Source organism: Aurantibacter aestuarii, assembly GCF_003008425.1.
Lineage (GTDB): Bacteria > Bacteroidota > Bacteroidia > Flavobacteriales > Flavobacteriaceae > Aurantibacter > Aurantibacter aestuarii.
In genome coordinates, this window is record NZ_PXOQ01000007.1 from 1 (window position 1) to 57,671 (window position 57,671).

48 protein-coding genes and 1 tRNA gene (1 of these 49 running past the window's edge) are annotated in these 57,671 nt (G+C 32.8%); 6 read left to right on the forward strand and 43 right to left on the reverse strand.

The window, feature by feature from the left end; translation table 11 throughout:
- Positions 1-4,081, reverse strand: a 4,081-nt coding sequence (locus C7H52_RS01245; protein WP_146129995.1) for a choice-of-anchor L domain-containing protein, incomplete at its 3' end; no start/stop codon positions are given.
- Positions 4,082-4,308: 227 nt separating this feature from the next.
- Here C7H52_RS01245 and C7H52_RS01250 point away from each other — a divergent pair.
- Positions 4,309-5,121, forward strand: coding sequence for a mechanosensitive ion channel family protein (locus C7H52_RS01250; RefSeq protein ID WP_106462068.1), 813 nt, complete (start codon positions 4,309-4,311; stop codon positions 5,119-5,121).
- A 1-nt stretch (position 5,122) separates the two neighbouring features.
- Here the strand turns inward: C7H52_RS01250 and tsaB are convergent, their stop codons facing one another.
- The 21 genes from tsaB to C7H52_RS01355 form a co-directional block, all read right to left on the reverse strand.
- Positions 5,123-5,800 carry a tRNA (adenosine(37)-N6)-threonylcarbamoyltransferase complex dimerization subunit type 1 TsaB gene (tsaB, locus tag C7H52_RS01255; protein ID WP_106462069.1) on the reverse strand — a complete coding sequence of 226 codons (678 nt, stop codon included), beginning with the start codon at positions 5,798-5,800 and terminating at the stop codon, positions 5,123-5,125.
- 3 nt (positions 5,801-5,803) lie between these two features.
- Positions 5,804-7,183 (reverse strand): TolC family protein, encoded by a 1,380-nt coding sequence (locus C7H52_RS01260; RefSeq protein WP_106462070.1) that lies wholly within the window; start codon positions 7,181-7,183, stop codon positions 5,804-5,806.
- Positions 7,122-8,240: an efflux RND transporter periplasmic adaptor subunit gene (locus C7H52_RS01265; protein WP_106462071.1), complete on the reverse strand. Its 1,119-nt coding sequence runs from the start codon at positions 8,238-8,240 to the stop codon at positions 7,122-7,124. The genes C7H52_RS01260 and C7H52_RS01265 overlap by 62 nt, the downstream gene beginning before the upstream one ends.
- 35 nt (positions 8,241-8,275) lie before the next feature.
- On the reverse strand, positions 8,276-9,517 hold the full coding sequence (locus C7H52_RS01270; RefSeq protein ID WP_106462072.1) for an ABC transporter permease: 1,242 nt from the start codon (positions 9,515-9,517) through the stop codon (positions 8,276-8,278).
- A 91-nt stretch (positions 9,518-9,608) separates the two neighbouring features.
- Positions 9,609-10,838, reverse strand: a complete 1,230-nt coding sequence (locus C7H52_RS01275) for an ABC transporter permease (protein ID WP_106462073.1) — start codon at positions 10,836-10,838, stop codon at positions 9,609-9,611.
- Positions 10,831-11,532: an ABC transporter ATP-binding protein gene (locus C7H52_RS01280; RefSeq protein ID WP_106462074.1), complete on the reverse strand. Its 702-nt coding sequence runs from the start codon at positions 11,530-11,532 to the stop codon at positions 10,831-10,833. The genes C7H52_RS01275 and C7H52_RS01280 overlap by 8 nt, the downstream gene beginning before the upstream one ends.
- 105 nt (positions 11,533-11,637) lie before the next feature.
- Complete coding sequence (locus tag C7H52_RS01285; protein WP_106462075.1) at positions 11,638-11,850, reverse strand: hypothetical protein; 213 nt, start codon at positions 11,848-11,850, stop codon at positions 11,638-11,640.
- 65 nt (positions 11,851-11,915) lie between these two features.
- Positions 11,916-12,455 carry a DUF420 domain-containing protein gene (locus C7H52_RS01290; RefSeq protein WP_106462076.1) on the reverse strand — a complete coding sequence of 180 codons (540 nt, stop codon included), beginning with the start codon at positions 12,453-12,455 and terminating at the stop codon, positions 11,916-11,918.
- A 47-nt stretch (positions 12,456-12,502) separates the two neighbouring features.
- Complete coding sequence (locus C7H52_RS01295) at positions 12,503-13,246, reverse strand: SCO family protein (RefSeq protein ID WP_106462077.1); 744 nt, start codon at positions 13,244-13,246, stop codon at positions 12,503-12,505.
- Positions 13,247-13,248: 2 nt separating this feature from the next.
- Complete coding sequence (locus C7H52_RS01300; RefSeq protein WP_245918518.1) at positions 13,249-13,947, reverse strand: hypothetical protein; 699 nt, start codon at positions 13,945-13,947, stop codon at positions 13,249-13,251.
- A gap of 82 nt (positions 13,948-14,029) precedes the next feature.
- The gene (locus C7H52_RS01305; protein ID WP_106462079.1) at positions 14,030-14,410 is read right to left on the reverse strand and encodes a cytochrome C oxidase subunit IV family protein; all 381 of its coding nucleotides are present in this window, start codon (positions 14,408-14,410) and stop codon (positions 14,030-14,032) included.
- Positions 14,411-14,454: 44 nt separating this feature from the next.
- Positions 14,455-15,453, reverse strand: coding sequence for a cytochrome c oxidase subunit 3 (locus tag C7H52_RS01310; protein ID WP_106462080.1), 999 nt, complete (start codon positions 15,451-15,453; stop codon positions 14,455-14,457).
- Positions 15,454-15,600: 147 nt separating this feature from the next.
- Complete coding sequence (locus tag C7H52_RS01315; RefSeq protein ID WP_106462081.1) at positions 15,601-16,182, reverse strand: cytochrome c oxidase subunit 3; 582 nt, start codon at positions 16,180-16,182, stop codon at positions 15,601-15,603.
- Between the two features lie 2 nt (positions 16,183-16,184).
- Positions 16,185-17,078 (reverse strand): heme o synthase, encoded by an 894-nt coding sequence (cyoE, locus tag C7H52_RS01320; RefSeq protein ID WP_106462082.1) that lies wholly within the window; start codon positions 17,076-17,078, stop codon positions 16,185-16,187.
- Between the two features lie 93 nt (positions 17,079-17,171).
- Entirely contained in the window at positions 17,172-17,666 is a 495-nt protein-coding gene (locus C7H52_RS01325) for a hypothetical protein (protein WP_106462083.1), read from the reverse strand.
- A gap of 13 nt (positions 17,667-17,679) precedes the next feature.
- Positions 17,680-18,624, reverse strand: a complete 945-nt coding sequence (locus C7H52_RS01330; protein WP_106462084.1) for a mechanosensitive ion channel family protein — start codon at positions 18,622-18,624, stop codon at positions 17,680-17,682.
- A 253-nt stretch (positions 18,625-18,877) separates the two neighbouring features.
- On the reverse strand, positions 18,878-19,384 hold the full coding sequence (locus tag C7H52_RS01335; RefSeq protein WP_106462085.1) for a hypothetical protein: 507 nt from the start codon (positions 19,382-19,384) through the stop codon (positions 18,878-18,880).
- A gap of 58 nt (positions 19,385-19,442) precedes the next feature.
- The gene (locus C7H52_RS01340; protein ID WP_106462086.1) at positions 19,443-19,883 is read right to left on the reverse strand and encodes a hypothetical protein; all 441 of its coding nucleotides are present in this window, start codon (positions 19,881-19,883) and stop codon (positions 19,443-19,445) included.
- A 7-nt stretch (positions 19,884-19,890) separates the two neighbouring features.
- The gene (locus tag C7H52_RS01345; protein WP_181256194.1) at positions 19,891-21,087 is read right to left on the reverse strand and encodes a hypothetical protein; all 1,197 of its coding nucleotides are present in this window, start codon (positions 21,085-21,087) and stop codon (positions 19,891-19,893) included.
- Positions 21,088-21,417: 330 nt separating this feature from the next.
- Complete coding sequence (locus C7H52_RS01350; protein ID WP_106462088.1) at positions 21,418-23,547, reverse strand: gliding motility protein RemB; 2,130 nt, start codon at positions 23,545-23,547, stop codon at positions 21,418-21,420.
- A 135-nt stretch (positions 23,548-23,682) separates the two neighbouring features.
- Positions 23,683-24,477, reverse strand: a complete 795-nt coding sequence (locus C7H52_RS01355; protein ID WP_181256195.1) for an energy transducer TonB — start codon at positions 24,475-24,477, stop codon at positions 23,683-23,685.
- 278 nt (positions 24,478-24,755) lie between these two features.
- Between C7H52_RS01355 and C7H52_RS01360 the strand changes: the two genes are divergently transcribed.
- Positions 24,756-25,856, forward strand: a complete 1,101-nt coding sequence (locus tag C7H52_RS01360; RefSeq protein ID WP_106462090.1) for a DUF4407 domain-containing protein — start codon at positions 24,756-24,758, stop codon at positions 25,854-25,856.
- A 112-nt stretch (positions 25,857-25,968) separates the two neighbouring features.
- Positions 25,969-26,586: a S24 family peptidase gene (locus C7H52_RS01365; RefSeq protein WP_106462091.1), complete on the forward strand. Its 618-nt coding sequence runs from the start codon at positions 25,969-25,971 to the stop codon at positions 26,584-26,586.
- Positions 26,587-26,593: 7 nt separating this feature from the next.
- On the opposite strand, the gene C7H52_RS01370 is transcribed toward C7H52_RS01365, so the two are convergent.
- The 6 genes from C7H52_RS01370 to C7H52_RS01395 all read right to left on the reverse strand — a co-directional run bounded on the left by C7H52_RS01370 (position 26,594) and on the right by C7H52_RS01395 (position 31,068).
- Positions 26,594-27,172, reverse strand: coding sequence for a PhnA domain-containing protein (locus tag C7H52_RS01370; RefSeq protein WP_106462092.1), 579 nt, complete (start codon positions 27,170-27,172; stop codon positions 26,594-26,596).
- Positions 27,173-27,530: 358 nt separating this feature from the next.
- Complete coding sequence (locus C7H52_RS01375) at positions 27,531-27,899, reverse strand: MmcQ/YjbR family DNA-binding protein (protein ID WP_106462093.1); 369 nt, start codon at positions 27,897-27,899, stop codon at positions 27,531-27,533.
- A 9-nt stretch (positions 27,900-27,908) separates the two neighbouring features.
- Complete coding sequence (locus C7H52_RS01380; protein WP_106462094.1) at positions 27,909-28,655, reverse strand: cyclase family protein; 747 nt, start codon at positions 28,653-28,655, stop codon at positions 27,909-27,911.
- A gap of 2 nt (positions 28,656-28,657) precedes the next feature.
- Positions 28,658-29,785: a radical SAM family heme chaperone HemW gene (hemW, locus tag C7H52_RS01385; RefSeq protein ID WP_106462095.1), complete on the reverse strand. Its 1,128-nt coding sequence runs from the start codon at positions 29,783-29,785 to the stop codon at positions 28,658-28,660.
- A 99-nt stretch (positions 29,786-29,884) separates the two neighbouring features.
- Positions 29,885-30,439 carry a crossover junction endodeoxyribonuclease RuvC gene (gene ruvC, locus C7H52_RS01390; RefSeq protein ID WP_106462096.1) on the reverse strand — a complete coding sequence of 185 codons (555 nt, stop codon included), beginning with the start codon at positions 30,437-30,439 and terminating at the stop codon, positions 29,885-29,887.
- Complete coding sequence (locus C7H52_RS01395; RefSeq protein WP_106462097.1) at positions 30,439-31,068, reverse strand: outer membrane protein; 630 nt, start codon at positions 31,066-31,068, stop codon at positions 30,439-30,441. The genes ruvC and C7H52_RS01395 overlap by 1 nt, the downstream gene beginning before the upstream one ends.
- 20 nt (positions 31,069-31,088) lie before the next feature.
- Here C7H52_RS01395 and C7H52_RS01400 point away from each other — a divergent pair, with 20 nt between their 5' ends.
- The 3 genes from C7H52_RS01400 to C7H52_RS01410 are packed head-to-tail and all read left to right on the forward strand — an operon-like array spanning position 31,089 to position 34,085.
- On the forward strand, positions 31,089-32,042 hold the full coding sequence (locus C7H52_RS01400) for a lysylphosphatidylglycerol synthase domain-containing protein (RefSeq protein WP_181256196.1): 954 nt from the start codon (positions 31,089-31,091) through the stop codon (positions 32,040-32,042).
- A 1-nt stretch (position 32,043) separates the two neighbouring features.
- Positions 32,044-33,162 carry a glycosyltransferase family 2 protein gene (locus C7H52_RS01405; RefSeq protein WP_106462099.1) on the forward strand — a complete coding sequence of 373 codons (1,119 nt, stop codon included), beginning with the start codon at positions 32,044-32,046 and terminating at the stop codon, positions 33,160-33,162.
- Positions 33,163-33,212: 50 nt separating this feature from the next.
- Entirely contained in the window at positions 33,213-34,085 is an 873-nt protein-coding gene (locus tag C7H52_RS01410; RefSeq protein ID WP_106462100.1) for a hypothetical protein, read from the forward strand.
- Positions 34,086-34,089: 4 nt separating this feature from the next.
- On the opposite strand, the gene C7H52_RS01415 is transcribed toward C7H52_RS01410, so the two are convergent.
- From C7H52_RS01415 to C7H52_RS01485, 15 genes are all read right to left on the reverse strand, one after another.
- Positions 34,090-34,569: a hypothetical protein gene (locus C7H52_RS01415; RefSeq protein ID WP_106462101.1), complete on the reverse strand. Its 480-nt coding sequence runs from the start codon at positions 34,567-34,569 to the stop codon at positions 34,090-34,092.
- A 36-nt stretch (positions 34,570-34,605) separates the two neighbouring features.
- Complete coding sequence (locus tag C7H52_RS01420; protein ID WP_106462102.1) at positions 34,606-35,736, reverse strand: tetratricopeptide repeat protein; 1,131 nt, start codon at positions 35,734-35,736, stop codon at positions 34,606-34,608.
- A complete protein-coding gene (locus C7H52_RS01425; RefSeq protein WP_106462103.1) occupies positions 35,737-37,026 on the reverse strand; it encodes a M56 family metallopeptidase in 1,290 nt (429 codons plus the stop codon).
- On the reverse strand, positions 37,023-37,388 hold the full coding sequence (locus C7H52_RS01430; protein WP_106462104.1) for a BlaI/MecI/CopY family transcriptional regulator: 366 nt from the start codon (positions 37,386-37,388) through the stop codon (positions 37,023-37,025). The genes C7H52_RS01425 and C7H52_RS01430 overlap by 4 nt, the downstream gene beginning before the upstream one ends.
- Positions 37,389-37,526: 138 nt before the next feature.
- On the reverse strand, positions 37,527-39,815 hold the full coding sequence (gene bglX, locus C7H52_RS01435; protein WP_106462105.1) for a beta-glucosidase BglX: 2,289 nt from the start codon (positions 39,813-39,815) through the stop codon (positions 37,527-37,529).
- A 21-nt stretch (positions 39,816-39,836) separates the two neighbouring features.
- Positions 39,837-41,600: a family 16 glycosylhydrolase gene (locus tag C7H52_RS01440; RefSeq protein ID WP_106463053.1), complete on the reverse strand. Its 1,764-nt coding sequence runs from the start codon at positions 41,598-41,600 to the stop codon at positions 39,837-39,839.
- Between the two features lie 14 nt (positions 41,601-41,614).
- The gene (locus tag C7H52_RS01445; protein ID WP_146129996.1) at positions 41,615-43,237 is read right to left on the reverse strand and encodes a PKD domain-containing protein; all 1,623 of its coding nucleotides are present in this window, start codon (positions 43,235-43,237) and stop codon (positions 41,615-41,617) included.
- Positions 43,238-43,254: 17 nt separating this feature from the next.
- On the reverse strand, positions 43,255-44,730 hold the full coding sequence (locus C7H52_RS01450) for a RagB/SusD family nutrient uptake outer membrane protein (RefSeq protein ID WP_106462107.1): 1,476 nt from the start codon (positions 44,728-44,730) through the stop codon (positions 43,255-43,257).
- A gap of 7 nt (positions 44,731-44,737) precedes the next feature.
- Positions 44,738-47,785 (reverse strand): SusC/RagA family TonB-linked outer membrane protein, encoded by a 3,048-nt coding sequence (locus tag C7H52_RS01455; RefSeq protein ID WP_106462108.1) that lies wholly within the window; start codon positions 47,783-47,785, stop codon positions 44,738-44,740.
- A gap of 238 nt (positions 47,786-48,023) precedes the next feature.
- Positions 48,024-50,807, reverse strand: coding sequence for a helix-turn-helix and ligand-binding sensor domain-containing protein (locus C7H52_RS01460; RefSeq protein ID WP_106462109.1), 2,784 nt, complete (start codon positions 50,805-50,807; stop codon positions 48,024-48,026).
- Positions 50,808-51,030: 223 nt separating this feature from the next.
- A tRNA-Asp gene (locus C7H52_RS01465) sits at positions 51,031-51,104 on the reverse strand.
- Positions 51,105-51,176: 72 nt separating this feature from the next.
- Positions 51,177-52,106, reverse strand: coding sequence for a DUF58 domain-containing protein (locus tag C7H52_RS01470; RefSeq protein WP_106462110.1), 930 nt, complete (start codon positions 52,104-52,106; stop codon positions 51,177-51,179).
- Between the two features lie 186 nt (positions 52,107-52,292).
- Positions 52,293-52,610: a thioredoxin gene (trxA, locus tag C7H52_RS01475; protein WP_106462111.1), complete on the reverse strand. Its 318-nt coding sequence runs from the start codon at positions 52,608-52,610 to the stop codon at positions 52,293-52,295.
- 280 nt (positions 52,611-52,890) lie between these two features.
- Entirely contained in the window at positions 52,891-57,276 is a 4,386-nt protein-coding gene (gene dnaE, locus C7H52_RS01480) for a DNA polymerase III subunit alpha (protein ID WP_106462112.1), read from the reverse strand.
- 147 nt (positions 57,277-57,423) lie between these two features.
- Positions 57,424-57,671, reverse strand: partial view of a DUF2383 domain-containing protein gene (locus C7H52_RS01485; RefSeq protein WP_106462113.1) — the 3' portion only. Its footprint extends 199 nt past the window's final position; only the last 248 of its 447 coding nucleotides appear in the window; its start codon lies beyond the right edge, outside the window — the gene reads right to left on this strand; it ends in the stop codon at positions 57,424-57,426.

A 57,671-nucleotide genomic window follows, 5' to 3' on the forward strand; every position in this document is an offset into this window, starting at 1 on the left:
CGGTTGCATTATCACAAATCTCTATAGTCGTTGGCGTGTCTAATATCTGTGGCGTTGGGTAAACAATTAGTTGGAGTTGTACAAAACTTGCACAGTCTGTTGCTACCGTTGCACTCTCTATTCTTACATAAATCGTTTGGGTATTAATCATGATATTATCGTAAGGACTTGACAGCTCAACAACCCCATTTTCTGCATTGGTTTGTGTTTCATGGAATGTTACCGTTAAACCTGCTGCATTTCCTGTGATTTCTGGAATGGTTGAGTCTAAATCGAATGTTCCAAAGCCATCTGCATCTGGATCACAGTATTCTAATGGCATTGGCGTATTAGCTGCTGGTGCCTGAACCACGCGTAATTCTAATGGTGCCGTATCTGCACATCCCGTACTACTATCTTCTACTCGAACATATATAATTTGTGGATTAGAAATGTTGGTGTAGGTGTTTGGTAAGGCGTCTGTATCATTCTCTGCCTGAGTTTGTAGTAAGTGGTAGCTTACCGTATACGCAGGATTATTTCCTGTTACCTCATTATTCTTTAAGGTTAAGTCAATTGCTGTAAAGCCATCTGGCACATTATCATCACAGACCTCCAATGGTGTTGGTGGAACTATGGTTGGTTGAGAGAATACTGTAACACTCTGAGTTGTGGTAGTTGGACATGGTCCATTTGTGGTATACTCTACCGTATAAGTGGCATCAAAAGGCGCATTAGTTATGGTTCCTGTTGTCGTGTTAATCATCGCTCCATCGGTTGGCACTGGATTAAATGCAAAAGTACCTCCAGCTTGTCCTGTTATGGTTGCTGTAGCCCCATCACAAGTTGGTGATAAAGTAAAGCTTGAATTATCTTGGTTTAATACAGCTAAATTTACCGTTGATACGTCTGGACATGGGCCGCCTGTAGTGTATTCTATTGTATATACTGCTCCTGGTGTTCCCATAGTAACGGTTCCCGTTGCTACATCTATTACTGCTCCATCCGTTGGTGCTGGGTTAAAAGCAAAGCTTCCTCCCGCATCGCCTGTTACTGTTGCTGTTCCTCCATCGCAAGTTGCTGTTACTGTAAATGCTGATGTTTCTTCTGCAAATACTGTTACATTTTCTGTATTCTGAACTGGACATGGTCCTGTAGTTGTATATTCTATCGTGTAAGTAGCTGATGGTGGTCCACCTGTTACCGTTCCTGTGACTGGATCTATTACCGATCCGTCCATTGGGTCTGGATTAAAAGCAAATACACCGCCTGCATCGCCTGTTACCGTTACCGTAGCGCCATCACAAGTTGGTGTGGTAGTGAAGCTGGCATCTTCTAACGGGAATACCGTTACAGACTGAGTGCTGCTCACTGGGCATGGTAATGTAAAGCTATACTCTACCGTATAAGTACTGCCTTGTGTTCCATTGGTAATAGTTCCTGTAGTTGCATCTATGACTGCTCCGTCCGTTGGAACTGGGTTAAAGGTAAAAGTTCCACCTGCATCACCTGTTACCGTCGCTGTCGCTCCGTCGCAGGTTGGTGCTAAGGTAAATGTCGTATCGTTTGAACTTAAAACTGTGAAACTTTCGGTACTTGTACTTGGGCATGGCCCTGAAGTCGTATACTCTACAGTATATGTTGTACTCTGTGTTCCTCCTGTTACTGTTCCCGTAGCTGCATCTATAACTGCTCCATCTGTTGGTACCGGATTAAATGCAAATACACCGCCCGCATCGCCTGTGATTACTGCAGTGGCTCCATCGCAAGTTGGTGTCATAGTGAAACTTGAGTCTTGCTGTGGAGTAACAATCAAATCAAAAACGGGTGTTTGAGATACAGTGTAACATAAAGGGTCCGTATTAGATTGTATTCTAACATAAATTGGCTGTGGAGAACCTATATTTTGATAAGGCGAAACAATGTTTGGAGTTCCGGCATTTGCTTCCGCCAAAGAAGCATAATAAGTTACGGTAAAATCTGCCGCAGGTTGCGCTCCCAAAATAGTTGGAGTTTGAACTTCTAAGTCAAACATAGCAAAACCATCATTTGGCAAAACATCACATTCTGTTAGATCTGGTACTGGATTAATATCTGGTGAAGTGATTGTTAATATAAATGAACTCGTTGAATAACAAGCACCAGAAGAAGTGTCATCTGCTCTAACATAAATAATTTCACCATTCGTACCAGGATAATTAGTTAAATTAGTAATTGGGTTTTGCGGTACATCTGCGTCTGCAAGTGAATTATAATAAGACACTTGATAAAATGTAGGATCCTGAGTACCTAGTGCTTCTGATGTATTTACTGTCAAGTCAAACTCCACTGCATCAACACCATTATCACATTCCGTTAAGTCTAATAAATTATCAATTACTGCTCCATCAATAAATTCAACAACTACAGAATCATTAGATACACATCCAGGTGCAAATTGAACTTCTACACTGTAAGTTCCAGCAACAGTTACATCTAAAGTTGGTCCTGTTTCTCCTGCAATAACACCATTGCCATCACTCCATTGGTGAATAACTGTTGAATCAACACCCGTATCTAAAACAACCGTTGTTCCTTGACATTGTGCTGTTCCTGATGCGATAGTTACATCATCTCCAAGATCTCCACCTAAACTAAAACTACCTGCTTCTAAGAATACGGCAGAATCATAAATTGAGTCTCCTTGATCTGCCATTACTAATTTAATTTCATAAGCTTGACCAGCTACAACATTAGCAGTAGCTGTTAAAACCACTGTTTGACCACCATAATTAGTACCCGGAACATCATACCCTGCAAAAAGACCAGGGTTTGAAGCACAACCTGGAGCATTATTTATACTCGTAACGCTTACAGGAGTACCATTTGGCAAGACAGCTAGGTTTTGATAAGGTACTGTTCCTACTGGCCTTAATAAGAAGGCAAAACTATCAGCAAATGTACATTCAAAGTTACCATCATACTCTTCTGATACCATCACATAGTTAAAACTAATATTGTCTTGAGTAGGTACAAATTCAAATTTTACAAATGTTGCATCATTGGTATTAGTTTGTCCTAAAGCAGCTTCCAAATCGGCATCTCCACCAATACCATTATTAGTGCTCACTAAAGCTCCATTAATAGTATTTCCTCCTGGAAAAGCTCTACCAGATGATAGCATAATCCCTTCAGCAAAAGGGAAACCTGCTGCTCCACCTCTTTTAAAATACCCATAACTTTTAGTCGTTCTATCTGCTGGTGCGCCAGCAACGTTAAAAGTAAAATTACTTACAGCTGAACAACCACCTGAAACTAAAACATCCTCTACTAATTGGTCTATATTATAAGTTGACTCTGGATCTAAGGCGTCATTAATTAGAATAATATTTTCTAAAACCCTAACCGTAATAGTTTCAGTATCTGAACAACCAGTTGGGTTTGTATCTGAAGCGGTAAAAGTAACCGTATATGTTCCCGTAGTGTTATAAGTATGATTTGCACTTGCAGTATTTGCAGGAGCACCTTCACCAAAATCCCATTGATATACAGCTGTAGAAGGGTCGTCAGAAAAAGTAGCACTACCATTAAACTGGACATTCGTCCCTATAGGAATTTCTATTACACCTGTTCCGTTTGCTACGGGATTGGTACTGTCTATTGTTGCATCTATAACTTGACAAGATTGTAGACATGAAATGTCTGCAGCCCAACCAGTAGTAACTCCGGTCGCATTAGAAACAAAACTAATGGTTAAACAACCTGTGGCACTTGTTGGCGACGCAAATATAAATCCTGGAGAATTTGCAGGCCCACCAGAATAAGTTCCTAAAACTGGAGCCGTATTATCATCCCCATCATAAATAGTCAAAACATCTACAGTTGCTTGTGTGCTAAACGCCGTAAAATCTAAGGCCACAAACGTCCCAGCTGTATCTGGACAAATGGTAACTGTAAAATCTTCATTATTGCCGTAATTAAATCCAGCTCCTGTACCAACGCCTCCAGAGTCTGAAAACACCCCGGAGCATTGATTAAAAATTCCATTTTGCATGGCAATATCTTGAGCGGGTGCTAAAGAGAAAATTAATGTAAAAAGAATAAAAAGTAGTGATTGTTTCATATAGCAACTTGGATAAACATTTTTTCAACTAATACAATATTAAGAATTATAGTATTATTAGTCTAATAAATAGACCACTAACTCGTTTAAAGTATTAAAAAAAAAGATTAAAACCCAACGCTATAGTCATTATATAATAGTTTTTTACCTAAAACAACACAAATCCTAACTTTTATTTAACAGTATTCCCTTTTACAGTCTCTAATTTTGCAAAAAAAACACACATAATGGATATACAGATTTTAATAGACAAGGCGTATGAAGTAATTGTTAATTTTGGACCAAAGCTAATTGCTGCTATTTTTATATGGATCATTGGCTCTTGGCTAGTTAAAAAAGCTCTAAAAGCTATTACAAAATTAATGGATAAGAGAGCTTACGAGGTGAGTCTTAAAAAGTTTCTATTAAATCTAATAGGTTGGATATTTAAAATTGTTTTAATTTTAGTTATTTTAGGAACTTTAGGTATCGAAACTACTTCGTTTGCTGCAGTATTGGCTGCTGCAGGTCTAGCTATTGGTTTAGCGCTTCAGGGTAGTTTAGGTAATTTTGCCGGAGGTGTTTTATTGATGATATTTAAACCTATCAAGGTGGGCGATTTTATTGAAGCTCAAGGAGAAAGTGGCACCGTTAAGGAAATAGAAATTTTTACTACTAAATTAACGACTCCAGATAATAAAGAAATTATTATTCCTAATGGTAGTTTATCTAACGGAAACATCACAAATTACTCGACAGAACCTCTAAGACGTGTAGATTTTGTTTTTGGCGTGGGTTACGACTCTGGCATAAAAGAAACAAAAGATGTGTTATTTAGCGTGGTTAATGCTCATGAAAAAATATTACAAGATCCAGCACCTGCCATTCACTTAAAAGAACTTGCTGATAGTTCTCTTAACTTTTTTGTGAGAGTTTGGGTACATAAAGAAGACTACTGGGCTGTAAATTTTGATGTGATAGAACAAACCAAAGAAGCTTTAGATGCTGCTGGTATAGAAATACCATATCCTCATCAAGTAGAAATTCAAAAACAAGAATAAATTATAATTTAGATTTTGGTTTGATTGCCACAAAATCTTTTAAATAATAAGGTTCAAAATAAGCAACATCTTCGGTGTTGCTTTTTTGATATTTATCAAAAGCTAAAGCACTCATGCTTTCAGCGGATGGTAATTTATTTTCAATAAAGTGCGCATTTTTATGATTTATTAAGCCCTTCATTTTTTCAACACCAGAGCCAATAAAAAATACTTCATCCTTGTCTAAAAATTCCGCATAAGAAAATTCATCTAAAACCTTAGCTTCTACCGGACTCAACTCGTTATAAACTGTAGAATATACTGCACTATAAACCTCCATGCGTCTTGCATCTAAAACAGGAATAACATATCCATTATCCCTATTAACCTGACAGGCTAAAGCTTTTAATGTTGACACAGAAATTAAAGGAATATTTAATGCAAAACATAGACCTTTTGCAGCAGAAACCCCAATACGTAATCCCGTGTAAGATCCTGGACCTTTACTAATTGCAATCGCTTGTAAATCTTTAGTTTTAAGACCAGCTGCCTCCAAAACTTCATCGATATAGATATGCAACTTTTCTGCATGAGAAAAACCATTACCGTAATCTTCTTTTAAATGCAAAGTCTCACCATTTTTAGAAAGTGAGACAGAGCAATTTGTTGTTGCGGTTTCTATGCTTAATATATATGCCAAAACTTAATTAGTTATTGATTTACCAAGGTAGAAATCTAACACTTTTGTTTTAAATACAAAATCATATTTTGCATTAATTAAAGTAATTTCAGCATTAACAAAACGTAAACGAATTTGTTCTAAATCGAATGCATTTAATGCTCCCAAGCTATATCTATCTTGTGCATTTTGCAAAGCTAACTCTTGAGCTTTTAAAGATTTTTTTGATGCTTCGTAACTCTTGTATGCTGCTTTTGCATCCGTAAAAGCACGTTGTATATTAGACTCTAAATTTAACTTAGTTTGTTCTAGATTTAATTTTGCATTTTCTTCTTGGATTTTAGACTTTGCAACATTTGTTTTATTCTGGTTCTGAGAAAAAATTGGAATATTTAAACTTAAACCAAAACTATGTCCTTTATTATCACTAATCTGCGTCAAAAAAGGATCTTCAATATCTGTTAAATTAGTATAGAAGGCATTAGAGCCATAATTATAACGTCCCGATAAAGAAGGGTAAAAACCTGACTTTGAAATTTCTGTAGAAAGCTGTGCATTTTCAATACGTTTTTCTGCCAGCTTCACTTCATTTCTATTCTGATAAGCATAATCTAATATAGGCTGTACATTATCATATAATAAGTTGGAATTAGGATCTTCAACATCAATAAACTCTACTGCAAAACCTTCTAAAGGAAGCTGTAACAATTGTGCCATAGAAAGCAATGCCAAATCATAATTATTTTGAGCTACAGTTACATTTTGTTCCTCCTGAAATACATTTGCTTCTGAATCTAATAAATTTGCTCTAGGTTGTGCACCCGCATCAACCAGTTGTTTTACTTGATTTAACTGTGTATTAGAAAACTCTAATTGTTTTTTTGCTGCTTCTAGATTTTCTTTAGCAAATAAAATATTTAAGTAACTGTTTACCACATTTAATGAAATATCATCTTGAATTCTAGCCAACTCCAATTGATTAATTTCATTATTTAATTTAGACTGTTTATATAAATTTAAAGTTCTAAAACCGTTAAAAATATTTTGACTAGCGCCTATACCAACACTAATTGTATTGGATGTTCTATCCACAAATTGACCAGGGAATAGTTGCTCGGTTCCTATACTTAGATTATAATTTGAGCTTGCTGCAACAGTTGGCAAAAATTGTCCTTTAGCAGCAATAATATCTTGTTCTCCAGATAATATTGCATTTTTATTTTGCTTTACAGTGATGTTATTTTGAAGTGCGTAATCTACTGCTTCCTGTAATGTCCATGTTTTTTCCTGTGCATTTATTGATGTTATAGCCAACAAACACAGAATTAAAAAAACATTTAGTTTATTTATTTTCATCATCATTATCATCTTTTGAAGCTTTATTCCAAACTTTAATTTCGTCATTTTCTTTTACGCCTTCTGTAATCTCTACGTTTATACCATCCGATAAACCTGTGGTAACATCTCTTTTTTCAAAAGTGCCTTCTCCTGTTTTTACTTCTACAAATGGCTTTTCTGTAAAACGGTCAAATTGAAGTAAAGATTCTTTAATAACTAATACTTTTTCTTTAGCATCTAGACCAATTTCAGCATTTGCGCTATAACCAGCTCTAATTTTTGTTGAAGGCTCTACAGTTACATCGGCTTTAATAGTAAATTGAACTGCACCGTTTTCTTCAACACCTTTTGGGGCAACAAACGTTAATTTTGCAGGAAAATCTTTATCATTAATAGCTCCTAAAACGACTTTTATGTCTTTACCTTCGCTAATTTTACCAACTTCAGCTTCATCCACCTTACCTTCAAAAATCATTTTACTCATATCTGCAATAGTGGCAACTGTGGTTCCTGCATTAAAGCTATTACTTTCAATAACCTGGTCTCCTTCACGCACAGGAATTTCTAAAACAGTTCCTGAAATTTGAGCGGTAATACTAGTGTTGGCAGACCCACCTCCAGAAAGTGACCCTTTCTTAATAATCTGATAATTATTTTGTGCTTGACGATAGGTCTCATTAGCTTGATTTAAAGACAGCTGACTGTTCTCAAAGTCTTGTTTTGAAATAACCCCTTTTTCGAATAAGATCTTATTACGATCATATAAGGTTTTAGCATTGTCGTAAGATAATTTAGCCGAATTGATTTGACTATTTGCACCTACCAAACTTTGCTCATTAGGCACAACACGAATAGTTGCAATTAAATCTCCTTTTTGAACTAAATCGCCTTCTTCGACCATGATTTTATCGATAATACCTGCTATTTGAGGTTTAAGCTCAACTTCTTCCTCCGGATTTAATTTTCCTGTAGCTACAGTTTTTGTGTTAATTGAGGTATAAAAAGGTTTAGAGGTCTTAAATTCTTCGACCGAAGTAGAATTCGCCTTTTTAAAGTAAACCAACACTGCAATAAGTGCTGCACCTAACCCAATGAATAAACTAATTTTTAGTACTTTTTTCATTATTATATATTTGGTTGTTTTTTATTTATAAACTATTATTCTTCTCGTAATGCTTCTATTGGTTTTATCTTAGTTGCAATAAATGCTGGGATTAACCCAATTAATGTTCCTAAAACCACTAAAATAATTAGTGCAATAAATACTACCGCAATTGAAACTGATGCGTTAACCATAACAGCTTCAGCTCCTTGACCAAATGCGGCATCTATAGCAATTAAAATCCACCCACCACTTATAATGCCAAGTAAGCCAGCGATTATGGTTATAAAAACAGCTTCAACAACAATTTGTCTTTTAATTTCAAAAGGTGTTGCTCCTAATGCTCTACGTACTCCAATTTCTTTGGTACGTTCTTTTACGGTTATTAATAAAATATTTCCAATAGCAAATACACCTGCAATTAAGGTTGCAATTCCTACAAACCAGGTTAAAAACTGCATACCTGTTAAAAAACCTGTAATCTTTTTAAATTCGTTTCCTAAATTAAAACTTCCAAAAGCTCGTTTGTCTTCTGGGTGGATATCGTGTAAATTCCTAAGAAGTAATTTTGCATCTTCCTCAATTTGTCTAATGTCTGCGTCAGGTTTTCCTGTTAACATCATCCAACCAATATTTTCTCCCTGATTATAAATTTGCTGAAAAGTTGTAAATGGAATATGAATATCACTTGTCGGCCCCATGTTAGCATTACCATTAGCAAACATGCCAATTACCGTAAAGTTGATACCATTTATTTTTATAAGTTCTCCAATCATTTCCGCGTCTTTCTGAAATAATTGTTTGTAAATATCTTCAGAAATAACGGCTACTTTTTTATTATTATCAATATCGTTTTGGTTTAAAAAACGACCATGCACCAATTTTTTCTTTTGGACTTTATCCAGTAGTGGATAATCGCCATTTATAGAAAAATTACCAGACAAAAAATTTCTTACGACTAAACTAGAGTTTTGATTTCTAGGCACAACAAATTCAATCCCTTCAACATTATCCTTAAGCTTTTCTGTATCTGTAAGAGTTAAACTTACCATACGCCCTTCCTGAAACCCTTTAAAAGGTTTACTGGTTGCTTGTGACCAAACAAAAACACTATTTGTGGCAAAATCTCCAAATAAGCGATTAAAAGAATTTTCTAGACCTCTTGCCGCGCCTAATAATCCTATAAGCAATAAAATACCCCACCAAACACCAACCATAGTTAATGCTGATCTAAGTTTGTTTTTACTTAAACTATCGAAAACCTCTTGCCATGTATCTCTTTCAAATAAAAATTTCATTTGTTAATTTTTATTAGGTTATAAAAGGCGAATTGTATCGACTTTAAATAGTTAAATTTTAATATTTTGTTTTTTACTAATTGCCACATAATTAATCATCTCTTAATGCCACAATAGGCTTAATTCTTGAGGCATTTTTAGCAGGAATGTATCCCGCAATACCACCAGCAATAATTAGTGTAATAGTTGCTGAAATAACCAAATTTGTACTTACTGCAGGATCTTTTATAAAATAGGTTTCTAAAGATGGGCCTATGAGTTCTAAAACACCCATACCAACTAGAAGTCCTATGTAACCTGCAATTGTAGTTATTAATATAGCTTCAAGTAAAATTAAAGACACTATAGATTTTGGTGCAGCCCCAAGAGCTTTACGCACTCCAATTTCCTTAGTTCGTTCTTTTACTATAAATATCATAATGTTACTTATACCAACAATACCCGCTATAAGTGTACCGAAACCAATAACAATAATAATAATCCCTAAACCTGTTGTCATCTGGTTGACCTGTTGAGCTTCTGTTGCCAGGTTTCTAACACGAATGGCTCTTTGATCTACTGGAGAAATTAAAAACTTCTTTTTTAGGTTTTCTTCTAAGTCTAATGAAAAATCCAATGCCGAATCGAAATCTAATTCCGGATTATAACTTAAATTAATCTGATCTACATAATCGTTATTTCCATAGATACGTTGTGCAGTAGAAAGCGGCATGTAAATCATTCGCTCTTCATTATCGCCTCCATCATCTTCAAACACGCCAACCACTTTGTATTGTATGCCATTTAAATTGATATACTTACCTATTGGAGTGGTTTTTAAGAATAAGTCTTCATCTACCAATCTACCAATTACAACCACCTTAGTTTCGTTTTGAATATCGGCTTCGTTAATGTAGCGACCATGAATAACTTTTGTGCGCTCTAAGTACTGGTGATCTGGATTTACTGCTCTTAATTGATAATTATTTTGTTCGTTTTGAAAAGACGCATTGACACTCTTATAAATTCTAGAGGTTATATACTCTACTTTATTACCATACTCATCTACAATATAATCTTGATCTTCGTTTTTTAGCTGAATTTTTCTTCCTGCCTGCAAACCCTTATAAGCCGTAGAGGTCTCACCTGTTCTAATAAATATAGAATTTGTTGCATCGTCTGCAAATGCTTCTGCAAAGGTATTTTCTAATCCTTTGGCAATACCAAAAAGCAGCACAAATAAAAGTATGGCAAATGCTACCGTAAAACCAGACAGCAAACTACGTGTTCTGTTTTTATTTACACTTTGAAAAATTTCGCGCCAAACATCTATATCAAACATACTGCGAGGCTCTTACTTGGGTTACAAATTTATCTTCCATAATAACACCATCTTTAAGACGAACAATACGCTTACACATATCGGCAATATCCTCCTCGTGTGTTACAATTAATATGGTTTTACCTTCATCATTTAACTGCTGAAGAAACTCCATAATTTCATGAGATGTCTTGGTATCTAAAGCTCCTGTTGGCTCATCTGCCAATAATAATTTTGGATTTGCGGCTAATGCTCTAGCTATAGCAACACGTTGTTTTTGACCACCAGATAATTCATTTGGTAAATGTTTCGCCCAATCGGCTAAACCAACTTTCCCTAAATGAAACATGGCTTTTTCAATACGTTCACTACGTTTTAAACCTTGGTAGTATAAAGGTAGTGCTACATTTTCGACCGCATTCTTATAGTTTATTAAATTGAAGGACTGGAAAATAAAACCTAAAAATTTATTTCTGTAAATAGCAGCTTTCTTTTCTGTCAAATTTTTGATGGGTACATTATCAAGAATATAATCTCCTTCATCAGCCTCATCGAGCATTCCTATAATGTTTAGTAAAGTTGATTTACCTGAACCTGAAGACCCCATAATGGCAACCATTTCGCCACTTTTAACCGATAAATCAATACCTTTTAATACATGAAGACTAGAATCTCCTATGGGATAGGATTTATGTAATTTGCTTATTTCCAGCATAATAATGTGGTTTTAATTTTAAATAGTTGCCTATTAATTACCCATTAGACTATGCATCACTTTAATTGTTACACAAGAATTCTTAAAGTTTTGTTAAAGTGAAATTTACTTTTTGGAATACTTACGGTAAAGGAAATAAGCAAAGCCTGCAAAAAGTACGTAAGGTATAGCCATAAGATATACAATTCCATCATTTATAGCTTCTGCAGTGCCCTGTCCTTCTTCATTCTCTAACACTGCTCTACACATAGCGCACTGTGCATTGCTTTGTAGAAAGCAAATTAATGTAAAGACTAAAATTAGGATTTTGTTTTTCATAAATAAAACTTCTCGACACAAATTCTCCTTTCGTCGAATTCACCCGAAGTGACCATCTTAATTAATTATACGTAATAAGGAGAAATCATCACATAAACCACTACACCAGTTATGGCAACATATAACCATAAAGGAAAAGTGATACGTGCTATTTTTTTATGACGCTCAAAGTTATTGGTAATAGCTCTTACATATGTAATAAGAACAAATGGAATAACAGCTATAGACAATACAATATGTGTAATTAAAATAAAATAATAGATGTATTTAATAGCGCCTTCTCCTCCAAACTTAGTAGAATCGCTGGTCATATGATAAGCTATGTACATTAATAGGAAAGATACTGAAAGTGCTATAGCCGTTTTCATTAAATTTTCATGAAGCTTTCTCTTATTATTTTTTATAGCAGTTACCGCAATTATTAAAACTACTGCGGTTAATCCATTTATGGTAGCATAAATTGGTGGCAAAAACCGTAATGGCTCTACATCAAACCCTAATTTTCTAAGATTAATACCAAACAAACCCGCTACAGCAAGAGGTATAATAACAGAAAGGACTACTATCCATTTATTATATTTTTTTTCGTTTTCTATGTTCTGCATGTTTGTGTTTTTTAGGTTTTAACTGCACTTAACCTGACATCAGTTATTTATTCGTTTAGGAGTTTTTTAATGTCTTCTTTTAACATGGTAATTTCTTGTTCATTACCATCTTCATCCATTTTTTCTTGTTCAGAAATAACGCCTTTATAGAAAATTTTAGGGTTACCAAAATTATCATCTCTTGAGCGTAAATAGCCATTTTTATCTACTAAAGCAAAATCGCCAGAGTGCTCAAAATTATCGGTATCTACAAAAATGTTAAATCCTACGTTAGCTAATTGATACACTTCATCTTCGCCTTTACCAGTAAGTAAATTCCAATCTGGATTAGTAATACCAAAATTTTCGGCATAGGTTTGTAATACTTCTGGCGTATCAGTTTCTGGCATAATTGAAAAAGAGGCAATACCAAAGTTTTCAAATTCTTTTAAATCATCCTGAATACTTACCAAATTACGACTCATTCTTGGGCAAATGGTTGGACAGGTTGTAAAAAAGAATTCGACCACATAAACTTTACCTAAATAATCTTTATTGGTAATAGTCTTTCCGTCTTGGTTGATAAAACTAAAGGCAGGAACTTTTTTTCGTTCACCATTTATAACTAAAAAATTAAGATTGGAATCTTTTGTTTTTATAGCTGCATCTTTTGCTATAGCGTTACTTCTAGAATCTTCTCTTACAATATCTTTATTCTGAATACGGTCTACAATTTTAGGAATAAAAATAACTCCAAATACTAAGATTATAAAAGCAATACCGATATATGAATAATTAGATTTTTTTGCCATAATTAATTTGATTTTAAATCTTCTGCACGACGTGTATCAGAATTGAACTCACCTTTTCGCTTTTGGCGGTATTCTGTAAACAAAATACGAACATCTTCACTCATCTTATTTTTTAATACAGATACTTCTGATGCATTATAAGATGTTAACGGATATATTGCTGCGTTATTTTCAATTTCCTTCTTAGAGCGATCATCTAAACGTCCGCGCTGATGTAATTCTTTGTCTATGATATAAACTTCGCTTACAAAACCCTCAGAATTTAAATATTTAGAAGTCCTAAAGCTCGAAAATAAACGATTAATGTCTTCTTTTGAAGCAAATACAAACTCCCAATATTCTAAAGGTTTGAATTTGGTTAATTCTTTTTGAAGACGCATTGCTTCTTCTTTAGCTTCAATAGGAAAAATACTAACCATTTGAAAACCTTTAAATCCAGTAAAATTATCGTAAACCAACTCCTTTAAATTAGATGCCTCGGTAATATGATTTTCAGGATTTGAACCAAAAAAGCTTAGCACCGTAATTTTATCTTTAAATGCCACTTCTTTATTTTGAAGGCTTGGCAAATTTGATAAATCTAATACCGAAGATTTTACATTATCTAAAGGTGTATAATTATGTTTTGCAGGATAGAGAAATAACAAAAAGATCACTGGAAGGAAGAATAAAATTCCTAAAACAAGATTACGCTTAATCATTTTGTTTTTCATATTGCAAAAATAAAAAAGGCGGTTTAAATAAACCACCTTTTTAACTCTATTTTTAAAACCCTAAGGCTGACTAAAAGTCTCTTTTGATAAATCCATCTTTATAAACATCAAACACATAACCACCTTCTTGTAAAAGAATAAAGATAAGATAACAGATTAAGAAAATTGCTGTCCATACAACCGCACGTCTTAAAGCAGGAACTTCATCTCTCATGTGCATAAAATCCCAAGTGATGTAATACGCTTTAACTAATGTAAGAATAATAAAAATCCAGTTTAAGCCTTTCATTCCAAGAATTTGAGCTTCTAAAACTTCTGGCTTATAAATACCTAAAACAACTTCTACAGCTGTAACAATAGATAAAAATATAAGTACACCCCAAATTTTTTGAGTATTAGACTTAAATTTAACTAAGCCTCTAAAGATTGCTAATTTATGTTCGTGTGCCATGATAAATATGCTTTAAACTTCGCTTATGCGATACTATTTTTTAATTATACTAAGTAGAAGAAAGTAAATACGAATACCCATACTAAATCGACAAAGTGCCAGTAAAGACCTACTTTTTCCACCATTTCGTAATTTTTACGTCTTTCGTAAGTTCCTAAAATAACATTAAAGAAAATGATAATGTTAATAACAACACCTGAAAATACGTGAAAACCGTGGAAACCTGTAATAAAGAAAAAGAAATCGGCAAATAGCGGAGAACCATATTCATTCATTTCAAGATTAGCTCCATGAACAGTTCTTTTACCATTATTTTTAATGGCCTCGATAGAAGCTTCTCTAGTTAATACTGTTTTTTTACCTTCTTTATCAATAATTTGGTTTCTTACTAAAATGTTAGAGTTTGCTTCCAAACCTTTAACCACATCTTTCATTTGATACTCTGGTAAGGTTCCTTCATCTGTAAACCACAAACCATTTTTGCGTTCATGTTTTGTACGCTCTGTAGCACTCGCAGTTACAAAATCTGCAATAGCCACACGCTTAAATTTTTGTTCGCCATCTACTGTTACATACTCTCCAAACTGTAAAATATTTCCACCTTTTGTTTGAACAGCTCCATAATCTCCTTTAATAAAAGTTGCCCATTCCCAACCTTGCGAACCTACGAAAATAGCTCCTCCAATAATGGTTAAAAACATGTAAACCGCTACTTTTTGTTGTTTTAAATGGTGTCCAGCATCTACCGCTAGCACCATAGTTACTGAAGACATAATTAAAATGAAGGTCATAAACGCTACGTAAATCATCGGATAATTTCCGTGAAAAAACGGTACGTGTGTAAACACCTCATCGGCTATTGGCCATTCTTCAATAAATTTAAATCTTGAAAACCCGTAAGCGGCAAGAAAGCCTGAAAACGTTAAAGCATCAGAAAGGATAAAAAACCACATCATCATTTTACCGTAACTTGCTCTTAATGGCTCATTCCCACCTGACCAAGTCTTTCCTTCTGCTTCAGCAGTAATAACTGTAGTACTCATATATAGTTAATTGGTTCGAAAAATTCTTTTATTAGCCACAAAAATAATCAATTTTCTTTTCTAAAGAAACCCAAAACTGTAATTTTTAAACAGCCTAGCATTTGTTTAGATTTAGGATTACTTTAACGCTTGTTTTTTAAATTTAAATTAGGCTAAAAAATACAGGAATAAAAACAAGTAAACCCACAGTATATCTACAAAATGCCAAAATGTACTAGCTAAATCAAATCCTAATTTATGTTCTGCTGTATACTTTTGTTTAAAATGATTATAAATTACAACTAGTAAACAAATTAAACCTACCACAACGTGTGCTATATGTACAACAGCAATTAAATAAATGTAAGACATTGTTACATTACTGGTTGGTCCGGTAAAATTATAACCTGCTGCAATAATTTCAGCAAAACCATTAAACTGATTAATAATAAAATAGATTCCTAAGGCAAAAGTAACCAACAACATTATGGTTGTTAAGCTTCTATTATTTTCTTTTAAGGCTTTTTTTGCAACAAAAAGCGTGATACTACTAGCTAAAATAACAAAAACACTAACTATAAAAGCAGTTGGCATTTTAAAATCTGCCAACCAATCTGGCCTGCTGCTACTCACTATAAATGCACTGGTCCAACCTGCAAAAGACATGATTAATGAAGCTATACCAAAGTAAAGCATCATTTTTTTTGAACGGTTGGTTTTTTCCTCTAAAGTTCCCTGAGTTAAATCCATGGTTATCTTATAAATTTATCTAAAACGTAAACAATTTGTATTAAACTAATGTAAAACACACTAGACAGCATTAATTGTTTGGCTGCTTTTTCTGTCATTTTTTTGAAAAGCTGTAAAGCGTAATAAAGCATAACCAGACCTAACAAAAAGACAATAATGGCTGCAACAATACTCAGCTTTAATTCGCCCGTAATCCCTAAAACAGGTACTATAGAAATTAAAATGGTCCAAATGGTATACATTATTGTTTGTACAGCTGTACCTCTATCTTGTTTTCCTGTTGGCAGCATAAAAAATCCACCACGCTTGTAATCTTCATATAAAAACCAGCCAATAGCCCAGAAATGTGGGAACTGCCAGAAAAATTGTAAAGCAAATAAAGTACCTGGTTCTATACCAAAATCGTTTGTAGCTGCAACCCAACCTAGCATAAATGGAATAGCTCCAGGAATAGCGCCTACAAATACCGCTAAAGGTGTTTTAGTTTTTAATGGTGTGTACACACAGGTATATAAAAAAATAGAAATAGCACCAAATAAAGCGGTTTGCTGATTAATGTTGTAAAGAATGACTAAACCTAAAACAGTAAAAACTGTAGCAATAATAAATGCAGTGGTAACCGACATACGTCCGGCAGGAATGGGACGGTTCTTAGTACGATTCATTAAAACATCTAGATCCTTTTCTATAATCTGGTTGTAGGCATTACTTGCGCCCACCATAAAATAACCGCCTAAACTTAATAAAAGTACAATAGACCAATCTATAGTTTCTGCGCCTAACAAATAGCCTGCAACCGAAGAAAATACCACACTTAATGCTAAACGCATTTTAGTGATTTCTTTAAAATCTTTAATTATTGAAGGCTGAACTTCCTGAACCGCTTTTGTACTCAAAATACACACGTTTTGTTTGCTTTTGCAAAGATACGCCTAAATAGAGATTTGGCATAAAAAAACCACAACAGTTTTTTTGTTGTGGTTAATAAGTCATTCGTCTATAAAATTTTGACCAGTTATGTTCGTGTGGACTACATCTTTTTGGGTACCATTATAGTTGGTATACCAAAGTATATGTTTTTTTGATGAATCCTTATTACTTATTAATTTACTTTTTGGAATATCTGTAATTATATAAATCCTTTTATACAGACTTAGTAAATTATGAAGCTCACAATTAGACATGCTTTTGAATTCGGTAATTGGGTTTACATATTCTATTGTGTTTATATCTATAACATTTCCCAAACTAAAAAGGGATTTATAATCAAGACCTCTATAATCTATATTAAAATAATAATTATCTCCTTGAAATCTTTTATCGATACTAGGAATAGAAAAATAAGCATTATATGACAATACACCTGAAATGAAATTTGTGTTTTCTATATAAATATACAACTCATTACTATTACGTATTTTATCTTGTGCTGTTACTAAAACAGAGACTAATAGTAAACTTATTATGATTATTGATTTCTTCATTATTTATTAAAATTTACTCTTTATTTCTCTCCTTCAAATCTAGTTCTCTATCTCTCGGATCCTTTTTTAATTTTAAAGGTAAGTCTTCTTGTCCGCCATACAGTTTAATTTCTGTAATGTTTCCTGGTAAGATAAATTTAGCTTCAATAAGCGCTTCTATGACTTTTTTAATGACTTGTCCACGAAGAATTCTGGATGCCACTCTATAATCTAAGGTATTAACCCAGAAAAACACTTTTAAGTTAATGGTACTTGGACTTAGTTCATTTTCTATAACAAAGTTTTGATGGTCTTCATCTTCAACCACACCTTCATGGTTTTTTAAAATGTCGAAAATAATGGCTTTTACTTTAGAAATATCATCTTCATAACCAATTCCCACTACAAAATCGTTTCTATAAAATCCATCTGCTGTATAGTTCTCCACAGGCTTTGTAAGCACATCGCTATTAGGAATAAAGATATCACGACCATCGCTAGTTTTAATATGAGTATATCTAAAATTTAAAGCACGAACTTTCCCAAAATGAGCATCTATCATAATGGTATCGTTCACGTTAAAGGGACGACTAAATGCCAAAATAATTCCCGCTAAAAAGTTTTTACCAATATCCTGAAAAGCAAACCCCAATATAATTGCACCGCCACCAACAGCAGTTAATAATCCTGTAGCAATGTCGTCGAGCCCAGCAATTTGAAGCCCTATCATAATAGCTATAGCTATTAAAACAAATTTTATAGCTTGAGCTAAAAACCGAGCCATTAGAGGATCTTCCGCTTTTTTTAAAATGCGTTTTTTATAAATATTTGTAATAACACCAGCAATTAAAATACCCGCCACAATTACTAAAATAGCTAAGGCAATGCGTGGTAATGCCACAAGTAATTTATTATAGTAAGCGTCTATAGCATTTACAATAGTGTTGGTTGGTTGATTTTCTTGGATTAATGCAAGCATAATAGTAAACTATTTTTTATTCCAAAATATACATTTAAATAATCTTATTAGCATAAAAAAACCACAACAGTTTTTTTTTGTTGTGGTTTTTAAATGAGACTCTGATAGCACAGACTTGTAGTCTATGCCAATATAATTTAAGGAATTATATCACTTTCTTATAGAGTATAGTTTCTTGTTGAGCTAAATAAATAATCTTCAAAAAAATTACAATTTTTAAAGGACTACAAGTTTGTTTTAAAGAGCTGTTTTTTTAAGATTTGAGAAGAAGATTTGAACCTGGAGATGTAAAAACAATATTTCTAGAAGTTCCCTGATAAATAACTTCAAATTTTAAGTAGTTTTTATTTTTATCTAATTCTTTAAGCATTCGTTCTTCTGGAATTTTAACGAAAAAATAAATTTTTTGATTCTTGCTTTCTTTTATGTTGTTTAAGCTTTTATGAATTTCACAATTATTTAATGCTTTAAAAAAAATTTCTGGTTTTTGAGTTTTATAATTTTTTATGTCAACTCTTTCGGCCAAACTAAATATATTAGATTTAAATGCTTCATTCACAATCATAAATGTATAATTATCAAAAGATTTTTCTTTTTCTTGCTTTATAGTAAAAAAACTTAAAAATGAATATCCGTTGTAGCTAATATTTACAGGTTCAATCTCAATATTTATATCTTTTTCCAGTGAATAGCCAAATGTTATATTAGTTATGAGTAATAAGATCAACAATTTCATAATAGTATATTTTAATTTATACATATAGATGTATAGTGAATTCTTAATGCTGTATTAATCAGAATGGTAAATATCATACTCGCTAATTTGATTTTCTAATACCCATTTGTTTAGAAATAATACTATCTATATTTCTAAAAAATTTTTCTGCTTCTTCGTATGTTTTAATTTCAAAATAAGTTTTTGATTTTTTTTCTCTATCAAATTCAAAAACAAAATCAGTATTAATTCTATCCAATTTTAAAATTACTATAAACTCGTATTTGTTATATTTATTTTTTAACAAAGAATCTATACGTCTTTCTAATAGTGGTTTTCTATAATTTACTTTTAATGAATTTGCTATTTCAAAAAGTATTGTATCTGTTTTTTTTAATAATTTATAATTATTATTAGCTAATTTTATTTCATCCTGAATTAATTTTAATGCCTCTTTTTTTTCTTTATAACTTTTAAAAGGTGAGTATGTTTTGCAGCTTAAAAAAAAACAAAACAATAATAAAAATACATTTTTAAATCTCATAAAGTAATTAGTTTGTATAATACCAGTGACTTAAGTTTGAATTTAATTCTGAAGTTGAATAATCATAGACTATTTCAATGGTTATAAGCTTTTTTGCTGAAATAGGGTAGCCTTCAAAATTTAAACCAATATTAATTTCTCCACTAACAATTACTTTAATAGTATTTAGAGATTCATTAATAATTACTATAGGCCCGTCGTTAGCTGAAGGGTCTTCACTTCCAAATTGATTCCAATCAAAAAAAGTATTATTACCTTCTAGATTGACTCTAATATTTTGAAATTGTAAACATTCAAGTGCATTATTTGCATCAGGCACTTTTAAACGAATTTCAGCAACTAGGTCAGCATTTGGAAAACTACTAAACGACATCTTATGAATATCTCTTCTAATAGAGTGTATAACATTCTCAACTGTAGAAGAATGGTTAATAAAATTATTTTCAATTAGAGAATCTAAAAACAAATCTAATTCACTAATATTATTAAAAGGCAATAATTCATTTAAATTTAAGTTACAATCATTTTGATAATTTCCTATTCCAAAATAATTATTTAAAGCAGTTGTAGAATTTGAAGACATATCACTGTTACAATCATTTTGGGAGCTATCCAAACAAGTTCTACAATTTGTTACTGGGTAAGTTGAGGTAGTTGCTGTGCCTCCATTTCCTGTAGAATCACTAGTTGTATTTGTATTGTTATTTGTGTTAGTATTTGTACTATCTGTAGGATTACCATCGCCACCACTACCACTATCGCAAACACCATACTCTACATAGTGTATGGTACTTACTGGTCTTCCTTCATTTTCGCTAATACATACATCGGTAGCTATGTGCCATGAGTCAGGTCCTCCTGTTGTTCCCCAAGAGCAAAATTGCACCCCAAAACAATTAGGATTGTCCGATGTGCTACCATCTACTTTAACATTAGTATTATTATATATAATTGGTGTTTGCTCTGCGGTAGCATTTAGACTATAACTATTTGTTTCTGGCAAGTAAACCGATGGTTCGTTTAAATTATATTTAATAATTGAGGCTTTTGGGATATTTGTACTATCTACCTCAACTACTAAGTTTTCTATAATTAATGGTTCTTGTACATCTCGTTTAATAAAAAATGTGTAGGACGTATAATTTACTTTATTTACTACATGTATGGTTGTAGAATCTATAGTAAAATTATACATGTCTTCCATAACTGTTTTAAGACCAAACGAATTTTTATTAATTTTTGTTTTTGGGTTGACTTCTGAAAGCTTTTCTATGGCATAAGAGAACTTTAAATCATTTTTTAATTCACTATAACTCTTTGAAGAAAGGTTTACTAATGTATTATTATGTTTTTGAGTTGTTAGTTTTTCTATTTGACTATCGTCATCTTTTTCACAATTTGTAAAAGCAATTAATAGAAAAAAGAGTACTAATAATTTACTAAAATGCTGGTTGCTGGTTGCATAAATGAATAGTTTTTTACAAATAACTGCTATTTGTTAGTTTCTAATGTTAAGTTAAAGTTAACAAAAAAATCAATAATCCGTATACCAATTAAATAAGTCTGTTCTTATCCCAAAATTAAACCAAACCGTACTGTTTTTAAACTCGGTTACCGTATTTACTTCTGGATTAAAATTTCTGTATGTGGCATTAGCAAATACTTTTAAATTAGTTGTAGGGTTAACCATATAGGCTATTTGCCCGCTTGCAAATAAAGAGTTTGTAGTATTACCTTGTCCAATTTCTACACCTGTATCAAAAGGTCTTGTGTCTTCATCTCCAAACAAATCGCCACCATAAAAGGCATCATCTTCTGCCGTATTAAAATCGAAACCTCTTACGCCTGTTACTAATTTAGCTTCGCCTAACCAGCGTTTGTATTGGTAACGTCCAATAAGCACTAACTCTCTAAAATTGGCGCCCCATAAATGCGCCATACTTTGGTTGTTATGTGCATAATTTAATACAATAGAATTGTGAGAATAGGCGTATGGTCTTACCTGATTATATTCTGCCTGAAGCATTAAATTTTTCACTTTAAAAGCATTGTAATATTTTGCTCCTAACTGAAAGCCAAATTTGTTTTTATAACTTTTATTTCCTGCTTTTACATCATTTAAAGAAAACTCGTCTAACACAAATTGTGAATAAGCATTTATATTATCGTTAAACTTATACTTTGCAGATGCTCCAACTATGGCATTACCAGCATCTTGTCCGGTTTCAAACTCTATGGCTCTATAAAAAATTACTGGGTTTAGATAATTGACATCAAAACCACGGTCGTTACTATTAGTCCAAATAACGGACTCAAACAAACCAACATTTAAACGTTTTGATACATTCCAGCTTAAATAATGATTAGCAATGTATTTGGTTAAAAACGCACCATCTACCGTCACTTCTGGTCTTACATCTCTTAACCAGGTCCAGGTATTGGTGTATTGAATTTTCCAGAATTTGGTGTTTAGTTTTAAATAAGGATACGGACTTGCTACATCACTTTGAAATAAAGAACGATAACCATCTCCTATAAAGTTTTTACCATGACCAAATTGCACATTTAAAAATTTAGCAGGCGAATACGATAAATAACCTTCGGCAACCGGATAATCGTAACCATCGTCTCCAAATCGTTTGGCTATACCACGACCAGGAACAATTGCTGGATCTGGACCAAATGCTTTTAAGCTTTCTGCATAGCGGTTATAATAATCGGCAAAACGACCTTGACTTTCAAACACAGAAGCTGAAAAACTAAAATCTTTACCTAATCCACCTTGAATATAAACGCCTCGCGTATTGTTATAGGTAGAAGAAAATTCGGCATCGGTATCTTTTCCTACCTGTAAATCTAAAACTGGATCTACAGTAAACCAATAATCTTTACCTTGTAATTGTACTAAATGCTCGTTCCATAATTTACGACCGGCATAGGTAGAGGTTTGCTTTTTAAGACTGTCATTTTCTGCAGCAAAATCGTAATAATTAGCTACTACTTCGTAGCGATAAGGTTTGCTTGCGGTGTGGCTATTGGTGCCCACCATATTTAAAGACCTATCGAAACGCGCATAGTTTTCGTGACTAAATGGGATGTTTATCTGACTTCTATATGCATTATTGGTATATGGCTGAATGGCTTTTGTAACACTATCAAATTCTTGTTTTGCTTTTTGTTCTAAAGCGGTTAACTGGTTGAGTTCTTTTTCCTTTTTTTCTTTAGCTGAAAGATATTCAACAGAATTAATAGGTTGAGATTGGTCTTGTAGCGGAATTAATAATTTAACCGAAAATTGTTTGAAGGCAGGTTTACCATTGTAAGTTGCAGGCTGAATTTTAGGAAACTCTGAAAAAACCCGTTTCGCTTCGTCTTTTAAACTATTATAAATAGCATCCACATAAACGACTTTAAAATTCCCTTCTTTATCCACTTCAAACATAATCCCTACATCACCTTTGTAGTTGTTTTCAATAACTTCATCGGGCACCTTAAACGTGGTATACAGCAAATTATAGACCTTATTGTTAAAACATTGTTTTAAGGCTTCTCCAGATTGAGATTGGCAGTCTTCAAAAATAGGATACTGTTCGTAATACGGATCGTTTTGAGAAAAACAAAGACTACTAAAAATTAAGGCGAATAAAACAAGCGTGGCTTTCATTAAATACTTTCTTTTAGAGCCGAAATATAAGGTTTTTTAATGAGTTAGAATCATAAAAAAAGCGACTAGAAACTAGTCGCTTACTTAAAACAATTCACCTAAGCCTATATAAACGCTACAATACAGTTTATATATTTAATTTTGAACCTGAAATAAAATAGGTAAGGTATATAACACCTCTACTGCTCTACCGTTTTGAATACCTGGCTTCATAGACGGAATTCTTGCTGCCAGACGTTGTGCTTCTTTTTCCAAAGCTTTGTGTGGCGCACGAGAGTCTACAAATTGCACTTCTCCAGATTTTAATATTTTAAATTGAATAAAAATACGCTGTTTACCCGATAACCCATTTTCTGAAGCAATATCGGTATCAAATTTACTTTGTACCAATCCTGATAGCTTATCGGACATACATTTAAGTTTCGCTTTATTGTCTGCCGCACCTTCACAACCTGGGTAAACCGGAACATTTTCAACCAGGTTTACAGGAACAATAATATCCTCAACTGGTTTTTCAATATTCAAATCACGATCATCCACTATAGGTGTTTTATCTTTAGGTAAGTCGTTAACAATAGCATCAACTATTTTTTTGGTTTCCTTAGCTTCAACCTCATCATCTTCAATAATTTTAGGTTCTACCAAAACTTTTGGTTTAGAGTTGCTGGTTTCCTGTTTAACAGGCTGCTCTTCAACAACAGTAAAAGGTTTTACATAAAACGTATCATCATCTTCCAGCTCAAGTGGTTGTGCTACCGCATAGGTTTTTTGCTCAAAATTATATTCTAAAGCGGTATAGGCACCTAAAAGACATAAGATTAAGCCAATTTGAAAATAAAGCATCGAGTTTTTACGTAAATTTGTGTCGTGCTTACTTGATTTTTCCGTGATAGCGTTTTCGCTATCTCGTGTGTGTTTTACATTTTTCATGTGTTTATAGTTTTTACTTAAACAGTAAAACATACAAGAACGACGCTACAAATTACAGTTTGGCTTAGGAATTAAACATTAATTGGTAGTTGCAGTTCTCATAAATATTAATGTTTAAAGGGTTAATGTTTTGAAGAAATATCAAGAAGCATACCAAAAAAATCCGCAATGCAAGTTGCGGATTTTTCATTTTTATAAAATTTATTATGAAAAAGTGTAACAAAATGTGGGTTTTAGCGTTCTAATAGTTTGATTTTCACTTAGTAAAAACCGCAATTATGTTAAAACAATTTTTTATAATCTGTTCTGGAGCCGATAGAGATTTACTAAACAGTACCGCTAATGGCGAGCAGAACAAATATGCCGGTATTGGAGCAACTGTTTTCTTTACCGCACTTATGGCTTTTGTTGCCTGTAGTTATGCACTATTTGTGGTTTTTGACCAAGTCTATTTAGCTATAGGTTTTGGGTTAATTTGGGGTTTATTAATATTTAATCTCGACCGTTTTATTGTATCTACCATTAAAAAAAAGGGACGTTTTTGGTCTGAGTTTATCCAAGCTACGCCGCGTTTAATTTTAGCTTTAATTATAGCAATAGTAATTTCTAAACCTTTGGAATTAAAGATTTTTGAAAAAGAAATCAATCAGGTTTTATTAGAGCAAAAAAACGATTTAACCTTAGCCAATAAAGACCAGATTGCCTTACAATACACGCCTAAAATTGAAGCATTAGAAACCGATATTTCAAATTTAAAAAGTGAAGTTGAAACTAAAACAAAAGAAGTCGATGCGCTTTATGCTGTTTATATTACAGAAGCCGAAGGAACTTCTGGTACTAAAAAATTAGGAAAAGGTCCCGTTTATAAAGAAAAAAGAGAAAAACATGATGCTGCGTTAGCAGAGCTTGAAACGCTTAAAACCACCAGTGCAGCTAAAATTGAAATATTAGAAACAAAAATTGCAGCGCTTAAAACCGATTATGCTACCAACGTCAACAACACACAACCTATTATTGATGGGTTTGATGGACTTATGGCACGAGTAAATGCTTTAAACCAATTACCATGGCTGCCTTCATTTTTTATTCTTTTATTATTTTTAGCGATAGAAACCTCTCCTATTTTCGCTAAATTATTATCGCCTAAAGGTGAATATGATTATAAACTTGAAGATCATGAAACTGCTGTAAAAAGCCTGGTAGAACAACGCATAGCAGAACGTAAACTGGCGGTTAAAACGGACTTTGCCATTAACAACCGTATTTATAACACCTTATCTGAAGATGAAGAAACTTATGATAAACGCTTAAAACAAGCACGCGAGCTTATGAATAAACAAGCTGAAGCGCATTACAAAAAACAGGAAGGGTTGTTGTAAACAGACTTGATTACGGCTCAAGAGGTTTTAAAATTAAAACAATTCAATATTTTAATTTGATTTACAATAAAATAAAAAAAAATAATCATTATATACACATATATTTAAAACTATGGATGAGATTATTCATTACAAAAAGAAGAACAAACTTTCTTGGAATACTTTAGCAGAGTGTCTACCTATAAGCGGAGATTCTTTAAGAATAGCTTTTAAGAGAAATAGTGTCGATCAATATTATATAAACACTATTAAAACACATTTTGAAATATCCAATAAAATAGAACAAAAAAAGAGCTCCAACACTAAAGAAGATAATTTTAAAGGTATACCATCTTATACTACTGACATATCAAATCATATAAAAACAAGTTTTAGTGATGTTCTAGAAATTCCAGAGTTTTATGTTAACTACAAGCCGTTTAACGACTGTACAGCTTACGTTAATATTTATGGTGACAATATGCTCCCGAAATATGGCAACGGTGATAGATTAGCTATTAAACAGATATTTAACTTAGATGTTTTAATTTGGGGAGAAACTTATTTAGTGGTTACTAACGGAAACGCAAACAACCTTAGAACATTTAAAGATGTACATCCACACAAAGAGTTTGACAAAATAATACTAAGAGCAACCAATCCAAATTATGCAGGTGATATTATTATTAACAAAACTGATATATTAAGCATGTTTATTATTAAAGGTAAAATATCACATAACTTTATTTAAGCTACTCCTACAATCTCTTCACATAATCTGTAATAATAACTATTTGTTGCCCATCGACTTTACCTTCAATATACTTTTCGTTATAGTGGTCTAGAGAGATACGTCTTACTGCGGTGCCTTGTTTAGCAACCATACTAGTTCCTTTTACTTTTAAATCTTTTATCAATACGACAGAATCACCTGCTTCCAAGATGACGCCATTCACATCGCGATGAATTAATTTGCCTTCTTCATCTTCACCTTCACCTGTAGATTTTGCCCACTCCAAAACGTCTTCTTCAAAATACATCATGTCTAATAAATCTTGTGGCCAACCTTTTAAACGCAAACGAGATAACATACGCCAAGCTTGTACTTGTACTGCTTCATTTTCATTCCACATACTATCATTTAAACAACGCCAGTGGTTTTCTTCGGTTTGTTCTGGGTCTTCAATTTGAGTAACGCAAGTTTTGCAAGCGTAAATTTGAGTTTTTAGACTTTCTTCCTTAGCGCCTTCTAAAGTAAATACCTGTAAGTGGTCTTCACTACTACATAGCTCACATTTTTCACCGCTGCGTTTTTTTAATTCTCTTTCTAAACTCATTAATATCTGTATTTACTACAATATTAAGAATAACATTTACTTCTTGAATCTATTTTTCATATAAATTCAAAAAATCAATCGATGTGGAATTAAAAGTTTATAGTGGACTATTCGCTAAGAAACAAGGTCTCGACTTCGCTCGACCGGACATCGTGTTAAATACTAATTATTAAATAAAAGAATAATTAAAACTATAACATGTATTTAAATATGAAATAAGCGTTATGTCAATTCGAGTGTTTTAATTTGTAACAAGGCTGAAAATTAAAATGTATCGAGAATCATTTAAGATGACTTTAAAATTTAAAATATAGTTTTTACTAAAAAATAAGGTCTCGACTACGCTCGACTGGAAAGTTTATAAAAATCCGAACTCTATTTTTGCTTTTTTAGTAAGTCCAGCAACGACTAAATCGTAAGAATGTGTAATAAGCTCTGCTAATAATTTTGGAGGAATATCATGATCTTTTAAACTTATACTATTCCAGTGCTTTTTACTCATGTGGTATCCAGCCTGAATGGTCTTGAAAGTTTCCCTAAGCTCTATAGCATAATCTGGATCGCATTTTAAATTGATAAATGGATTACCGCTTTCCCATTTTTCTAAAGGAATTAAAGCAAACATTTTACCTGCTACTTTATATACCAATGTGTCCTGGTCAAATGGAAATGTAGCTTCCACATGTTTCTTGGACTCACAAAATTCTTGAATTTGCTGTAAATTCATACAATAAAATTATAGTATGTGATACAAAACAGGTTTACTCGGCGTAGCATCGTTTTTAAAAGAGGCTATTTGTAAATTAAGCAAGTAAGATCCATCTTTTACTTTATTAGGCACATAAATTAACTCTGTAATGGTTGCTTCATACCTTATGTTGTATGGATAACCCCAAAAGGTTTTATGTGCAATTAACAATCCGTCGTCTTTTTCTTTATCGACACTAGGCAAATCAATTAACAAATGCATCACGCCAATATGCTTTATAAATTCTGCTGCTTCTTTTGTTACATATGGCCAGTTGGTATGAGAATGTTGTCTGGATTTCTTCGCTTTGGTGTTTGGCATAGTCCTAATAACCAATGCTTCAGGTTTTTTACCGTTTAATAAATATTTTATTTGATGCTTAGTTAATACCATATCTTCACCTTGAACTTCTGGTGCTATTGTAATAACTTCAGCTAAAAACATAAACTGTTTTAAAGCTTTATTTATACTATAAAACGACTCTGTAATGTGTCCAACAGATTCGGTATGCGTGGCATGTGCATGCGGATTAAAATAAATATTATTAAAATTTACACTTGCACCATCTTTTACACTTGCAATCCACTCACCTTCTTTAACAGGTTTTATTTCGGGCTCATTAACATACCAAGCGTTTACATTCTCTTTTGAAGATGTTGTAGTTATGGAAATGTCTATAGGTTTTGAAAAATCGACTTTAATGGTTTTCTCTTGATGTTGAAGTTCTGCTAACACGTTTAATTTAATTTAAATAATTCTGAGGCTATTCCGTCACTTAAAAACTGACCTTTACGGGTAGTTTTAAGTGTGCTAGCCTCAATATACAATAATTCTTGTGTAATATATGGTGTTGCTTGTGCTAATAAATAGTTAAGATTTTCTTTACCAAACTCTTTTTCAACGCGATTTAGATTAACTCCCCAAATTGTGCGTAAGCCTGTCATAATGTATTCGTTATAACGGTCTGTGTCGGACAAAGTTTCTATGTCACAAGGCAGATGATCTTCTTGTAATGCTTTAATATATTTTATATTATTGGAAATATTCCAACTTCGTTGTTTCCCATTAAACGAATGTGCTGAAGGACCAATACCAATGTATTTTTTCCCTAACCAATACGCCGAATTGTTTTTACTATAGTACCCTTTTTTAGCAAAATTGGACAATTCATAATGTTCAAAATCCGCTTTTTCTAGGGTTTCTTTTAATATGTAGAATTGTTCCTGCGCTTTTTCATCGTCTACGTTGTCTATTTTACCTTGCTTAATCATACTTGCCAAAGCTGTTTTTGGCTCTACAGTTAAAGCATAACTACTTATATGTGGTACTCCAAAACTTAAGGCAGTTTCTATATTTTCAATCCATTGCTCGTTGGTGGCATTTGGAACACCATAAATTAAGTCTATTGAAATATTATCAAAATAATTAACTGCTTCTGCAATACATTTTTTAGATTCTTCGCTATTATGAGCACGATTCATAAGTTTTAAATCGGCTTCAAAAAAAGATTGAATCCCAATACTTAAGCGGTTAATGGGCGATTTAGACAACTCGATAAGTCGTTCTTTAGATAAATCATCTGGATTAGCCTCTAAAGTAATTTCAGGAAATTCAGCAACTTTATAAGTCTCATAAACGGATTGAATGATGGATTCTAATTCTAAATTAGTTAGTAAACTTGGTGTTCCGCCACCAAAATAAATAGTTTCTACGGTTTCAGATTTAAATTCGTCCTTTCGTAACCTAATTTCTTTTTTTAATGCTGAAATTAACTCATCTTTTTTATTTAAAGAGGTCGAAAAATGAAAGTCACAGTAATGACAGGCTTGTTTGCAAAATGGAATATGTATGTAGATGCCGCTCATTTTTTTAGACGTTAGCTATTAGCTATTAAACGTTAGTATTGGTTAATAAATTTCCAGACTGCCAACTGAGTACTGAGTACTGAGTACTGAAAACTAAAATTATTTCTTAACCCGTTTTTCATTCTGTTTTACAAAGCTTGCCCAACCTGAATAGCTTTTACCAATTTCAATGCGTCCTTCATTATAAAAATGACAAACGGCTGCCGCTAAACCATCCATAGAATCTAAGTTTTTTGGTAGTGTTTTTATGCCTAACAAATTTTGAAGCATTTTAGCCACCTGTTCTTTACTTGCGTTACCGTTACCAGTAATAGCCATTTTAATTTTTTTGGGCGCATACTCGGTTATGGGTACCTCACGACTTAAACCGGCTGCCATAGCAACACCTTGTGCACGACCAAGTTTTAACATACTTTGGACGTTTTTACCAAAAAAAGGAGCTTCAATAGCAATTTCGTCTGGATGATGTGTATCGATAAGCTCAACTGTTCTTTCAAAAATGAGCTTTAACTTTAGGTAATGGTCGTCATACTTTTTTAGGTCTAATTCATTAAGCTGTAAAAAAATCATTTTTTTATTAATTACCTTAATGAGTCCGAAACCCATAATAGTTGTACCTGGATCTATCCCCAAAATTATTTTTTCTCCAGCCATTAGTTACAGGTTCTACATCCACTTAAAGACAAAGACAAGCCCACTGTGACATTTAAAAGATTTCCGTTAAATGATCCAAACCCTTCGGTTACCGGCTCAAAATCGCCAGCAAAACTATAGATATAAGACGTATCAAAATAAACAGAAGTAGTTCTTGTTAATGTATAATGAAACTCAAACCCAGCCATAGCATTTAAAAAAGAGGTCTTATTTTCTCCGTATTCAGCTAAAGGTTTAATCATTGAATAGCCTGGACCAGCATGTAAAACTAATCCTGTGCCTATAGGTAAAAAATAAGCTTTTGGTGTTAAATCGTAAACAAACTGTGCATTAATACGTGTATAGTTTAATTTAAAATCTGGAGAATCACTTCCATTGGATATGCGGTTATACCCAAAGTCTAATTTTGCTCCAAGTTGTGCTTTAAACATGTATTGTAAACCCAAATTAATGGTGGGGAAATTTACTCCTTTAGCTTCAAAAGGATTTACAAAACCACTTTGAGATGGTGCATTTACACCTAATGCAAATTGACCTTTTATAACACTATAATCTTCCTGAGCATGACTTTTAACTATAAATGCCAACAGAACTATGAAACTGTATTTTAATGATTTTGTTACCTTCATTATGAGAGATTTAGTTTATTTTGCAAGGAAAATTAATAGAAAGCACCTTGTCTTACAAATCTAAGCAAATCTTTTTTGTACTGGTTAAACTAATTGTGGTGATTGCTGCTTTTTATATAATTTACGCCAAAGTTTTTAATGACCAGCAGCTTAGTTTTTTAAATTTTAAAAAAAATATAGAGCAAACCAGATGGCCTATTGTACCATCTTTAATGGTACTTGTTCTTTTTAGCTTCATCAACTGGATATTAGAACTATTAAAATGGCAACTTTTAGCTAAACCTATGCGTGAGATTAGTTTTGCTGAAAGCTTCAAACAAAGTTTGTTTAGTTTAACAGCGTCTTTAATTACACCAAATAGAATTGGAGAATATGGGGCAAAAGCTTTATTTTATAAAAAAAGCAACCTAAAAAAGTGTTTGTCTTTAAATTTAATAGGAAACCTTAGTCAGTTGGCGGTTACTGTATTTTTTGGTATTATTGGATGCCTTATTTTATGGCAAAATTATTCTGAAGCATTAGGACACATCATTGGTTTAAACGTATTTATCATTATTTTAATTGTTTTAGTATTTGGAGTTGGTGCTTTATTTCTTTTAAGACGCTATAGGCAATTATCCTACAACACTCATTCTAAAACTTTATTGGTTAAAACATTAGGTTTATCCCTTTGCCGGTATGTTGCTTTTAATCTGCAATTTTATGTGTTATTAATTCTTTTTAATTTTGAAATCGATGTATTTACGGCGCTTAGCTTTACAAGCAGCATGTATTTATTAGCCTCAATAATTCCCGCTATTAGTTTATTTGATGTGGTTATAAAAGGTAGCATTTCTGTCTATTTGTTTAGTTTACTAGGTTTTAATTCTATATCTATTTTAAGCATCGTCCTAATCATGTGGCTTTTAAACTTTGCTATTCCAGCCATAATTGGTAGTTATTTTGTGCTTACCTTTAAACAAAAACTAAGTTAAATTGATTCTATTTTTTTCTCTTATTTTTAGTCTATACGGCATTACTATTTTAGCATTAGTCTATGGTTTCTCTTTAGTAAAAACACCAAAGGTGAAGGTTGAAAAAACGTCCACAACATTCACTGTAATTATTCCATTTAAAGATGAAGCCTTCAACTTACCTTTACTGTTTCAATCTATTTCTAATTTAAATTATCCTAAACATCTGGTTGAATTCATTTTAGTTAACGACAACTCTGAAGATCATTCAGTTAAATTAGCTGAAGATTTTATTTCTAAATCTTCCTTTCAGATCAAATTAATTCATAGTTTAAAAATATCGGCTTCACCTAAAAAAGAAGCCTTAACTACCGCCATACATGAAGCTAAACACGAATGGATTATAACTACAGATGCCGATTGTAGCTTTGGACCCGAATGGTTAAAAACCTATGACGCGTTTATCCAGACCCATGCTTATAAGTTTATTGCTGGACCTGTTGCTTATAACACTTCAAGTCGGTTATTCCATAAATTTCAACAACTAGATTTTAGCAGTCTTATTGGTGTTACTATAGGAAGCTTTGGACTTAAAAACCCTATAATGTGTAATGGTGCTAACCTTGCCTTTAAAGCATCCTTTTTTAAAGCGCTAAATGGTTATCATGGCAACACTACAATAGCCAGTGGAGACGATGTGTTTTTACTTGAAAAAGCGGTTAAATCTAACAAAACTCAAGTAGCTTACTTAAAACACAATGCTGCTACAGTTTATACTAAACCCGTAAATACTTTAAAGCAATTAGTAGCACAACGAATTAGATGGGGTTCTAAAACCAGTAAATCTTCAATAGTATTGCCAAAGCTTTTAGGTCTACTGGTCTTAATCACCAATGCTTTATGTCTTCTCTCTTTTTTAAGTATTTCAATACTAACTCCAACTTTAGTCTTGTTCTATTGGTCTCTTAAAATTGTGGTAGATGCTTTGCTTATTTATAAAACTTTACACTTTTTTAATCAGGCAAATAGCATGAAATTTTACGTTATTTGCGCTTTACTTTATCCTTTTTTTACGGTTTATATTGCCATTTTATCTCTTTTTGGAGGTTATAAATGGAAAAATAGAGCCTATAAAAGATAATTTTATCCAATAAAATTTTACATTTACAATAAATAAAACACAAACAACTCATGAAACATATTCTAATAACCCTAGCTTTTATTGGTGCCATTTATACAGGATTTAGCCAAGAAACGTATACCGTAAATGGTGAATCTATTACTTTAAAGACAGAAGTTGAAGGAGATCTAGATTTATTATGGACTTCTGGAGATGATGGTGTTTTTAGATATTTTGTAAAAAAAGAAGACAACACTATTGTTGAACTTAAAAATACCAAAACAGGTAAAGATTATAATCACGAGTATGTTACAACGCTTTTTTCTTTAACTAACAATAACGCGACAGATACTAACTTTACATTGTATGGCCTAAGAAAATTTATAGACGATTATAATAAAACACAAGATACAGACTATGTTGGAGATGTTGAGTCTAAACTAGGCTTAAAGCTTGCTGTATTTGGAGGACTTTCAAACAATCCTTTTATTACTAATCCAGATAATGAAACCACACCTTTTGCAAGTGTGGAATTAGAAGTAAGTGACGCATTAAACCAAAGTAGACATGCAGGATTTGTTAATATTAGACAAACTTTTGGCTCAGACGAATTTGATTATGATGCTACGCAGTTAGCCTTAGGATATCGTTTTAGATTTGTAAACACCAATAATATAAAGGTATATGCTCAATCTAAATTTGCAACAATTACTTATGCTAAAACAAAAGTACTTGAGTTGGATACTGAAACTAACACACTAGTCCTTAAAGATGATAGCGGTACAACATTTGACGCTCCTTTTATTTTTGGTTTAGGTGCTGATTTTAAAGTGGGAAATAGCGGCAGTATCTCTGTTATTTATGACTCTTTATTTTCTGCTGTATTTAAAGACAACTATAACTTTCCAATAGATTTTGCTATAGGTTATAAATTTAACCTATAGTTTTTTAAAGACTATCTACTTCTATAAGAATTGGTAAGGTAAACTTTGTTCTAACCTGTTGTCCTCTTTTAATAGCTGGATAAATTTTAGGCATTTCTTGAATACTTTTATCCAAAAGTGTATCTATCTTTGGTATAAGTATTCTAGTTTTTGCTTTAATATTACGCTTAGTAATACTTAAGTTTCCCAATTCCGAAATAAGTAAGTCTAGATAAATAGTGTCGCTAAAGTTTTCGTTTACCACTAAACTATCATTATTTAGAGTCTCAAAAAACTTATTTGTAATTTCGGTTTCAAAACAAGCCTTTTTATCTTCTTTAGCATCCAGTTTTTCGCAAATTTGAAAGCTGGGGTATTGATCTACTTCATTCCAATTAAATGTATCCAGCTGTTCACTAATAACAGCTTCTTTTTGAAGCTTTTTAGTCTCAAAACCATCACAGGAAATTAATAATAACAGTATAAAAAAGTATATAACTTTCATAATTACTTATAATCCATAAAAGTACAACTTTTCCAATTATTTCTCTCTATGAAATTCTTCTCGCTTTAATTCGCTCAATTTATAATCTACCATCTTAATAAATACACTTTTAGGAAATTTTATTTTGAACTGTTCTAGAGCGGCTATTTTACTTTCATAATCGGCATAATACACCGCTTTGGTATTTGCTATTAAAAAATGAATGTAATCATTATTAGGTTTAAAATAGTCCGCACGCTTAAACGCCTGTAAAGCTTCTTTATGCTTATTTTGCCGGTTTAAAACTATACCTAAGTTAATATACGCTTTATCTAATGGTTGATCTTCCAATTGTAAGGCTGTTTTATAATATGATTCTGCCTTCTCAAATTGCTCTTCTCTCTCAAACAAACGAGCTAAACGAAATAAATTTGAACTGTTGTTAGGCTCAAAGGTTAGAGTTTTTTCTAAAGCTGAAATGGCTTTTTTGTCCTGATATAATTTTTCGTAACACCAACTCAATTTTTCATTTACAAATGCGGTGTCTTCGTTTAAATTTAATAATTTTTCAAACTGAATCACTGCTGTTTTATAATTGTCTTTATTAAAATAATATTGAGCTATTAGACTTAACAACCCTTTGTTTTCAGGATAAAGTTCTAAGCCTGCTTCAACATATTTTAAAAAAGTTTTTTCATTATTTTTTTTAAAATGAAATTTAGCTAATTGATAAATTACTTTTTGGTTTGTAGAATCTAATTCATAAGCAGAGAACAAACGACTTTGTGCAGCAAAATCATCATCTAAGTCTAAATACACCAAACCTAGTTCGTAATGGTAAACTGGATTTTTATAATCTAAGTCTATTAAATATAAAAAATGAAATTTAGCGTCATTATAAGCTTTAGTCTGGGCATAGAGTTTTGCTAACTGAAATCGTGTAAGTTGAGTATTAGGAGCTTCTTTTAGAGCTAAATTATAATAACTTATACTCTTGGTATAATTACCTAAAGCATTATAGGATTTTGCAATGTGTTCAAAAGATTCAGCAGTCTCCGGTAAGTTTTTATAATGGGTTATTGCATCACTATATTTACCATACGCATACAAACTATCGGCAATTTTAAAAGCCGAAGACTGAGCTTCGGCTTTTAAAAAACATAATACTATTATAAGAATTAAACGCATTTATTTAATTTCAAATTTTATTGGCAAAACATAATTAATTTTAACCGGTTTATCATCTTTTGTAGCTGGTTTCAATTTAGGTACTAAATTTAAAACTCTTTCTGCTTCTGCAACTAGACTCTTGTGTGGAGCTCTAACTTTTATTTCTGTAATCTCGCCCTCTTCATCGATGATGAATTTGGTTATTATTTTTACAGAACCTTTAAGTCCAAGCTCCTCGGATAATTTTAAATTAAAATTCTTACTTACGATTTTAGACAATTCAGTTGCAAAACAACTTTTAGCTTGTTCCATATCTAAATTTTCACACTCTGGAAATAAAGCGATTTTATCAACTTCTGTAATATTAAACGTTACATCTTTCTCTGGATTTTCTATAATTTTAGTTTCAACAACTTCTATTATTTCATCATTTTCCTTTTCCTGTTCACTAACACAAGAAGAATAAACTAACATTCCACAAATTAGTGGTAACACAGCAAGATATTTTGTAAGGTGCTTTTGATTTGATTTTGATTTACTTAACATAATTAAACGATTTTTGATTAATGATTTTTTAAAAAATGGGTTTACAAAAGATAAATTTTGACTTTGAAAGAGTTGATTAAGCAAAACATTTTGATATGTTTTTGAATTGACTTTCATAGTTCTCTCATCGGCTATATATTCATGAACTTCCTTAATACGATATTGATAGAGGTAAATAAAAGGGTTAAACCAAAACACTATTTTTAAAAGTTCAAACCAGATAAGATCTGTACTATGCTTTTCTCTTACATGAACTTTTTCATGAGATAAAATGGTTTGTTTTTCGTCTTCAGAAATAAGTTCTCCTAAAAAGATAAAATTGAAAAAGGAATACGCACTTTTAGACGTTTTTAGTTTAATTATGATAATAGATTCTAAATAATCTATCTCATTTTTTTTAATAGTTATAAGTAGAGTATAAAGTCTGTAAATAAATAAGGCAAACGTAAATACTATACCAAAATATATAAGATTTTCAATACTAAAATTAAAATCTAACCAATGTGAACTTTCTGTCTGATTGGTGAACAAAGCTGTATTTGATGGGTTTAATATAACCTCTGGTAAAGCCACCAAAGTTGTGTTAGAAATTAATTGATCCATCATAGAAAACTTTAAAAACGGAATAAGTAAAGCCAGTACTGATGTTCCTAACAAATAAACTCTGTTGTAATTAAAAAAGGTTTCTTTTTTAAGCAGTAATTCATAAACCACAATAAAAATAGTTTGATAAAGCATTACTTGTAATAGATACGTGATCATAATTCTTCTTTTTTATTAATATCTTTTAACACCTGCTCCAATTCTTTCATATTAATATCATTTTTCTGCATAAAAAATGACACCATACTTTTAAAAGAGCCTTGAAAATAATTGTCTACCAATTTATTTATGGATTGATTGCTATAAGACTCCTTTTTCAATACAGGGAAATAAACATGTCCTTTTCCTACTTTCTCATAGTTTACAAAACCTTTGGACTCCAGTATCCTAACAATTGTAGAAACTGTATTGTAAGCTGGTTTTGGCTCTTCCAAAACCTCTATAATTTCTTTTACTGAAGCTTTTTCTAAATCCCAAAGGACCTGCATAATATCTTCTTCTGCTTTGGTAAGTTGTTTCATATTTATAACTAAAGTTTTAGTTGAATAATACAAATATAACTAAATATTTAGTTTAAACTAATTTTTTAGTTGAAATAATAAATAAAAAAGGCTTTATCTTAATGAATAGATAAAGCCTTTTCTAGACTAATTATAATATTATAAAGAAAATTCCGTAGCTAAAGTGGCTTGAGAATTTCCACCTATATAGACTTTAAAATCGCCTTTCTCTACCACAAATTCTGAAAGGTCATTATAGAAACCTAATTCTTCAGCCGCTAATTTAAAAACTAATCGTTTCGTTTCATTAGGTTGTAATTCTACTAACTGAAATGCTTTTAACTCTCGAACAGGTCTTGTTACTGAAGCATACAAATCTTGAATATATAATTGAGCAACTTCCTTTCCTTTAACATCTCCTGTATTGGTAAGGTTTACCTCTATTGTTACAGCATTATTTTGAGCGTCGACATTCATAACTTTTAAGTTTGAATATTTAAATGTCGTATAACTCAAACCATATCCAAATGGATAAAGCGGTGTATTTTCTACATCCTGATAATGAGACCAGAATACAACGTCTGGAGCTGGTAAGGTTGGTCTACCTGTGTTTTTATAATTGTAATAAATTGGTACTTGACCCACATGTCTTGGAAACGTCATAGGTAATTTTCCACTTGGGTTATAATCCCCAAACAACACCTGTGCTATAGCATTTCCGCTTTGAGTTCCTAAATGCCAAGCTTCCACAATAGCAGGAATATTTTGATTTGCCCAATTTATAGCTAAAGGTCTCCCATTATTTAATACTAAAACTATATTTTTATTAACCGCGTAAACAGCTTCTAATAATTCCTGTTGCACACCTGGTAAATCTAAATCTACACGACTACGTCCCTCACCACTTTGAAACCCATGTTCTCCTAAAACCATGACAATAACATCGGTTTGCTTTGCTAAAGTGATTGCTTCTGAAAAACCAGAGATATCTGTAGTGTTTATTTTGACTTCTGTAATAAAATTAGGTTTACCAACCGAAACGTCTGCACCTTTAGCATAAGAAATCTTATTGGTTGAATGGTTCTTTAAACCTTCTAAAACTGAAACTGCAGTAGAATCTTCAGCTGCAATACGCCAGCTACCTAATGGACTTGTTTTATCTGCTCCTAAAGCACCTATTACACCAATGTGTAAACCTTCTTTTTTTAAAGGAAGTATTTTATTTTCATTTTTAAGTAAAACGATAGACTTCTTAGCCATATCTAAAGCCGCTTCATGTATTTCTTTACTTCCAGTAACTTGAAGCTCCCTGTTTTCATCTAAATATTTATAAGGATCATCAAATAATCCTAACTCAAACTTTACTTTTAAAATACGTTTGGTGGCATCGTTAATTAATGCAACGTCAACTTTACCTTCGTTTACCAACTGAGCCAGTTCTTCAACATATAGATAAGATTCCATATCCATATCCGATCCTGCATTTACAGCAATCTCCGCTGCCTGTTTACCGTTTTTTGCAAAACCATGCGCAATCATTTCTGTAATAGAACCCCAGTCTGAAACCACAAATCCATCAAAGTCCCATTTCTTCTTTAAAATATCTCTTTGTAAAAATTTATTTCCAGTAGCAGGTATCCCATTTAACTCGTTAAATGCATTCATAAAAGTTTTTACACCTGCATTTGAGGCAGCTTTAAATGGAGGAAAAATGATATTATTTAAGGTGGACATACCAACGTCTACCGTATTATAATCTCTCCCAGCTTCAGCAAAACCATATCCTGCGAAATGTTTGGCACATGCAGCTACAGTAAACTCGGAAGATAAATTGTCTCCCTGAAATCCTTGGATACGAGCTACACCAATTTTACTTCCTAAAAAAGGATCTTCTCCAGCTCCTTCCATAACTCTACCCCAACGTGCATCTCGAGAAATATCTACCATAGGTGCAAAAGTCCAATTAATACCTGCAGCTGCAGCTTCTTTTGCAGCCATTTCAGCAGATTTCTTGATAGCCTCTAAGTCCCAACTAGCAGATTCCGCTAATGGTATCGGGCTTAAAGTTTTATAACCATGTATAACATCAAAACCAATAATTAGAGGAATCCCAAGTCGCGTTTCTTCTACCGCTATTTTTTGAACCGAACGCACCTCTTTTACGCCACGTACATTTAGCATCGAACCCACATAGCCTTTACGTAAATGCTCATATTTTTTGGCAGCAGCACCATCTTTAGGAGCAGGACCAGTTAAATCCCAAAATCCATTATACTGATTCATTTGTCCAATTTTTTCTTCTAACGTCATGAGTGCCAATAATGAATCTACCTTAGCATCTACACTATTAATTTTTGTTAAAAGCAAGTCATTAGAAACTTTTGAACCATTACAGGAACATAACATTATGCCTAGTACTAATACCAGTATATAATTATAATATTTCATAGGTTTTTAATCCTAATTTTTTTATTGATACACCCTTATGTAATCGATTTCCATAGTTGATTGTGTGAACCCTGGATCAATACTTCCACCGAAATTTCCGCCCATAGCTATATTTAAAATAAAATAGAATTCATGGTCAAATGGTAAACTAGAATTATTTGGAACTGTATGAAATGTTACTCCATCTGCCTTGAAACTAATTTCGGTTGGTGTCCAGCTTAATTCATAAATTTTAAATTCGTTAGAAACATCTGGAACAACTGTAGAATTTGTATTTGCATTTCCTCCAGAATTGCCTGGATAATGAAGCGAACTAAAAATGGTATTTTGGTTATTTCCCACATGTTCTACTATATCAATTTCTCCAATAGCTGGCCATGATGGTGCATTACTTGTATCTCCTAACATCCATATAGCAGGCCATGTCCCAGCACCTTCAGCTAATTTCGCTCTTACTTCAACTCTACCATACGTAAATTCAAATTTATTCATAGATTTGATTCGTGCTGAAGTAAAATTACTCCCCGCAAAATCTTCTCTAATTGCTGTTATTTTTAACACACCGTCTTCAACAATAACATTTTCTGGTCGGTCTGTATAATATTGAGATTCATTATTACCCCAACCACACAAGTTAATAGCACATCCATCTCCAAAATCGTAAGACCAATTATCGTCACAAGGTGCTCCTGTATAGTTAAAATCTTCTTCCCAAACCAAAACATCATTAGTTCCAGAAGCCGTGTTACCAGTCGCACTATTACAATTAGCGGTAACTCCATTAGGATTTGTTGTTGAAAATTTATGATACCAAGCCAGATTAGGGTCTAAAGCATCAACAGTTCTTACATATAAATAATCGTTATCTATAAACATAATTTCATAGGTTGATGACCCCACGTAATACCCCATAAAAGCAGCATTTGAAAAATTTAATATCGTTCCTCTTGGAGGATTCCCATTAAAATCGGGCACCTGAGACCAATCACTTATCAATGTCCAATCTTCTGTAGTAGGAGATATGGAAACTGTGCTTACACCTGCTGTACTAAAGTCGAAACACGCATCTTCTCCCGCCTGCTGACCTAACACACCTTGTTGATGCGCTGCATTAAAAAAGGTTTGACCGTTATTGTTTAACTGATAAGTTAGTTGACTATTGGCATCTTGAGAAAATGTAAGTTCATCATCACACAAACAATCACTTATAGCATCATTACATTTTTCAAAAGGTGTCGTGCCAAAAAATGCAGGGAAATAATATTGTGTAGCACCTCCATTAATTTGAATATCTAAAGGTAAGGTTGGCCCAACCCCTAAGTGAGCAGGTCTTGAAGCAGCTAAATACCATATTTTAGAACTATTTGCTCCACCGGAAAGAAAATCTTTAGCTTCTTGATCGTCGAATGCGCTAAATACCTCAACACTTATGGCTTGAGAAGTTTTTAATCCACCATTTCCTGAAGCACTAACGGTCACGCTATAAGTATTAACCCCTGTAAGTGAAAATCTATGCTTGGTTTCTCCAGAAGTTGTAGTTACGGTACTTGAATTGTCTCCAAAATTAAACTGGTATGTTATCGCATTATCTGCAACCGCTTTAAAGTTTACAAATCCAGAACCATCTCCAAAAGGATTCGCTGCATCCTGTCCTTGCAATTCAAACTCTATATTAAGATTGGTTGGAATAACAACTTCTCCAAAGGTTTGGTCTTCCTCTTGACATGCACTCATAAAAAAGAGAGAGCATATCCATAGGAATATATTAAATTTTAAATTTTTCATAGTCTGCATTTTTATTAATTATGGAAATAAACATTATCGATGTAAAAATCGAAAGTTCCTGTAGGTAAACCTGAAAATATAAGCTGTTGTATAGAATTTGTAGCCGTCATTCCCCCTGCTACAAAATCGGCCATAGGGATATCTAAAGACACCCATTGTCCTTGAGCAATCCCGTCAAAAACAATTTCTGCTTCAGTTGCCGAAGCTCCTCCTAAATCTACCAATTTTACTCTGAATGTAGTTGCGTTTGGTGTCCAAACGTCAACATGAAAGAATGCCATACCAGAAGCGTCTACAGCATCTGGCGCGTAAAATTCTACTCCAACAAAATCGGCATCGATATATTCTTTTGTATCATTTCCTGCAACTTGAATATCTGTTAGTGTACTAGTACTCCAAGAAGATCTCCAAGAACTTACATTAACGTCCTGCGTATATGCGTTACTAAACATGTTTATTACATCTGCTTGCGGCTCTGAAGGAGTTGGGGCTGCTATAGTTGGCATTGTTGGAGCTGAAGCTCCACGATAGAAGTAAACATTATCGATGTAAAAATCGAAGGTTCCTGTAGGTAACCCTGAAAATATTAATTGTTGAATTGAATTTGTAGAGGTCATTCCTGCAGCTATAAAATCTGCCATAGGAATATCTAAAGACACCCATTCTCCCTGAGCAATTCCAGCAAATTCAATTTCACCTTCGGTACCAGAAGCACCACCTAAATCAACCAATTTAACTCTAAATGTAGTTGCATTTGGTGTCCAAACATCAATATGAAAAAATTCCATTGCAGAAGCATCTACTGCATCGGCACCATAAAATTCAACACCAACAAAATCTGCGTCAATATACTCTTTAGTATCATCTCCCGCTACTTGAATATCTGTTAAGGTACTTGTACTCCAAGAAGACCTCCAAGAACTTACGTTAACATCTGTTGTGTAGGCATTACTAAACATAGAGATTTTATCTGCATCTTGTCGTACTGGTGGCACTGGAGCTGCATCTGTAGGAATTACCAACTCCGTTACTGTAAAGTCTTCAGTATAAACAGCTGTATCTGTAGACCCGCTAAAAGCAGTAACGGTTATAGTATAAGTTCCCGCCATATCGTAAATAAAAGATACTTCATCACCAATATTTCCAGAAACAACCGTGTTATTTGCGTCTCCGAAATTTACTTCATAAGATATAGCCAAATCTGCTGTTGCGGTTACATTTACTTTTCTAGAAATATTTGAATCGTTTTCTATACTTACCATTAAATTTTGCGGCGGTAAAAAAGACACTTCTATTTCTTGAGAAACCGTTGTGGTTTTTCCATTAATTCCAGTTGCTGTAATAGCGATATTGTAAATTCCTGCCTCATAAGTGTTTTGAGCACTTTCTCCAGGTTGTAGAATGCCAGAAGTGTTACCTGTACCATCTCCATAATTTACACTAAAAGTTGACACACCTTCACCTAAAGGTGTAATAGTTACCAATCCAGAATTGTCTGGTATAATTACAACTAGCGCTGAGACGTTAGTAGGTGCTGGCACTCCTGCTATATCAATAGCATTATCATCGTCTTGACTACAACTAATTATAGTGGCTACAACCAAAACTAAACTTAATAAGTATTTAACTGTTTTCATAGTATCTATTTTAATTTTTAATATCCTTGATTTTGAGTCCATCGATTTCCTGTTAAAGCAATTTCAGTAGATGGAATTGGAAATACTTCATTTTTATTAGGTGTAAAACCTGGAATTTGTGAAGCAGCTCTATTGGTTCTAACCAAATCAAAAAACTGGTGTCCTTCACCAACTAATTCTAATTTTCTCTCGTTATAAATAGCTGTTGTTAAGGCAGGACCTGATGCTGACACGTCATTTAAAAGGTTTCCAAAAGCTCTTCTTCTTACACGGTTTAAGTAAGTTCTTGCTTGATCATCACTAATATTTCCTCTATTAAAAGCTTCTGCAGCCATTAAAAGTACATCTGCAAAACGAATAGCTCTGTAGTTATTAGGATTGGTAAGATTTGCATCTCCAATACCGGAATCTCCTTGTCTTGGTAAATATTTCCTGTTAAAAAATCCTGTATGTTCATTACCAGTACTAAATGTTGCTCCTGTATTGGCAGCCCATTCATCTATATTTAATATAGCAACATCTCGTCTTAAGTCATCGCTTTGGAAAGCATTGTACATGTCTTGCGTAGGAACATTAAAGCTAAATCCTGAATCGAATAAAGGACCATCGTAATTTCTTACTCCATTAAACCCTACAGCTACATTACCTTCACTACATTGTAAACAACCAAAACCAGCACCTTCTAAATCTGTATATTGTACTTCAAAAACAGATTCTATATTATTCTCATTGTCATTTTCAAAAATAGTATCATAATCTACTACTAAATCATAAGGACCAGTTTCAATAAGATCTTCTAAAACATTCGCCGCTTCAGGAAATTTATTTTGAAATAAATAAGCTTTTCCAAGTAGTGCTTGAGCAGCACCTTTGGTTGCTCTACCTGTATCTATTTGTGAAACTGGCAGATTATTCATTGCAAAAATTAAATCTTCTTCAATTTGGGCATATACAAGATTTTTTGAGGTTCTATCTATATCAAATTGCTCTCCAAAAAGAATTCTTTTATCTACTGCTAAAGGCACATCACCAAACCATTTTACAAGCTCAAAATAATAATAAGCTCTTAAAAATCGTGCTTGAGCAATAACATTAATTTTGTTTGGAAAATCTATTTTATCTTGAAACTCTAAAATAAAATTTGCTCGGTTTACTCCTGCAAACATCCAACCCCAGATATCTCTTAACTGATCGTTTGTAGGTGTATGAATCATATCATCTACTTGTTGAATGCCCAAAACATCGTTTGCATTACCACCACCAGCTAATGTATTTTCGGATGCGATTTCTCCTAAAAGCACATTTAAATAGGTAGATTGAAGTAAATCATATGCTCCAATTAAAGCATCTTGGTAATCTTGTTCTGAATTAAAATAATTTTCAGAACTTTCATTTTGAGATTGTACATCTACAAAATCGTCACTACACGAGCTTATTAGCAACGCTAATAAAACCATTGGATAAATTATATTTTTTATATTCATAGCTTTCATTATTAGCTTAAAATTTTATGTTAGTACCAAATAAAAATGTTCTCGGGTTAGGGTAGAATCCATTATCAAACCCGCCTCCAATTGGGGCACCATTAGAAGTTGTAGGATCAAATCCTCTATATTTTGTTAATGTAAAGACATTGCTTACAGATACATAAAATCTAATATTATCTAATTTTATTTTCTCTAATTGATCTTTATTAAAGGTATAGCCTAATTGCATGTTTTGCGCTCTTAAGAAAGAACCATCTTCTACAAAATAATCTGAAAAAATGTTATTTGTAGTTGCTCCATTAGTAATTCTTGGTGTGCTATTGGTTGAATTTGGACCAGTCCATCGGTCTAATGCGTATACCGTTAAATTAGTTACTTCGTCATTTCTATCGTAATTTCTAACAATATCGTTACCAATAGAAGCGAAGAAGTAGGTTTGAAAATCGAAATTTTTATAGTTTAAGGTTAAGTTTAATCCCATAGTAGCATCAGGAATAGGATTCCCAATAAAGGTTCTATCGTCTTCATTGATAACACCATCGTTATTTTGATCTACAAAACGTAAGTCTCCAGGTTGTGGCACAGCTCCTAAAGACGATTGTGATGCATGACTATCTACCTCCGCTTGATTTTGAAAAATTCCATTAGTTTGATAGCCGTAAAAAACACCTATTGGCTGTCCTTCCTGCATTCTGGAAACGTCTGTTTGTCCTATTCCAAAACTTCCGCCCGAGATATATCCAATCTGATTTTCCACAGATAGCACTTCATTATCTAAGGATGTTACGTTATAACTTAAATTAAATGAAAAGTTGTCGGAAATTTTATCTTTATAACTTATTAAAAATTCTAAACCACTATTTCTAACAGAACCAGCGTTTAAGGTTGGATTTGCCGAACCTGGAGCAGACGTTCCTAATATTCTTGAAGACTCTACTTGCAACAACAAATTATCGGTTTTTCTAGAAAAATAATCGGCAGTTATTTCTATTTTATTTTTAAGAAAACGTGCGTCTAAACCAACATCAAATGTTTTTTGTTCTTCCCATTTAATTTCAGGGTTTGAGACTGCTCCTATTGCCGATCCAAATTGTAACTGGTCATTAAAAACATAAACGCCTTCGCCTGTTAACAGTGACTCAAAACCAAAAGCAGGTATTCTGTCATTTCCTAAAATTCCATAAGATGTTCGAAACTTCAAAAAGTTTAATACTGAACTGTTCTCTAAAAAAGACTCATCTGAAGCTACCCAACCAAAAGAGGCAGATGGAAAATAACCGAACTTATTGTTTGGTCCAAAAGCGGTAGAGCCATCTCTACGTAATACACCCGAAAACAAGTACTTTCCTTTATAGTTATACTGAACCCTTGCAAAATAAGATAGAAGTCTTGAGTCGAAAAAGCGGTTACTAATGGTAGCATATGGATCTGTAACATTAGTTCCGTCCGATATAGAAGCATTATTAAAAGTTGCCGTGTCAGGTAATCCATCGGCTACAGTTAAATAAAAATCTCCTGTTGTTTTAAAAACTGAAGTTCCTAAAGTAACTTTAACATCATGAGCATCATTAAAAGTTTTTTCATAATTAATAAATGCGTCATACGTATAATCTCTAAAAAATTGTTCACCTTCAACGTATTGTCTGTTTGTTGCATTGTCAAAAACTGAACCATTACCGTATTCTACAATAGGATTAAAATTTCGTGTTCTAACTTCTGAATAATTCCATTGATAATTAGATTCTACTGAAAAATTATTCCAAAAATCATATTTCAAACCAAATACACCACTTAATTTGTCTACTTGAGCTCGATTAAACGTATTTTCAATCTGTTTAAGTGGATTAACCACTTCTATAGGATGGTCTACAGAAGAAGAAAATTCTCCATTTTCATTATAAACTGGCGTTGTTGGTCTAAAGTTTACAGCATTAAATAAGACCGAGCCTAAAGCATTTTCAGGTAAGGTTTTTCTAACAGTTCCAGAATAAATAAGGTTTGCCTTTAATTTAAGGTTTTCTAAAATATCTGTACCAAAATTAGCTCTGGTAGTATATCTTGTAAAGTTAGCTTTTGGTCCACCAACAATTCCGTCTTGTGTTAGCAAGGAAGAACCAAAAGAATAAGTAGATTTTTTAGACCCACCACTTACAGTAATACTATTATTAAAAATCAAGGCGTTTTCAAAAACTTCATCTTGCCAATTGGTCCCGTTTCCTAAGGTTTGAATATTATTAAATACAAGTGGGTCTCCATTAGCGGCAGCAGCTTCATTTTTTAATAGCGCATATTCTGTTGCGTTTAATACTGGTAATTTTCTTGTGGTTTGCTGGAAACCCGCATAAGCATCGTATTCAAATTTTAAAGGACTTTCCTTTCTACCTGTTTTTGTGGTAATTAAAATGACTCCATTGGCAGCTCTTACTCCATAAATTCCAGCAGTAGCATCTTTTAGTACGGTATAACTTTCTATATCACTTGGATTAACAACACTTAAATCCTCTACGACATTACCATCTACTAATATTAACGGTCTGTTATCTCCATTAGTAGAGATTCCTCTTATTCTAATATCCGATGCGCTACCTGGTGACCCAGATTGAGAAGTTACATTAACCCCTGCAACTTGTCCTTGTAAAGCCTGTTCTATACGAGTGGGTTTTAAAGCTTCAATGGTTTCACTATTTACAGTTGAAACTGCTCCAGTAACTTCTTTTTTCTTTTGTGTTCCATAACCTACAATTACCACTTCATCTAATTGCGAAACATCTTCGGAAAGACTTACGTTAATAGCAGAATTACTGGAAACTGTAATTTCTTGTGTTAAATAACCTACATAAGAAAATTGTAAAACGTCACCAGCCATAACATTAGATATGGTATAATTACCGTCAAAATCTGTGGTCGTTCCTTTACTCGTGTTTTTTATAATAACGTTTACGCCTGGTATGGGCAAACCATCATTACTATCTGTAACAAGACCGCTTATATCTATATTACTTTGAGAAAATCCAAAATTACACATTAAGGATAACGCAATTAATGTTAGTAGTTTTTTCATATAATGTAAAATTCAGCTTTAAATTTTTTTATAAAAATAAAAAGAATGCTAATAGAATGTTAATTTCACACCACTACAAAAAACATACAATTAAAACAAGGAAGATAAATAGGCATCAAAGCCCCACTACAACGTTATAGTAAGGTGTAATTATAATTTAAAAATCAACTATCAAAAAACAATAGATTCAGACTATTGTAGTGGTGTTGTAGTGGTAAAATAAGAGCTTGTATAGTTGTTAAAGCTCCAAAATATAGTTTGTAAGACTAGCATCATGGTCCAATTCCATTTTTTTTCTCAATCTATATCTTTTAACCTCGACGCTTTTTGGAGAAATATTTAATAGCGGTGCGATTTCTTTAGAGGATAAATTTAACCTTAGATAAGCACATAATTTTAAATCGGTTGGAGTTAGATTTGGATGGACTTCCTTTATTTTATTAAAAAAATCTTTATCTGCATTATTAAACGCTTCTTGGAAAAATTCCCAATCATTAGAATCATTAATATTTTTATCTAAAAGCTTAATTACCTTATCTAAGGTATTTGACTTATTATAAGAAATCAATTCCTTTTTAATGGTATTAAGAAATTCATTTTTCTTAATAATACTCATTGTAGAAATAGCTAACTCTCTATTTTTACTTTCAATGTCTTGTTTAAGCTTTTCATTTTTAAATGCCGTAAGCTGTTGTTCATTTTCTAACTTTTTAAAACTTAACTCTTGCTTTGTTTTTTCTAATGCTTGTTCCTGCTTACGTTTAAAATAGTTGGTATATAAAAAATGCATCAATAAAGAAAAAAGTATAAACCCGAACAAGTAAATTACAATCATAACATTAGAGACATACCAAGGTTTATTTATACTAAACATAAATTCTTTAGCATCTAATTCTTGAGAGCCAATTTTTGCTTTTACTTTAAACGAGTAATCTCCAAATGGTAGGTTTTTATAAAGTTGAAGGTTTGAGCTGCTCCAATCGGACCAATGATTATCAAAACCCTCTAAAAAACAACTATAATCAACTTGTTCATACTTACTGTAAAGAGGTACACTGTAAGTAATTTTCACATTATTTTCTTCTGGTCTAAATTCTGGACTATTTGATAATGAAACGGGTTTAAATTTTAAATCTTTTTTTGAAACCTGAACAGTATTAAGCTCTAGTTTTAATTTATTATTAAAATCATTTGCCTGATTGATGCTTTCTAAATTAAGCTTTATATATCCAAAAGACGTTCCTAGTAAATAGGTATATGCATTAAGTTGAGAAATATTCTCAAAACCAGTCATACTTTCTCTTAAAGTACTTTTAAACGGAATTTTATTAACTGTAAAGTCAACCGATAGATTTCCTGGTTCTAAAGCCAGAATATGGTTTTTTGTGAATGCCCAAAGATTGTTAGAAGTACTAACAAGCTTCCCTGAAATATAGTTCTCTTTTGTAAAAAGTTGACTAAGCTTATTTTCTTTTTTAAAAGTTGTCTTTTTATAGACAAAAACTCCCTTGGAATTTGCATAATAAATGTTGTTTTGAAACTTTGTAAGACTTGAGTTAGAGCCTTTATTAAATATAGAATCAAAACTTTTTACTGACCGCACTCTAGTCAATTCTGTATTAAATTTTAATTGATATAAACCTTTATATTCATGATTTACAAGTAACGAATTTTCACTGACTTCAAAAAAACGTGTAGAGATCTCAAAACCTTTAATTTGATGGCTAAATTCCCAATTTTTATTATTTTTTTTAAGTACGGACAATCCATTATAATTACCTTGTAAAATAGTAGAATCTGAGAGAGATTTAAAATCCCAAGTACCTTGTAAATTGCCTAATTTTTTTGCAATATTAGATGCTATTATAAAACTACCATTATTATGACCGCAAAATAAGGTGTTATCTATAATCTTTAAGTTCCAAACTTGACCTTCCGTATTTCTGACTAACTCAAATTCTGAATAAGAATTATCTAAAGACTTCCAGAACAAACCTTGATTTGTACCTAAATAAAGATTATTATTATAAACTATCGAAGTATAAACCGTACCTAAAGCACCATTATTATCTGTATAGACTCTATAAGGTGAATTGAATTTTATACTATTTATGCCTCTATCTAATCCTAACCAGATATTCTCAGCATCATCTTCAAAAAGACTTAATACTGTATTATTGCCTAAGCCATTACTTTGGTTAATTTGATAAACAACCTCACCATTATTATTAAGTACAATAATACCATTAGAAATTGTCCCTAAAATGTATTTTTGATTATTTAATTTTGAGGCACTATAAATAGAACTGGTCTCACTTAAATTATTAATTTCGGTTTCCCATGGCTCCCATATTGCATTTACAAGTTTAAAAAAACCTTTATTTTCGGTTATTAATACGAGCCCATTATTAGAATTAAAAATATTAATAATTCTCTCGGTTTTAAATTGATTTGATAGCAGTTGCGCCTCTCCATTAATAAGTTGAAATAATCCTAATCCATTTTTTTGAAAATAAATATTATTATTAACCTTAAACATTTTTAAAATTGTCTCTTTTGAATCGATAATTTTAAATGTTTGATTTAAGGTATTATAAATGTAAATTCTATTTAGCGATTGGAAAAGCACAAAATTATTAAGACTACAAATATTCCAAATTTGCTCATCTTCAATCATCTCTATTTTATCGGATAAGGAATTATAATTTAATAAGCCAAACCTGTCTTTTTCCCAATAGCCAAATTCCATATAATAGCCTGAAAAAATTTTATCATTTATAACTGCTACAGAACGTTGGATCGTTTGGTTTGGAGAATCATAAAGTGTCCAATTTGCTCCATTAAACTCAAGCAGACCTTTATTATTTGCTACATATATAAATTTATTTGAACTTTGGGATATACCCCAGTTTTGATTTTCTGCGTCGTAATCTTGCGGTGTGTAAATGCTTATTGGCGGGAATTCCTGAGCAAATAGAGAAAAACTACAAAAACAAAAAAAGAGTAATATGTACCTGTGCATGGATTGACTAAACATTTAAACCAATATACAAAGGAAATAACTCAAAATAAAGAAACAGTCTTAAAACAAAAAAGCATCCCAATTTTCTATACAGAAAAAAGGAAAGCTTCTCATTGGTTTAACTACTTAAACCTACTGATAATCTTCCAATTACCAGCCAACACAACTAATTTTATTGCTTAAAAAAAGCTCCAAATTTCTTTGAAGCTTTAGTTGCAATTTGCGGTCTGGACGGGACTCGAACCCGCGACCTCCGCCGTGACAGGGCGGCATTCTAACCAGCTGAACTACCAGACCGTTGCTTTATTGCGAGTGCAAATATAGAATGCTTTTTTAATTATCCCAAACAAAAAAAGATTTTTTTTTATTTTAAATCATTTTTTGTCGTTCTATAAGATAGGTTGAAAGAATTAAGTTAAAATCCGCATTAATATCTGCCAATACATATTTCACTCTGTTTTGTCCGCATTTAATTTTAAATTCGGATATAACACGCTCTATTTCAGTTTTATAATTATCCTTTATAGTATCCGCATACAAATCGATTTGTTCTCCGGTTTCCACATCGGTATAACGTTTTGGAGTATTATTAAAATCGAAATTAATTTCTTTATTTTTATCGATGACATGAAATAAAACCACTTCATGCTTATTGTGTTTAAGATGTCTTATAGCTTCAAAGAGTTTATCTTGATCTATTTCTGGCTGAAACAAATCTGTGAACAAGACAATTAATGAGCGTCTGTGTATTTTCTCTGCAATAAGATGCAAGTACTTATAAGTGTTGGTAGAAACCTGCTTAGGCTTACTTAATACTATTTTACTTAATTGTCCTAACAACATATCATGGTGGCGCTCGCTGCCTTTTTCTTGGGCATAAAAGTCGTAAGTATTACTGTAAATACTTAATCCTACAGCATCACGCTGTTTTTTAAGCATGTGCATAAGACTTGCACTGGCTAGAGCCGAAAAAGAAATTTTATTTAAATGGTCTATGGTAAATTCCTTAAGCTCGGGATAATGCATAGAGCTACTATTATCTATAATAATATGGCAGCGTAAATTAGTTTCATCGTCATAACGCTTAGTATAGAGCTTATCGGTTTTGGCATAAAGCTTCCAGTCTATATGTCGCGTGCTTTCGCCTTGGTTATATAGTTTATGCTCTGCAAACTCTGCCGAAAACCCGTGAAACGGACTTTTATGCATGCCAGAAATAAAGCCTTCTACGACTTGTTTTGCCAGAAAAGGAAGATTTTTAAATCCGCCTACTTTATTAACCTCATCTCTTACATTCATTATAGTGCGTATTTTGCGTTAAGGATGCAGCAACTTGTTTGAGCTCTTAAAAAATAAGGCTTTAGCTTATTTTTTAAAGCGAGTTGCTGCAGCCTGACCCGATAGGGTAACGCCATAACATAGAGTCTAAACTAAAAAAGGTTTGCCATATAGACAAACCTTTTCTTCTATTAAATATATTCTGGTTTATAATAAACCGTCTATTGCTTCTGCATAAGTGTTTTTTGGTGCTACACCAACTTGACGACCTACTACTTCTCCATTTTTAAATACTAAAACAGTTGGGATATTACGTACGCCGTATTTTGCTGCAAATTCCTGATTTGCATCTACGTCTAATTTTCCTACAACAGCTTTACCTTCGTAATCTTTGCTAATCTCGTCTATTACTGGTCCTACCATACGGCATGGTCCACACCAAGCTGCCCAAAAATCTACCATTACTGGTTTGTCGCTTTTTAATACTATTTCTTCAAAGTTTGCATCTGTAATTTCTAATGCCATAATGTTATGTTTTAATCGTTAATGTTATATTTTACATACAAGGTTAGTCAAAAAATTTGCCAAAGCTTACATTAGTACTATTCAATTTATTTATAGACAGATTGACGGTTTTTATACCAGTTTTGTCATTACTAAATATAGGTATTTATTTTTTAGAGCACAACCCTACATTTCATTTCGGGTCAGGCTATGCGCACTCGCTTTTTGTGTGTAAACTTTCACTACGTTCAATATGCCACACAAAAGAGCTCAAACAATGCTCCTATCCTTTGTGCAGTCCTTAATTTAATTTATAATTAACCTCTTGCTCGTCCAATTCGTGTAATAATTCTTGTGAAATTGTTACTTTTTGTCGGCGACTAGGCATAACCAGTTTTACTTTTTCCTTCATATCAAAAATTTCAAAAGTCATTGGTTTTTTACCTGGGTGCATGGCTATTAACTCTTTTAATTGCACAATTTTACGCTCTTCTAGTTCTTTAATATCCAATTGTATCGATAATTTACGAGTATAATTCTCCAACACATCGTGTAATAACTGAAAACTATTAAACTGAATTCTAGGTTCTCCTGCTTTACCAGTATCTCGATTTACCCAACCTTCTCTAATAAAAGCCTTCACATAAACAAAGGTGTTAGATAATAGAAATGGACGGTGTTTTAAGTAATCTTCTCCAAAAATTCTAAATTCAAAACTATCGTTATAATCTTCTATGGTAAACATAGCCCAACCTTTACCTTGTTTGCTTACACGATGCTGCACATCGGTTACCACACCTCCAAAGGTGATATCTTTATTAATGTTTGCTTGTAAGTCTTTAAATTGAGATACGGTACCATTACAAAAGGTTTTAATTTCGGTTTTAAAGTCGTCTAGTGGATGCCCAGAAATGTAGATTCCTACCACTTCTTTTTCTCTGGCTAGTTTTTCCATAGTTCCCCAGTTTTCGCATGGTGGCACTGTAGGTTCTTCTATTTGTACATCACTTGCCGCGCCAAATAGACTTACTTGGGCAGAGTTTTCGTTTTCCTGATGTTTTGCTCCATATCTAATGGCTTTTTCAAGAAAAGTTAAATCGCTGCCATCTTTATAAAAATACTGCGCTCTATGGTTGTCAAAACAATCAAAACCTCCAGCTAAAGCTAAACCTTCAAACGCTTTTTTATTGGCCGCTCTTAAATCGATACGTTTCGCCAAATCAAAAATAGATTGATAGTTACCATCTTTTTTACGGTTTTCTACAATAGTCATCACCGCGCCATGTCCTACGCCTTTTATGGCTCCCATACCAAAACGTACGGCATTATCTTTATTTACAGAGAATTTATAAAACGATTCGTTTACATCTGGTCCTAAAACCGGAAGCTTCATACGCTTACATTCTTCCATAAAGAAAGTCACCTGCTTAATATCGTTCATATTATTAGAAAGCACTGCCGCCATATATTCTGCTGGGTAATGGGCTTTTAAATAAGCAGTTTGGTAGGCAATCCATGCATAACAGGTGGAATGCGATTTATTAAAGGCATAACTTGCAAATGCTTCCCAGTCTTTCCAGATTTTCTCAAGCTTTTTGGCATCATGACCTTTTGCACTAGCTTGCTCGATAAATTTGGGCTTCATTTTATCTAGTACCGCAATTTGCTTTTTACCCATTGCTTTACGCAGGACATCGGCTTCACCTTTGGTAAAATCGGCTAATTTTTGAGACAGTAGCATTACTTGCTCTTGGTAAACCGTAATACCGTAAGTTTCTTTTAAATACTCTTCCATTGCTGGTAAATCGTATTCAATCTCTTCTTCTCCGTGTTTACGGGCAATAAAACTTGGAATATACTCCATTGGACCTGGTCGGTACAAGGCATTCATAGCAATTAAATCGTCAAAAACCGTAGGTTTAAGATTTTTCATGTGCTTTTGCATTCCAGGCGATTCATATTGAAAAACCCCTACTGTTTCACCTCGCTGGAAGAGCTCATAAGTTTTCTCATCGTCCAATGGAAACGTTTCAGGATCCAAGACAATTCCATGTTTGGCTTTAACAATCTTAACCGTATCTTTAATTAGGGTCAAGGTTTTTAAGCCCAAGAAATCCATTTTTAATAAGCCTGCATCTTCAACGACAGAGTTATCAAATTGGGTAACATATAAATCAGAATCTTTTGCTAAAGCAACAGGGACAAACTTGGTAATATCGTCTGGTGTAATAATTACTCCACAAGCATGAATACCCGTATTTCTTACAGAACCTTCTAAAATTCTTGCCAAATTTAAAGTCTGAGCCTGTAAATCGGTTCCTTCTGCTATATTTAAAAGCTCATTAACTAACACTAATTCTTCCGACCTGAATTTGGCTGCCAATTGTTTTTCATCTAAACCGAAAATTTTATTCAGCTTAGACATATTTGGGATTAATTTTGCAATTCTATCGGCATCAAATAGAGGTAAATCTAATACACGAGCGGTATCTCTAATACTAGACTTAGCTGCCATAGTACCATAAGTAATAATTTGAGCAACTTGATTACTACCATATTTCTCGATTACATAATCCATAACACGAGATCGACCTTCATCATCAAAATCGATATCAATATCGGGCATACTTACACGATCCGGATTTAAGAAACGCTCAAAAAGTAAATTGTATAATAAGGGGTCTATATTGGTAATCCATAAGCAATACGCAACCACAGAGCCAGCAGCCGATCCACGTCCTGGACCAACCGACACGTCCATTTTACGTGCTTCCCGAATAAAATCTTCTACTATAAGGAAGTACCCTGGATATCCTGTCTTTTCAATAACGCTTAACTCAAAGTCCAGACGCTCAATAACTTCTTCAGACAAGTCTTCGCCATAACGTTTTTTGGCTCCTTCGTAAGTGATATGTCTTAAATACGCATTTTCACCACGCTTACCGCCATCTATGTCATCTTCGGGATGTTTAAATTCTTCACCTATTTCAAAAGCTGGTAATAAAACATCTCTTGCAAGCTCGAAAGCTTCTATTTTGTTGGCTATTTCAACAGTATTGGAAATGGCTTCCGGCAAATCTTTAAACAATGCCTTCATCTCGTCTCCCGACTTGAAGTAGTATTCCTGATTTGGTAATCCGTAGCGGTAACCACGACCTCGACCTATTGGTGTCGCTTGTTTTTCGCCATCTTTAACACATAATAAAATATCGTGTGCATTTGCATCGGTTTGCTCCACATAATAGGTGTTATTAGTAGCAACCAGTTTAACATCATGTTTTTTAGAAAACTCAATTAAAGTGTTATTTACTCTGTTTTCGTCTTCCTGATTGTGACGCATGATTTCGATATACAAATCGTCTCCAAACTGTGCTTTCCACCATAACAAAGCTTCTTCTGCCTGAGCTTCACCTACATTTAACACTTTACTAGGAACCTCTCCATAAAGGTTTCCTGTTAAAACAATTAAGTCATCTTTGTACTGCTCTATTAGTTTTTTATCAATTCTTGGTAAATAGTAAAATCCATCTGTAAATGCGTGTGACGAAAGTTTTGCCAGATTATGATAGCCATTTTTATTTTTTGCCAGTAATACAATCTGATAACCATTATCCTTTACATTTTTGTTGGTATGATCTTCACATACAAAAAATTCACAGCCCAAAATTGGCTTTAGTAATTTCTGTTTGGGTTTTTCGCCATTAGCAATTGCTTCTTCTATTTTAGGTTTAACACTACGGTTATAAGCACCAACATCTCTTACAAAATGAAAAGCACCCATCATATTTCCGTGGTCGGTAATAGCTACTGCTGGCATTTGATTTTTAGTAGCTGCCTTAACCAAATCGGCGACACTTATAGTAGATTGTAAAACTGAAAACTGAGAGTGATTATGAAGGTGTACAAACTCTGTTTCTTCTAATTCCTGTAGATTTTGTTTTAATTCTTCTTTAGAAATACCTGTATCTTCCTGTGCTCTTAAGCGTTTGGCTATACGTTCGCTTTCTTTTTTAAGATTGATGTGTTTTAAACCTATAAATTGAATAGGTTGCGGATTGGCTTCAGAAAATTTCTGAAAATAATCTGGAGAAACATCTAATTGCTCTTTACTATATTGTTTTAAGCGGATTAATTCGAAAAAACAGCGTGTAGTAGCTTCAACATCGGCGGTTGCATTGTGTGCTTCTGCAAAAGGGACATTAAATAAATACTGATGTAATTCTGTTAAGGTTGGTAGTTTAAATTTCCCACCTCGACCACCAGGGATTTGGCATAATTGTGCCGTATGTTCTGTACAGGTATCTAAAACCGGCAACTCTTGTAAATTATTGGCTACATTTTGACGCACAAACTCTGCGCCCATAATATTTAAGTCAAACTTCAGGTTTTGTCCTACTACAAATTTAGTTTTACTTAAAGCAACATTAAATTTCTCTAAAACCTCATTTAATGCCGCACCTTGCTCTTCAGCTAACTCAGTAGAAATCCCATGAATCTTCTCGGCATCGTAAGGAATATTAAAGCCTTCTGGTTTAATTAAATAATCCTGATGCTCTATGCAATTTCCTAATTCATCGTGCAATTGCCAAGCTATCTGTATACATCTTGGCCAATTATCGGTATCGGTAATGGGAGCATCCCAACGTTTTGGAAGTCCTGTGGTTTCGGTATCGAAAATTAAATACATACGAGAAAACGAGTTATAAAAATGAGTTTTTGAGAGTGTATAAAATTACGGATAATTGAGAGTTTATAATAAAGAAATCTAAATTGTTTATAAACAAAAAAATCCAATTTTATAAAAATTGGATTTTAATGAACAGCGTTTAAAAATTTAGACTAACTCGAAGGTCGATTTTTCCATTTTAAGCGACTGTTGTAATTTTTCTTTATTATAAACTAAAACATTTTTAATTTTATTAGGTAATTCTTTTTCAACTAAAATAGCTTCACATTCTTTTAAGCCCATTTCTTCAAATTCTATAAAAGATTTTGCTATTTTTTTATCATTTCTTAGAAGCAATAAAAAGTTTAATTTTAAAGCTCCAGTTGAAACATAACTCATAAAACGATTTCTCGTTT

Bases quoted from the DNA above. Each gene is read 5' to 3' on its own strand.
- C7H52_RS01250 (WP_106462068.1), top strand. From the start codon at position 4,309: ATGGATATACAGATTTTAATAGACAAGGCGTATGAAGTAATTGTTAAT.
- C7H52_RS01260 (WP_106462070.1), bottom strand. From the start codon at position 7,183: ATGACGAAATTAAAGTTTGGAATAAAGCTTCAAAAGATGATAATGATG.
- C7H52_RS01265 (WP_106462071.1), bottom strand. From the start codon at position 8,240: ATGAAAAAAGTACTAAAAATTAGTTTATTCATTGGGTTAGGTGCAGCA.
- C7H52_RS01270 (WP_106462072.1), bottom strand. From the start codon at position 9,517: ATGAAATTTTTATTTGAAAGAGATACATGGCAAGAGGTTTTCGATAGT.
- C7H52_RS01275 (WP_106462073.1), bottom strand. From the start codon at position 10,838: ATGTTTGATATAGATGTTTGGCGCGAAATTTTTCAAAGTGTAAATAAA.
- C7H52_RS01280 (WP_106462074.1), bottom strand. From the start codon at position 11,532: ATGCTGGAAATAAGCAAATTACATAAATCCTATCCCATAGGAGATTCT.
- C7H52_RS01285 (WP_106462075.1), bottom strand. From the start codon at position 11,850: ATGAAAAACAAAATCCTAATTTTAGTCTTTACATTAATTTGCTTTCTA.
- C7H52_RS01290 (WP_106462076.1), bottom strand. From the start codon at position 12,455: ATGCAGAACATAGAAAACGAAAAAAAATATAATAAATGGATAGTAGTC.
- C7H52_RS01295 (WP_106462077.1), bottom strand. From the start codon at position 13,246: ATGGCAAAAAAATCTAATTATTCATATATCGGTATTGCTTTTATAATC.
- C7H52_RS01300 (WP_245918518.1), bottom strand. From the start codon at position 13,947: ATGATTAAGCGTAATCTTGTTTTAGGAATTTTATTCTTCCTTCCAGTG.
- C7H52_RS01305 (WP_106462079.1), bottom strand. From the start codon at position 14,410: ATGGCACACGAACATAAATTAGCAATCTTTAGAGGCTTAGTTAAATTT.
- C7H52_RS01310 (WP_106462080.1), bottom strand. From the start codon at position 15,453: ATGAGTACTACAGTTATTACTGCTGAAGCAGAAGGAAAGACTTGGTCA.
- C7H52_RS01315 (WP_106462081.1), bottom strand. From the start codon at position 16,182: ATGGATTTAACTCAGGGAACTTTAGAGGAAAAAACCAACCGTTCAAAA.
- C7H52_RS01325 (WP_106462083.1), bottom strand. From the start codon at position 17,666: ATGAAGAAATCAATAATCATAATAAGTTTACTATTAGTCTCTGTTTTA.
- C7H52_RS01330 (WP_106462084.1), bottom strand. From the start codon at position 18,624: ATGCTTGCATTAATCCAAGAAAATCAACCAACCAACACTATTGTAAAT.
- C7H52_RS01335 (WP_106462085.1), bottom strand. From the start codon at position 19,384: ATGTATAAATTAAAATATACTATTATGAAATTGTTGATCTTATTACTC.
- C7H52_RS01340 (WP_106462086.1), bottom strand. From the start codon at position 19,883: ATGAGATTTAAAAATGTATTTTTATTATTGTTTTGTTTTTTTTTAAGC.
- C7H52_RS01345 (WP_181256194.1), bottom strand. From the start codon at position 21,087: ATGGAAGACATGTATAATTTTACTATAGATTCTACAACCATACATGTA.
- C7H52_RS01350 (WP_106462088.1), bottom strand. From the start codon at position 23,547: ATGAAAGCCACGCTTGTTTTATTCGCCTTAATTTTTAGTAGTCTTTGT.
- C7H52_RS01355 (WP_181256195.1), bottom strand. From the start codon at position 24,477: ATGAAAAATGTAAAACACACACGAGATAGCGAAAACGCTATCACGGAA.
- C7H52_RS01360 (WP_106462090.1), top strand. From the start codon at position 24,756: ATGTTAAAACAATTTTTTATAATCTGTTCTGGAGCCGATAGAGATTTA.
- C7H52_RS01365 (WP_106462091.1), top strand. From the start codon at position 25,969: ATGGATGAGATTATTCATTACAAAAAGAAGAACAAACTTTCTTGGAAT.
- C7H52_RS01370 (WP_106462092.1), bottom strand. From the start codon at position 27,172: ATGAGTTTAGAAAGAGAATTAAAAAAACGCAGCGGTGAAAAATGTGAG.
- C7H52_RS01375 (WP_106462093.1), bottom strand. From the start codon at position 27,899: ATGAATTTACAGCAAATTCAAGAATTTTGTGAGTCCAAGAAACATGTG.
- hemW (WP_106462095.1), bottom strand. From the start codon at position 29,785: ATGAGCGGCATCTACATACATATTCCATTTTGCAAACAAGCCTGTCAT.
- ruvC (WP_106462096.1), bottom strand. From the start codon at position 30,439: ATGGCTGGAGAAAAAATAATTTTGGGGATAGATCCAGGTACAACTATT.
- C7H52_RS01395 (WP_106462097.1), bottom strand. From the start codon at position 31,068: ATGAAGGTAACAAAATCATTAAAATACAGTTTCATAGTTCTGTTGGCA.
- C7H52_RS01410 (WP_106462100.1), top strand. From the start codon at position 33,213: ATGAAACATATTCTAATAACCCTAGCTTTTATTGGTGCCATTTATACA.
- C7H52_RS01415 (WP_106462101.1), bottom strand. From the start codon at position 34,569: ATGAAAGTTATATACTTTTTTATACTGTTATTATTAATTTCCTGTGAT.
- C7H52_RS01420 (WP_106462102.1), bottom strand. From the start codon at position 35,736: ATGCGTTTAATTCTTATAATAGTATTATGTTTTTTAAAAGCCGAAGCT.
- C7H52_RS01425 (WP_106462103.1), bottom strand. From the start codon at position 37,026: ATGATCACGTATCTATTACAAGTAATGCTTTATCAAACTATTTTTATT.
- C7H52_RS01430 (WP_106462104.1), bottom strand. From the start codon at position 37,388: ATGAAACAACTTACCAAAGCAGAAGAAGATATTATGCAGGTCCTTTGG.
- bglX (WP_106462105.1), bottom strand. From the start codon at position 39,815: ATGAAATATTATAATTATATACTGGTATTAGTACTAGGCATAATGTTA.
- C7H52_RS01440 (WP_106463053.1), bottom strand. From the start codon at position 41,600: ATGAAAAATTTAAAATTTAATATATTCCTATGGATATGCTCTCTCTTT.
- C7H52_RS01445 (WP_146129996.1), bottom strand. From the start codon at position 43,237: ATGAAAACAGTTAAATACTTATTAAGTTTAGTTTTGGTTGTAGCCACT.
- C7H52_RS01450 (WP_106462107.1), bottom strand. From the start codon at position 44,730: ATGAAAGCTATGAATATAAAAAATATAATTTATCCAATGGTTTTATTA.
- C7H52_RS01455 (WP_106462108.1), bottom strand. From the start codon at position 47,785: ATGAAAAAACTACTAACATTAATTGCGTTATCCTTAATGTGTAATTTT.
- C7H52_RS01460 (WP_106462109.1), bottom strand. From the start codon at position 50,807: ATGCACAGGTACATATTACTCTTTTTTTGTTTTTGTAGTTTTTCTCTA.
- C7H52_RS01470 (WP_106462110.1), bottom strand. From the start codon at position 52,106: ATGAATGTAAGAGATGAGGTTAATAAAGTAGGCGGATTTAAAAATCTT.
- trxA (WP_106462111.1), bottom strand. From the start codon at position 52,610: ATGGCATTAGAAATTACAGATGCAAACTTTGAAGAAATAGTATTAAAA.
- dnaE (WP_106462112.1), bottom strand. From the start codon at position 57,276: ATGTATTTAATTTTCGATACCGAAACCACAGGACTTCCAAAACGTTGG.